Source organism: Pseudomonas mandelii, from assembly GCF_024138395.1.
Lineage (GTDB): Bacteria > Pseudomonadota > Gammaproteobacteria > Pseudomonadales > Pseudomonadaceae > Aquipseudomonas > Aquipseudomonas mandelii_E.
This window is the reverse complement of the sequence record NZ_JAMYDU010000003.1, coordinates 173,015-230,685: the sequence shown is the minus strand read 5'-3', so window position 1 is coordinate 230,685 and position 57,671 is coordinate 173,015. Positions and strand designations below refer to the sequence as shown.

The following is a 57,671-nucleotide window of genomic DNA, read 5'->3' as shown; positions in this document are numbered from 1 at the left end:
GATCCCTGTAGGAGCGAGGCTTGCCCGCGAAGGCGATTTCTAAATCAATACAAGTCCACGGGATCCACATCCAGCGACCAGCGCACCGCCCGCCCACTCGGCATCTGCTCCAACACCAGCAACCAACTGCTCAGCAATCGATGCAGCGGCGCCCGGGCCGTGGCTTGCAGCAACAACTGTGCGCGGTAACGCCCGGCCCGACGCTCCATCGGCGCCGGCACCGGCCCCAGCAACTCAATCCCGCTCAGGTTCTGCTCGGCCAGCAAACGTTCGGCCTCGCTGCACGCTTCATCAAGGAAACCTTCGGCCTGCCCCGGTTTATGCGCTTCGGCCCGCAGCAGCGCGAGATGCGCAAACGGTGGCAGCCCTGCGGAGCGGCGTTCGCTCAACGCTTGTTCGGCAAAGGCGAAATAGCCCTGTTCGGTCAGTTGCACCAGCAGTGGATGGTCCGCCAGGTGCGTCTGGATAATCACTTTGCCAGGCTCTTCGGCCCGTCCCGCGCGCCCGGCGACCTGGACGATCAGTTGCGCCATGCGTTCACTGGCGCGGAAATCTCCAGAGAAAAGTCCGCCGTCGGCATCGAGAATCGACACCAGGGTCACTCGTGGAAAGTGGTGCCCTTTGGCAAGCATCTGTGTGCCGACCAGAATGCATGGCTGGCCTTTCTGGATGGTGGCGAATAGTTGATTCATTGCGTCTTTGCGTGAAGTACTGTCGCGGTCGACCCGCAGCACCGGGACGTCCGGAAACAAAATCCCCAGGCGTTCTTCGGCGCGCTCGGTGCCGGCGCCCACGGGCCGCAAATCGACCTTGCCGCACTTCGGGCAGTGCCGGGGCACGCGTTCGACGTAGCCACAATGGTGGCAGCGCAGTTCGCCGGAGCGCTGGTGCACGGTCATTCGCGCGTCGCAGCGCTGGCATTCAGACATCCAGCCGCAGTCGTGGCAGAGCAGCGTCGGGGCGAATCCGCGGCGGTTGAGGAACACCAGCACCTGCTGACCGGCGGCCAGGGTCTGACCAATGGCTTGCTGCATCGGCCCGGAAATGCCGCTGTCCAGCGGGCGACTTTTCACGTCCAGGCGCAGGAAACGCGGTTGCTTGGCGCCACCGGCCCGCTCATTCAGGCGCAAGAGGCCGTAACGACCGGTGTAGGCGTTTTGCAGGCTTTCCAGCGAAGGCGTGGCAGACCCGAGGACAATCGGAATGTTTTCCTGCCGGGCGCGGACCAGTGCCAGGTCGCGGGCGTGGTAGCGCAGGCCTTCCTGCTGTTTATAGGAGCCGTCGTGCTCTTCATCGATGATGATCAGACCGGGGTTCTTCATCGGCGTGAACAGTGCCGAACGGGTACCGATAATAATGTCGGCCTCGCCATCCCGCGCCGCCAGCCACGCTTCCAGGCGTTCGCGGTCATTGACTGCCGAATGGATCAGCGCGATGCGCGCATTGAAGCGTTGCTCGAAGCGCGCCAGGGTTTGCGGGCCGAGGTTGATCTCCGGGATCAGCACCAGGGCTTGCTTGCCGGCCTCGAGGGTTTCGCGGATCAGCTGCAAATAGACTTCGGTCTTGCCGCTGCCGGTGACGCCGGCCAACAGGAACGCGTGATAACTGTCGAACCCGGCGCGAATGGCCTCATAAGCGGCGCGCTGCTCCGGGTTGAGCGGCAATTCCGGTTGCGCCAGCCAGTGTTCGTGGCGCACACCGGGCGCGTGTTTGCGGATTTCTACTTGCACCAGATCCTTGGTCAGCAATAGATCGAGACTGTCCTTGCTCAGCATCAATTTGCTCAGCAGCTGATGAGCAACGCCGTGGGGATGCTGGGCCAGAGTCGCCAGTGCTTCACGTTGTCGCGGTGCGCGAGCGATGCGTGGATCATCGAGGCTGGCGCCAGGCGCGGCGGACCAGAATCGTTCCTGGCGAGCTTCGGCCAGTTCGCCTTGTCGCAACAGTACCGGCAGCGCCCAGCTCAAGGTGTCGCCAAGGCTGTGCTGGTAATACTGGGAAGTCCACAGGCACAGTTTGAACAGTGCAGGCGGCAGCGGCGGCGTGGCGTCGAGCAGTGCCAGGGCCGGTTTGAGCTTTTCTACCGGCACTTCACTGGTGTCGGTGATCTCCACCAGAATCCCGATCATCTCCCGCCGACCGAATGGCACCCGCAAGCGCATGCCCGGGTGCAACTGGGCACGCAAGATACCGGCCGGGGCACGATAATCGAACAGGCGGCGCAGGGGCGAAGGCAGGGCGAGGCGCAGAATGGCGTTGGGCACGCGATTGTTTTCTCGATGAGAGGGCGATGAAGAAGGCCGGGAGCCTAGCAGACGGTCGGTGTAAGCGACAGCTTGCGTGAATGGCATTGTCTGGTAGAATCCGCGGCCTAATTACGTGCGGTATTCAACAATGGTGTTGAGTGGCGGCACGCTAGCCTGAGGAATACATCATGAAAGCCGATATCCATCCAACATACGAAATCACCGCAGTTACCTGCAGCTGTGGCAACAAGTTCGAAACTCGTTCGAACCTGGCCAAGCCTCTGGCGATCGACGTATGCAACGAATGCCACCCGTTCTACACCGGTAAGCAGAAGACTCTGGATACTGGCGGCCGTGTACAGCGCTTCGCAGACCGCTTCGGTGCTTTCGGCAAGAAAGCTCCAGCTGCTGCAGAGTAAGGTTGAAGAGCCCCATGGGCTTTTCCTTGCTGATGAAAAAGGCGTCCCTCGCGGGCGCCTTTTTTGTGTCCGCGATTTGGCTTTCCTCTGTCCAGGCTTTCTGCCCGGCACCGAGCGGGTTGACGTCGGTCGCGGTGCAGCGCGTAGTGGATGGCGACACCTTGCGTCTGCGCGATGGTCGCAGCGTGCGCATGATCGGTTTGAATACGCCGGAATTGGGCAAGCAGGGCCGTTCCGACGAACCGTTTGCCGTGGCTGCGCGCAAACGCCTGGAAGCCCTGGTGGCCGACAGCGACGGGCGGGTCGGTTTGCTACCGGGTAAAGAAAGCCAAGACCATTACGGCCGCACCCTGGCCCATGTCTACAGCGTCAATGGGGCCAACCTCGAAGCGCAGATGCTCGCCGAGGGCCTCGGTTTTCAGGTGGCGGTGGCACCGAATGTCGATTTGGTCGCCTGTCAGCAAGCCGCGGAACGCAGTGCTCGTCGGGCCCGTCTTGGGCTATGGCGACAATCCCCTGTACTGAAAGCGGAGCAGATCAGCGCGTCCGGTTTCGCCATGCTCAGTGGTCGTGTGAGCAAGGTTCAGCGCAATCGCGGCGGGGTTTGGATCGAGTTGCAGGATTCGGTTGTATTGCGGGTTGCACCCAATATGCTGGACCAATTCGATGTCGCATCGCTTGAAAAGCTCAAAGGCAAGCAAATCGAGGCTCGTGGCTGGGTAGTGGATCGTTCGCGCCGTGGTGGGTTGAAACCGGGGCAGGCGCGTTGGCTTCTGCCTCTGACCGATCGGGCGATGTTGCAGGTATCGCCGTAAGAATAAGTTGTAGACATTTTTTCCATCGATTGTGAACAGTCTATCCCTTGTGTTCCGTGGCTCTTGGCCCAAAGTCGTAGGGCGGGGCGCTTGACAGGGGTGACTGGTCAGTCTTGTGAGGACTTTGCGAGGCGAGTATCCTCGGCGGTCCGTCTGTCCAACAGTAAAAAGCGGAATGCCCCTATGTCTGATCTGAAAACTGCCGCTCTCGAATATCACGCCCATCCCCGTCCAGGGAAGCTGAGTGTCGAGCTCACCAAGGCCACCGCTACCGCCCGCGATCTGTCGCTGGCCTACAGCCCCGGGGTAGCCGAACCAGTACGCGAAATCGCCCGCGATCCTGAACTGGCCTACAAATACACCGGCAAGGGCAACCTGGTTGCAGTCATTTCCGATGGCACCGCGATTCTCGGCCTGGGTAACCTTGGCCCATTGGCTTCCAAGCCGGTTATGGAAGGTAAAGGCGTGCTGTTCAAGCGCTTCGCCGGCATCGACGTGTTCGACATTGAAGTCGACTCCGAAAGCCCGCAAGCCTTCATCGACACCGTCAAGCGTATCTCCATTACCTTCGGTGGCATCAACCTGGAAGACATCAAGGCACCTGAGTGCTTTGAGATCGAACGCGCTCTGATCGAGCAGTGCGACATTCCGGTATTCCACGATGACCAGCACGGCACCGCCATCGTTACTGCGGCCGGCATGATCAACGCCCTGGAAATCGCTGGCAAAACCCTGGCCGACGCCAAGATCGTCTGCCTGGGTGCCGGTGCTGCGGCCATCTCCTGCATGAAATTGCTGGTGAGCATGGGCGCCAACATCGAAAACATCTACATGGTTGACCGTACCGGCGTGATCCACTCCGGCCGTGACGACCTGAACCAGTACAAGGCTGTGTTCGCTCACGCGACCGAGAAGCGCACGCTGGCTGACGCGCTGGAAGGCGCTGACGTGTTCGTTGGCTTGTCCGGCCCGAACCTGCTGAGCGCTGAAGGCCTGAAATCCATGGCGGCCAACCCGATCGTGTTCGCGTGCTCGAACCCGGATCCGGAAATCTCCCCGGAACTGGCGCATGCCACCCGTGACGATGTGATCATGGCCACCGGCCGTTCGGATTACCCGAACCAGGTCAACAATGTACTGGGCTTCCCGTTCATCTTCCGTGGTGCCCTGGACGTTCGCGCCAAGCGCATCAACGAAGAAATGAAAGTGGCTGCCGCCAACGCCCTGCGTGAACTGGCCAAGCTGCCAGTACCTCAGGAAGTGTGCGACGCCTACGGCGGCATCAAACTGGAATTCGGTCGTGAGTACATCATTCCGAAACCAATGGATGCCCGTCTGATCACCCTGATCTCCGATGCCGTGGCCAAGGCTGCGATCGAGACCGGTGTGGCGACCCTGCCGTATCCGAAGAACTACCCGCTGAAAAGCGTGGATGACGTGTTCAACGGCTAAGCCGTTGTAGCGCTTCAACCAAAAAGCCCCGGCTCACTCTGAGTCGGGGCTTTTTTGTATCTGAGGGTTTTGCATCGTCTATAAGGGCCTCTTCGCGGGCAAGCCTCGCTCCTACAGGGTTCGGGGGGGACACAATATCTGCGAATGACGTTTATTTCCGTAGGAGCGAGGCTTGCCCGCGAAGGCTGCCTGACAGGAAACCCAAATACTAAAAAGCCCCGCCTTCCAGAGAAGAGCGGGGCTTTTGGGTGTTGCTACACGATCAGAACAAATCGATCGGCGCCGCTTCATCCGCTGGCAGCGGGCTGCCTGGTACATTACCGTTACCCAGCTCGCTCACCGACGGTGGCGTGTCTTCGGCCTTGAACAATTCGAAGTAGGCGCCTGGCGTGCCTGGGGTGGCTGCACGACCGCTGACCGGGTCGACGCGCAGGCTGAGAATGCCTTCGGGTTCCGCCTGGGTGTGGGGCGGTTTGTCTTTAAGGGCCGCCGCCATGTAGTTCATCCAGATAGGCAAGGCAACGGTGCCGCCGAATTCGCGTTTGCCCAGGCTTTCCGGTTGGTCGAAGCCGGTCCAGACGGTAGTCACGTAATCGGCGTTGTAGCCGGAGAACCAGGCGTCCTTGGATTCGTTGGTGGTACCGGTCTTGCCCGCGATGTCGCTGCGACCCAGAGCCAGCGCACGGCGGCCGGTACCGAGTTTGATCACGTCCTCAAGCATGCTGTTGAGGATGTAAGTGGTGCGCCCATCGACGATGCGCTCGGCCACGGCTGGCGTTTGTGGTGCTGGCTGGGCGCTCGGTGTTTCGCCTGGGGTGGCGTTGACCGTGAAGGTGTCGGAGACCGGCACGGCGATGCCATCGCTGGCTACGGTGCCTTTCGGAACGCTCGGCGGGTTGGCGACGAATAGCGTGTCGCCGTTGCGGCTTTCGATCTTGTCGATGATGTACGGGGTGATCTTGTAGCCGCCGTTGGCGAAGGTGGCCCAGCCGGTGGCGATTTCCATTGGCGTCAGAGTCGCGGTGCCCAGGGCCAGGGACAGATTGCGCGGCAGGTCCTGCTTGTTGAAGCCGAACTTGCTGATGTAGTCGATGGTGCGGTCGACACCCAGCGCTTGCAGCAGGCGGATCGATACCAGGTTGCGCGACTTGTAGAGCGCTTCACGCATGCGGATCGGGCCGAGGAAGGTGTTGGTGTCGTTCTTCGGACGCCAGACCTTGTCCAGGTATTCGTCAACGAACACGATCGGTGCGTCGTTCACCAGGCTGGCGGCGGTGTAGCCGTTGTCCAGGGCGGCGCTGTAGACGAACGGCTTGAAGCTCGAGCCCGGCTGACGCTTGGCCTGCATGGCGCGGTTGTAGTTGCTCTGCTCGAAGGCGAAACCGCCGACCAGCGAACGAATGGCGCCGTTCTGCGGATCGAGGGAAACCAGTGCGCCTTGGGCCTGCGGAATCTGGCTGAATTTGAGGGATCCGTCTGGCTGACGCTGCACGCGAATCAGATCACCGACCTGCGCGACATCCGACGGCTGCTTCGGATTGGCACCCATGCTGTTGGTGTTCAGGAACGGACGAGCCCACTTCATCGTGTCCCAGGCGACGTGCTCTTCGCCAGTACCCGTGCGGGTCAACACTTGCACGCCGTTTTTGTCGACCTGGGTCACGATCGCCGGTTCCAGGCCGCTGATGATTCGCTGTTTGGTCAGCTCCTGAGTCCAGGCCTCTCGGGTTTTACCCGGCAGCCGTGACTCGGGGCCGCGATAACCATGCCGTTGGTCGTAGGTCATCAAGCCTTCGTGAACCGCGGTATTGGCCATCTCCTGCAAGTTGCTCGGGACTGTGGTGGTGACGCGGAAACCTTCGGTGTATGCATCGCTGCCATAGCGGCCGACCATTTCGGCACGGGCCATTTCGGCGACGTATGGCGCGTTCACTTCCGGCGTCGGCACATGGTAACTGGCGTTCAGCGGCTCATTGATCGCGGTGGTGTAGTCGGCTTCGGTGATTTTGCCGAGCTTATACATGCGCCCCAGGATCCAGTCGCGACGCTCCTTGCTGCGGGTCGGGTTGGCGAGTGGGTTGAAACGCGACGGGGCTTTTGGCAGGCCGGCGATCATCGCCATCTGCGCCAGGCTGACATCACGAATCGACTTGCCGTAATAGACCTGCGCCGCTGCCTCGATGCCATAGGCGCGGTTGCCCAGATAGATCTTGTTGACGTACAGCTCGAGGATTTCGTCCTTGGTCAACTGCCGTTCGATCTGCAGGGCCAGGAGGATTTCGGTGGTTTTGCGCGAGAAGCTGCGTTCGCTGGTCAGGAAGAAGTTTTTCGCCACCTGCATGGTGATGGTGCTACCGCCAGACTGAATGTGTCCGCTCTTGATCAGCTGCGTGGCGGCGCGCATCAGGCTGCTGGGATCGACGCCGTAGTGGTTGGCGAAATTGTCGTCTTCAGCACTTAGTAACGCATTGATGAAATTGGGGGGAATGTCGGCGAAACGGATCGGAGTACGGCGCATTTCGCCAAATTCTGCGATCAACTTGTTGTCGCTGCTGTACACCCGCAAAGGAATCTGCAACTGAATACTTCTCAGCGCCTCCACGGACGGCAATCCAGGGCTAAGGTAAAGAAAAGCGCCGCTCAGACCGAGGAGCAGTCCGCAGAAAACGGCGACGATGGACCAACCGAAAAATTTCAGCAGACGAATCAAGGCTTTTGGATATCCAGGGTAAAGAATGAATTAGGCATCAGGGGTTCAGGCTATACAGAAAATGACCCGCGCTTGCAGTGAAAGCGGAAAAAACGCTCAGCATTATAAGCATTTTTCGGTCGGGGGCGTCATTTGCGCTTTCTGTCAAGACGGGGGGTATTGAACGCAATGGATATTACAGAGTCCGTAACTCACGGATAGTCATAGGGAATGGGTAGTGCTAGGACTCTTCAATAAAAAAGCCAATACGCTTCTGGGGATCGACATCAGCTCCACGTCGGTGAAGCTACTGGAGCTCAGTCGCCAAGGCGACCGGTACCGGGTCGAGGCCTATGCGGTCGAACCGCTGCCTGCCAGCGCCGTGGTCGAGAAAAATATCGCCGAGCTCGAAGGGGTGGGGCAGGCTCTTGCGCGGGTGCTATCCAAGGCCAAAACCAACCTCAGGAACGTAGCCGTCGCTGTGGCCGGTTCGGCGGTGATCACCAAGACCATCGAGATGGACGCCGGCCTTTCCGACGACGAGATGGAAAACCAGCTGAAGATCGAGGCCGATCAGTACATTCCTTATCCACTGGACGAAGTGGCGATCGATTTCGAAGTGCAAGGCGTGTCGGCGCGCAACCCCGAGCGGGTCAACGTGCTGCTGGCCGCGTGTCGCAAGGAAAACGTCGAGGTCCGTGAAGCGGCGCTGGCTCTGGCCGGGCTGACCGCGCGCGTGGTCGACGTTGAAGCCTATGCCCTGGAGCGGTCGTTCGGCCTGCTGGCCACCCAGTTGGCCGCTTCTCAGGAGCGCCTGACCGTGGCGGTGGTCGATATCGGCGCCACCATGACCACCCTGAGCGTGCTGCACAACGGGCGGATCATCTACACCCGCGAACAATTGTTCGGCGGCCGTCAACTGACGGAAGAAATCCAGCGTCGTTATGGCCTGACGGTCGAGCAGGCGGGGTTGGCAAAGAAGCAGGGCGGTTTGCCGGACGATTACGTCAGTGAGGTCTTGCAGCCGTTTCGTGATGCGTTAGTGCAGCAGGTGTCGCGTTCATTGCAGTTTTTCTTTGCCTCCGGCCAGTACAACTCGGTCGATCACATCCTCTTGGCTGGCGGTACCGCTTCGGTCCCCGGGCTGGATCGATTGATCGAACAGCGATTGGGTACGCCGACTCAGGTCGCCAATCCGTTCTCCAACATGACCCTGAGCAGCAAGGTCAACGCCGGTGCCCTGGCGAGCGATGCTCCGGCACTGATGATCGCCTGCGGGCTGGCCCTCAGGAGTTTCGACTGATGGCGCGGATCAATCTTTTACCCTGGCGTGAAGAGTTGCGCGAAGGGCGTCGCAAACGCTTTTTGCTGGCGTTGGTCGGTGTGCTGGTGGGCTCGGTGGGAGCGCTGCTAATCGCGGACCAAGTCATTGACAGCGCGATTAATCGGCAAGTCGCTCGTAACGATTACATCGGCAAGCAGATTGCCGTGGTCGACGAGCGGATCAAGCAAATCAGCGACTTGAAGGCCCGTCGCCAGCAACTCGTGGAACGCATGCGCATTATTCAGGACCTGCAAGGCAACCGGCCGATCAGCGGGAGGATTTTCGATCAGTTGGCGCGTACTTTGCCGGACGGGGTTTATTTCACCGAAGTGAAAATGGTCGGTAAAACCGTGTCCATCACCGGCGCGGCGGAATCCAACAATCGTGTTTCGGATCTGATGCGCAATCTTGATGCCTCCGACTGGTTCGATGCGCCCAACCTCACGGAAGTCAAAGCGACCACCGCCGGTCAGCTGGATCAGGCCAATGTTTTTCAGTTGACGGTCCGTCAGACCCAGCCCGCGGTTGTGGGGGGCGCTAAATGAAGCTGTCCGAATGGCTCGAAGGGTTGCGCCAGATCGACATCAACGATCTGGACACCAACAACATGGGTTCCTGGCCGCCGGCGATCAAGGTCCTGGCGAGTGTCCTGCTGATGGTTCTGGTGCTGGCCCTGGGCTACAGCTTCCTGATCAGCGATCTGCAAAACCATCTGGAGCTCAGGCGCGAGGAAGAATCGACACTCAAGGAGCAATTCGCGACCAAAGCCCATATGGCGGCGAATCTGGAGCTATATACCCAGCAGATGAAGGAAATGGAGAACTCCTTCGGCATGCTGTTACGGCAATTGCCCAGCGACACCGAAGTGCCCGGCCTGCTGGAGGATATCACCCGCACCGGCCTGGGCAGCGGCCTGGAGTTCGAAGAGATCAAGCTGCTACCGGAGGCCACCCAGCAGTTCTATATCGAGCTTCCTATCCAGATCACCGTCACCGGCGCGTATCACGACCTGGCCACTTTCGTCAGCGGCGTGGCCGGGTTGCCGCGGATCGTCACCCTGCATGACTTCGACTTGGCGCCGGCCAATCCCGACGGCGGTCCGAAGTTGCGCATGAGCATCCTCGCCAAGACCTATCGCTACAACGACAAGGGGTTGCAGAAATGAGCCCGATTCGTTGCCTGTCGATGGTTATGTGCCTGGTCATCCTGGCTGGTTGTGGCGGCGACAGTGATTTCAGTGATCTGGACGCTTACCTGAACGAAGTGCGCCTGCGTGCCCCCGGCAAGATTGAACCAACGCCGACATTCCGGTCTTACCCGACATTCACTTACAACGCTGCCAACCTGCGTAGCCCATTCTCCCGGCAGGTCAGAGTCGATCTGGCCGGCCAGAAGCACGGCTCGCGTAACGTCAAGCCCGACCCCAGCCGGGTCAAGCAGTACCTCGAAGGTTTCAACATCGAGCAATTTGAAATGGTCGGCACCATCTCCAATGCTACCGGTTCCTTTGCGCTGCTGCGTGGGGCGGGCGGTGTGCATCGGCTGAAAGTCGGCGATTACCTGGGGCGTAACGATGGGCGAATCGTCGCTATCAGCGGCTCGCAAGTCGAGGTGGTCGAAATTGTTCCTGACGGCGAAGGTGCCTGGCTGGAACGGCCACGGACCATCCCTTTGAAAGAGCACTCATAGTGGAACTCGAATAATGAACAGGATTTTCTCAACCTTCGGTATTTCGCTATGGATAGCGTTTCTGTCGCCGATGGTACTGGCGGCCAACCTCAAAGCGCTGGATGTCGCCGCGCTGCCCGGTGACCGTGTCGAGTTGAAGTTGTCGTTCGATGGGCCGCCGCCGCAGCCCCACGGTTACACGACAGAGCAGCCTGCGCGGATTGCGCTGGACCTGCCGGGAGTCACCAGTCAGCTGGCGAACAAGAATCGGGATCTGGGCGGCGGCAATGCCCGCAGCGCCACGGTCGTGGAGGCCAAGGACCGTACACGGCTGATCATCAGCCTGACTCAATTGACTCCGTACAACACTCGCGTCGAAGGCAACAATTTGTTCGTGGTCGTCGGGCAAGGTGCCGCTAGCAAGGCGCCCAAACCGGCCGTCAGCGCACCGCGCGCAGCCACTGCGACGCCAGCGCCCGCCAGGGTCAATGCGCCCGTGGGCAAAGCCATCCGGGGCGTGGATTTCCAGCGCGGCACACAGGGTGAGGGCAATGTGGTTATCGATCTGTCGGATCCGTCCATCGCCCCGGACATCCAGGAGCGCGATGGCAAAATCATCGTCGGTTTCACCAAGACCCAACTGCCTGAACGGTTGCGTGTACGCCTCGACGTCAAGGATTTCGCTACGCCGGTGCAGTTCGTCAACGCCAGCGCCACGGGCGACCGGGCCATTATCAGTATCGAGCCCAGCGGCGCTTTCGATTATTCGACCTATCAGACCGACAACAAACTGACCGTCAGCATCCGTCCGATGACGGTCGATGATCTGCAGAAGCGCAACGCCGAACGCTTTGCCTACACCGGCGAAAAACTCTCGCTGAATTTTCAGGACATTGATGTGCGCTCGGTGCTGCAACTGATCGCCGATTTCACCAACCTCAATCTGGTGGCCAGCGACACGGTGCAGGGTGGCATCACATTGCGTCTGCAGAATGTGCCATGGGATCAGGCGCTGGATCTGGTGCTGAAAACCAAAGGCCTGGATAAACGCAAGATCGGTAACGTGTTGCTGGTGGCGCCGGCCGATGAAATCGCTGCCCGAGAACGTCAGGAACTGGAATCGCAGAAGCAGATCTCCGAACTGGCGCCGCTACGTCGCGAGCTGTTGCAGGTCAACTACGCCAAGGCCGCCGATATCGCCAAGCTGTTCCAGTCGGTGACCAGCGCCGAGGCGAAAATCGACGAGCGAGGGTCAATCACTGTCGATGAGCGAACCAACAACATCATTGCCTACCAGACCCAGGATCGGCTCGACGAACTGCGTCGCATCGTTGCGCAACTGGATATTCCGGTGCGTCAGGTGATGATCGAGGCGCGCATCGTCGAGGCCAACGTCGATTACGACAAAAGCCTTGGCGTTCGCTGGGGCGGTTCGGTGCAGAAAGGTAACTGGAACACGTCCGGGGTCAACGGTTCTTCGACCACCATTGGTACGCCGGGCAGCACCAGCACCAACTCGCCATTCGTCGACCTTGGGACCTCTGCCAATACCTCGGGGATCGGCATCGCCTTCATTACCGACAATGTGCTGCTGGACCTTGAGCTTTCGGCCATGGAGAAAACCGGCAACGGGGAAATCGTCTCCCAGCCCAAGGTGGTCACGTCCGACAAGGAAACCGCGAAAATCCTCAAGGGCACCGAGATTCCCTATCAGGAAGCCAGCTCCAGCGGCGCCACCTCGGTGTCGTTCAAGGAAGCTTCGCTGTCCCTGGAAGTGACCCCGCAAATCACGCCGGACAATCGCATCATCATGGAGGTCAAGGTCACCAAGGACGAACCGGACTACCTGAACAAAGTGCAGGATGTACCGCCGATCAAGAAAAACGAGGTCAACGCCAAGGTGTTGGTTAACGACGGCGAGACCATCGTCATTGGTGGGGTTTTCTCAAATACTCAGAGCAAGGTTGTAGATAAGGTGCCATTTCTCGGGGATGTGCCGTATCTTGGCCGCCTTTTCCGGCGTGACGTGGTCTCGGAGAAAAAATCCGAGCTGCTGGTATTTCTCACTCCGCGTATCATGAACAATCAGGCGATTGCTGTGAGTCATTGATTCTGTGCGAAATTTGATTCTTGTTGGACCGATGGGGGCTGGAAAAAGCACCATCGGCCGTTTGCTGGCCAAAGAGCTGCGCCTGCCATTCAAAGATTCCGATAAGGAAATTGAATTGCGCACGGGCGCCAATATCCCGTGGATCTTCGATAAGGAAGGCGAACCGGGCTTTCGTGACCGCGAGCAGGCGATGATTGCCGAGCTGTGCGCGTGCGATGGCGTGGTGTTGGCGACCGGTGGCGGCGCGGTAATGCGCGAAGCCAATCGTCGAGCGCTGCACGCCGGTGGCCGGGTGGTCTATCTGCATGCGTCTGTCGAGCAGCAGGTGGGCCGAACGGCTCGCGATCGCAATCGGCCACTGCTGCGCACCGCCGATCCGGCCAAGACCCTGCGGGACTTGCTGGCGATCCGTGATCCGCTGTATCGGGAAATCGCCGACCTGGTGGTGGAAACCGATGAGCGGCCACCGCGGATGGTGGTGCTCGACATCCTCGAACGCTTGCAGCAGCTACCGCCCCGTTAATGCGCGGCGCGAAATGCGCTATCCTCGGCGTCCTGTCGCAGCTGCTCAAGGTTGTGGCGGCTGGCTACCGAATGGCGTCACACCAGCAGACGCCATGGAATTCGTAAACTCAAGGCAGGACGCCTGATTCCATCTTCACTGTGGGGACACATGCAGACACTCAAGGTCGATCTAGGCGAGCGCAGCTACCCGATTCATATTGGCGAAGGTCTGTTGGATCAGCCTGAGCTGCTGGTCCCGCATATCCGCGGGCGGCAAGTAGCGATCATCTCCAACGAGACCGTCGCGCCGCTCTACCTCGAACGTCTGACCCGCAGCCTCGCGCAGTTCTCGGTGATTTCCGTGGTGCTGCCTGACGGCGAAGCCTTCAAGACTTGGGAAACCCTGCAACTGATTTTCGACGGCCTGCTGACTGCACGGCACGATCGCCGCACCACGGTAATCGCCCTCGGTGGCGGCGTGATCGGGGACATGGCCGGTTTTGCGGCCGCCTGCTACCAGCGAGGCGTCGATTTCATCCAGGTACCGACCACGTTGTTGTCGCAAGTCGACTCCTCGGTGGGCGGCAAAACCGGGATCAATCACCCGCTGGGCAAGAACATGGTCGGCGCTTTCTATCAGCCCAATGTGGTGCTGATCGATACCGCCACCCTCAACACCCTGCCACCCCGTGAACTCTCTGCCGGGCTGGCGGAAGTCATCAAGTACGGGCTGATCTGCGACGAGCCATTCCTCACCTGGCTCGAAGAAAACGTCGATCGCCTGCGAGCGCTGGACCAGACCGCTCTGACTTACGCCATCGAACGCTCCTGCGCGGCCAAGGCTGCGGTGGTGGGTGCCGACGAAAAAGAGACGGGCGTGCGCGCCACGTTGAACCTGGGCCACACCTTCGGCCACGCGATCGAAACTCACATGGGCTATGGTGTCTGGCTTCATGGTGAAGCAGTCGCTGCTGGCACCGTGATGGCTTTGGAAATGTCCGCGCGCCTGGGCTGGATCAGCGAACAGGAGCGTGATCGCGGTATTCGCCTGTTCCAGCGTGCCGGCCTGCCGGTCGTCCCGCCGGAAGAGATGACCGAAGCCGATTTTCTCCAACACATGGCAATTGACAAGAAAGTGATCGACGGTCGTTTGCGCCTGGTGCTGCTGCGCCATATGGGCGAAGCAGTGGTGACCGACGATTATCCGAAAGAGGTTTTACAGGCCACGCTGGGAGCGGATTACCGCGCCCTGGCTCAGCTTAAAGGTTAATAAGATCCCGATGACTAGTTTGCATGCCGACGAGGCTTTCCTCGGCCATTACCAGTTAAGTCATGACCCTTTCGCTCCACGGGTGCCTGGCTTCAAATTTTTCCCGGCCCAGCGCAAACCGGTGCTGGGGCAACTGCATCATCTGGCCCGTTACAGCCAGTTATTGCTGGTGGTCACTGGCCCCCAAGGCAGTGGCAAAACCCTGTTGCGTCAGGCCCTGGTGGCCAGCACCAACAAACAGTCAGTGCAGAGCGTGGTGGTTTCTGCCCGTGGCGCCGGCGATGCCGCTGGTGTGTTGCGTCAGGTGGCTCAGGCGCTAAACGTCGAACAGGCCGAAATCGGCGCGATCCTGGCTCAAGTAGTACAGCTTGCCCTCACGGGGCAGGAAGTCTATTTGCTGGTGGATGATGCCGAGCAACTCGACGAATCCGCATTGGAAGCCTTGCTGGCTTTGGCCGCGGGTGCGCCGGAAGGTCGCCCGCACGTGTTCCTGTTTGGCGAATCCTCGCTGATTGCTCAGCTTGACGCGCTGAGCCTCGAGGAAGAGCGTTTCCACGTTATCGAATTGCAGCCTTATACCGAAGAAGAAACCCGCGAATATCTGGAGCAGCGTCTAGAAGGCGCCGGTCGGGGTATCGAACTTTTCACCGCGGATCAGATCTCTGATATTCACGAAAGCTCCGACGGTTGGCCTGGCAACATCAATCAGGTCGCCCGCGATGCAATGATCGAAGCCATGATTGCCAGCCGCTCAGCGGTCAAGCGTCCAAGTATGGGGTTCAACATGCCGAAGAAACACGTATTGGCGATTTCCGCCGTAGTCGTGGTCGCGGTAGCCGCCGCCTGGTTGATGCCGGGTCGCAGCAAAGCACCGACCACCGGCGCACCTGCCAATGAACAGGCACAACTGCCGCTGGGCCAGGGCACGCCACAACCTGATAGCAATGGCGCTCCCGCCGTGGAATTCGCCGGTAATTCGCAGCCAATGCCATTGCCACTGGTCGGCAACTCGCAACCGGTGATGCGTGGTCCGTTGGCCGAAGCCGCCGGTGGTATCACCGAAGGCGACGACGGTGTGCCGGTTGAAGGTTCCAGCGCGACACCGCCAACCGTGACTACCACTGCGCCGCCTGTCGGCATCCAGCCGGGCCCGGCACCAACGCCTGCCGCCAAACCGGTTCCAGCGCCGACTCAGGTCGCGACCGCCAAGCCAGCGCCTGCACCTGTAACCAAACCGGCTCCAGCGCCCGCCAAGCCGGTCGCCGCCGCCAAACCTGCCGAGAAACCAGTCACCGTGGCCAAAGCCGCCGGTGGCAGCTGGTACGCAGGCCAGGCACCGGGTAACTACGTGGTGCAAATCCTCGGCACTAGCTCCGAATCGGCCGCCCAGAGCTTCGTCAAAGAGCAGGGTGGCGAGTACCGTTATTTCAAGAAAGTACTCAACGGCAAGCCGCTTTACGTCATCACCTACGGTAACTTCGCCAACCGCGATGCAGCCCTTACCGCCATCAAGGCCTTGCCAGCGAAGGTTCAGGCTGGTAAACCTTGGCCTCGCACTGTCGCCAGCGTCCAACAGGAACTGGCAACAACTCGCTGAAGATTCGGCGGCCTTACCCAGACCGCCTCTCCAAGCACCTCAAAATTTCTGCAAGTGCGCGCTGCCCGCAAGGGCGCGTGCCTTGTGGTGTCTGCGTCACAGTGGTCTTTGAGTCGTTGCGGTCAAAATTAAAAAAGTTTTGACTAGCACAGCATATCGCTTTAAACCTTTCACAAATGCGACATAGATTTGCGACAGTTCGTCGTCAAATTTGTGAGCCTCAGTGTCGGTGTGTACAATGACCTCCCTTTTGCCCCCGCAAAGCTGGCGTACGTTCGGCGTGGATGGTAACTGGCTGAATTGAAAAGAAATTTGTCTCGATAAGAGGCAGCCTGGTGAGAAAGTGTCTATGAAAGCAGGTCTGTACCAACCAGATGAATTCAAGGATAACTGCGGTTTCGGCCTGATAGCCCATATGCAGGGCGAGCCCAGTCATACCCTTTTGCAAACGGCCATTGAGGCCCTGACCTGCATGACCCACCGCGGTGGGATCAACGCCGACGGCAAAACCGGTGACGGTTGCGGTCTGCTGATTCAAAAGCCGGATGTGTTCCTGCGTGCGATTGCCCAGGAAACCTTCGGCGTCGAAATGCCCAAGCAATACGCTGTGGGCATGGTCTTCTTCAACCAGGATCCGGTCAAAGCCGAAGCCGCTCGCGAGAACATGAACCGCGAGATTCTGTCCGAAGGCCTGCAGCTGGTCGGTTGGCGCAAAGTGCCGATCGACACCAGCGTCCTCGGCCGCCTGGCCCTCGAGCGCTTGCCGCAGATCGAACAAGTGTTCATCGGTGGTGAAGGCCTGAGCGATCAGGACATGGCGATCAAGCTGTTCAGCGCCCGTCGTCGTTCGTCCGTGGCCAACGCCGCCGACGTCGATCACTACATCTGCAGCTTTTCCCACAAGACCATCATTTATAAAGGCCTGATGATGCCGGCGGATTTGACCGCCTTCTATCCAGACCTGAGCGACCAGCGCCTGCAAACCGCAATCTGCGTGTTCCACCAGCGCTTCTCCACCAACACCTTGCCGAAATGGCCGCTGGCTCAGCCGTTCCGCTTCCTCGCCCACAACGGCGAGATCAACACCATCACCGGCAACCGCAACTGGGCTCAGGCCCGTCGCACCAAGTTCACCAATGATCTGATGGATCTGGAAGAACTTGGTCCGTTGGTGAACCGTGTCGGTTCCGATTCTTCCAGCATGGATAACATGCTCGAGCTGATGGTCACCGGTGGCATCGACCTGTTCCGTGGCGTGCGGATGATCATTCCGCCTGCGTGGCAGAATGTCGAAACCATGGACCCGGACCTGCGTGCGTTCTACGAATACAACTCGATGCACATGGAGCCGTGGGACGGCCCGGCTGGCGTGGTAATGACTGACGGTCGTTACGCGGTGTGCCTGCTCGACCGTAACGGTCTGCGTCCGGCGCGTTGGGTCACCACCAAAAACGGCTTCATTACCCTGGCCTCGGAAATCGGTGTCTGGAACTACCAGCCCGAAGACGTGATCGCCAAGGGTCGTGTGGGACCTGGCCAGATCTTTGCCGTGGACACCGAAACCGGTCAGATCCTCGACACCGATGCCATCGACAACCGCTTGAAGTCCCGTCATCCATACAAGCAATGGCTGCGCAAGAATGCCCTGCGCATCCAGTCGACCATGGAAGACAACGATCACGGTTCGGCTTTCTACGACGTCGATCAGCTCAAGCAGTACATGAAGATGTACCAGGTCACTTTCGAAGAGCGCGACCAGGTGCTGCGTCCGCTCGGGGAACAAGGCTACGAAGCCGTCGGCTCGATGGGCGACGATACGCCGATGGCCGTGCTGTCTCAGCGCGTGCGCACGCCGTACGACTATTTCCGTCAGCAGTTCGCGCAGGTGACCAACCCGCCGATCGACCCGCTGCGCGAAGCGATCGTCATGTCGCTGGAAGTCTGCCTCGGCGCCGAGCGCAATATCTTCCAGGAGTCGCCGGAACATGCCTCGCGCGTGATCCTCAGTTCGCCGGTCATTTCCCCGGCCAAGTGGCGCTCGCTGATGAACCTCGACCGCCCAGGCTTCGAGCGTCAGATCATTGACCTCAACTACGACGAGAGCGTCGGCCTCGAAGCTGCGGTGCGCAATGTCGCCGATCAGGCTGAAGAAGCCGTTCGCTCCGGTCGCACCCAGATTGTACTGAGCGACCGTCACATCGCCCCGGGCAAGTTGCCGATCCACGCTTCGCTCGCTACCGGCGCGGTGCATCATCGCCTGACCGAAAAAGGCCTGCGTTGCGACTCCAACATTCTGGTCGAGACCGCCACTGCGCGCGATCCGCACCACTTCGCGGTGTTGATCGGTTTCGGCGCTTCTGCCGTTTATCCGTTCCTGGCCTACGAAGTGCTGGGCGACCTGATCCGAACCGGAGAAGTGTTGGGCGACCTCTATGAGGTGTTCAAGAACTACCGTAAAGGCATCACCAAAGGCCTGCTGAAGATCCTGTCGAAGATGGGCATCTCCACCATCACCTCTTATCGCGGTGCGCAACTGTTCGAGGCGATCGGCCTGTCCGAAGAAGTCTGCGATCTGAGCTTCCGTGGCGTGCCAAGCCGCATCAAGGGCGCGCGTTTCATCGACATCGAAGCCGAGCAGAAAGCCTTGGCGGCCGAAGCCTGGAGCCCGCGTAAGCCGATCCAGCAAGGCGGCCTGCTGAAGTTCGTCCACGGTGGCGAATATCACGCCTACAACCCGGACGTGGTCAGTACCCTGCAAGCCGCTGTGCAGCAGGGCGACTACAGCAAGTTCAAGGAATACACGGCGCTGGTGGACAACCGTCCGGTGTCGATGATCCGCGACCTGTTCAAGGTCAAGACTCTGGATACGCCGCTGGACATCAGCGAGATCGAACCGCTGGAATCGGTGCTCAAGCGCTTCGACTCCGCGGGCATCTCTTTGGGCGCATTGTCGCCGGAAGCTCACGAAGCCCTGGCCGAAGCCATGAACCGCCTCGGCGCGCGTTCCAACTCCGGCGAAGGCGGCGAAGACCCGGCGCGCTACGGCACCATCAAGAGCTCGAAAATCAAGCAAGTCGCCACTGGCCGTTTCGGTGTGACCCCGGAATACCTGGTCAACGCAGAAGTGCTGCAGATCAAGGTCGCTCAGGGCGCCAAGCCGGGCGAAGGTGGTCAGTTGCCGGGCGGCAAGGTCAACGGTCTGATCGCCAAGCTGCGTTACGCAGTGCCGGGCGTGACCCTGATTTCGCCTCCGCCGCACCACGACATCTATTCGATCGAAGACTTGTCGCAGCTGATTTTCGACTTGAAACAAGTCAACCCGAAGGCATTGGTCTCGGTGAAGCTGGTGGCAGAAGCCGGCGTCGGCACCATCGCTGCCGGTGTGGCCAAGGCCTACGCGGACTTGATCACCATCTCCGGCTACGACGGCGGCACCGGTGCATCGCCGCTGACCTCGATCAAGTACGCGGGCGCACCGTGGGAACTCGGCCTGGCCGAAACCCACCAGACCCTGCGCGGCAATGACCTGCGCGGCAAGGTCCGGGTGCAGACCGACGGCGGCCTGAAAACCGGCCTCGACGTGATCAAGGCAGCGATCCTCGGCGCTGAAAGCTTCGGCTTCGGTACCGCGCCAATGATCGCCCTGGGCTGCAAATACCTGCGCATCTGCCACCTGAACAACTGCGCCACCGGCGTCGCGACTCAGAACGAGAAACTGCGCAAGGATCACTACATCGGTACCGTCGACATGGTGGTGAATTTCTTCACCTACGTCGCCGAAGAAACCCGTGAGTGGCTGGCCAAGCTGGGCGTGCGCTCCCTCGAAGAGCTGATCGGTCGCACCGATCTGCTGGAAATCCTCGAAGGCCAGACCGCCAAGCAGAACCACCTGGACCTGACCCCGTTGCTCGGCAGCGATCACATCCCGGCGGACAAGCCTCAGTTCTGCCAGGTCGACCGCAACCCGCCGTTCGACAAAGGCCTGCTGGCCGAGAAAATGGTCGACCTGGCCACCTCAGCCATCAACGACATGAGCGGCGCCGATTTCGCCCTGGATATCTGCAACTGCGACCGTTCCATCGGCGCACGGATCTCCGGTGAAATTGCTCGCAAACATGGCAACCAGGGCATGGCCAACGCGCCGATTACCTTCCGCTTCAAAGGCACGGCGGGTCAGAGCTTCGGTGTGTGGAACGCCGGCGGCCTGAACATGTACCTGGAAGGCGATGCCAACGACTACGTCGGCAAAGGCATGACCGGCGGCAAGCTGGTCATCGTTCCGCCGAAGGGCAGCATCTACAAGACTCAGGACAGCGCCATTATCGGCAACACCTGCCTGTATGGCGCCACCGGGGGCAAGCTGTTCGCCGCCGGTACCGCGGGCGAGCGTTTCGCGGTGCGTAACTCCGGTGCTCACACTGTGGTGGAAGGCACTGGCGATCACTGCTGCGAGTACATGACCGGTGGTTTCGTCTGCGTGCTGGGCAAGACCGGTTACAACTTCGGCTCAGGCATGACCGGCGGTTTCGCCTACGTGCTCGACCAGGACAACACCTTCGTTGACCGGGTCAACCACGAACTGGTGGAAATCCAGCGGATCAGCGGTGAGGCGATGGAAGCCTATCGCAGCCACTTGCAACGCGTGCTGAACGAATACGTCGAGGAAACCGACAGCGAGTGGGGTCGTAACCTCGCTGAAAACCTCGATGACTATCTGCGTCGTTTCTGGCTGGTCAAGCCCAAGGCTGCCAACCTGAAATCGTTGCTTTCCAGCACCCGTGCCAACCCGCAGTGATATGCGCCTGAAGAGTTTGATGAGGTTTTAACAATGGCTGAACGTCTGAATAACGACTTCCAGTTCATCGATGTCGGGCGCAAAGATCCGAAGAAGAAACTGTTGCGTCAACGCAAGAAAGAGTTCGTGGAAATCTACGAACCGTTCAAACCCCAGCAGTCGGCCGACCAGGCCCACCGCTGCCTGGGTTGCGGTAACCCGTATTGCGAATGGAAGTGCCCGGTGCACAACTTCATTCCGAACTGGCTGAAGCTGGTGGCCGAGGGCAACATCCTGCAGGCCGCCGAGCTGTCGCACCAGACCAACACCCTGCCGGAAGTCTGCGGCCGGGTTTGTCCTCAGGATCGTCTGTGCGAGGGTGCCTGCACTCTTAACGACGGTTTTGGCGCGGTGACCATTGGTTCGGTGGAGAAGTACATCACCGACACCGCGTTCGCCATGGGTTGGCGCCCGGACATGTCCAAGGTCAAACCGACCGGCAAGCGTGTCGCGGTAATTGGCGCGGGCCCTGCCGGCCTGGGCTGTGCCGACGTGCTGGTACGTGGCGGCGTGACCCCGGTGGTGTTCGACAAGAACCCGGAAATCGGCGGTCTGCTGACCTTCGGGATCCCCGAGTTCAAGCTGGAAAAGACCGTGCTGAGCAATCGCCGCGAAGTCTTCACCGGCATGGGCATCGAGTTTCGCCTGAACACCGAAATCGGCAAGGACGTGACCATCGAGCAACTGCTCGAAGAATACGATGCCGTGTTCATGGGCATGGGCACCTACACCTACATGAAGGGCGGCTTTGCCGGTGAAGATCTGCCGGGCGTGCATGACGCACTGGACTTCCTGATTGCCAACGTCAACCGCAACCTGGGCTTTGAAAAGTCGCCGGAAGATTTCGTCGACATGAAAGGCAAGAAGGTCGTGGTACTGGGCGGTGGCGACACGGCGATGGACTGCAACCGTACTTCGATTCGTCAGGGCGCCAAGTCGGTGACCTGCGCCTATCGTCGTGACGAAGCAAACATGCCGGGCTCGCGCAAAGAGGTGAAGAACGCCAAGGAAGAAGGCGTGAAATTCCTCTACAACCGCCAGCCGATCGCTATCGTCGGTGAAGACCGTGTCGAAGGCGTGAAGGTGGTCGAGACCCGTCTCGGCGAACCGGACGCCCGTGGCCGTCGCAGCCCCGAGCCGATCCCGGGTTCCGAAGAGATCATCCCGGCCGACGCCGTGGTCATCGCCTTCGGTTTCCGTCCAAGCCCGGCGTCGTGGTTCGAGCAGTTCAGCATCCAGACCGACAGCCAGGGCCGCGTCGTGGCGCCGGAACAAGGCCAGTACAAGCACCAGACCAGCAACCCGAAAATCTTCGCCGGTGGCGACATGGTGCGTGGTTCTGACCTGGTGGTAACGGCGATCTTCGAAGGCCGCAATGCGGCTGAAGGGATCCTGGATTACCTGGGCGTGTAAATCTGCTTGATCGGCGTCGCTCCATTCGCGGGCAAGCCTCGCTCCTACAGGAATGCCACCGGACCCGTAGGAGCGAGGCTTGCCCGCGAAGAGGCCAGTCGCATCAACGCAGATCTAGCCGATGAAAACCGCGACAAATTGACCCGATAGACAAAAGGAACGGCTCTTGCCGTGCCTTTTGCGTCGCGCTCTGAGAAAATGCCCGCACTTTTTTTCCGGATGCCGACATGACTGCCCTGAAGAACGACCGTTTCCTTCGCGCCCTGCTCAAGCAACCCGTGGACGTCACCCCTGTGTGGATGATGCGTCAGGCCGGTCGCTACCTGCCCGAATACCGCGCCAGCCGCGCCAAGGCCGGTGACTTCATGAGCTTGTGCATGAACCCGGCGTTCGCTTGCGAAGTCACGATGCAGCCGCTCGACCGCTATCCGCAACTGGACGCGGCGATCCTCTTCTCCGACATCCTGACCATCCCCGATGCCATGGGCCAAGGCCTGTACTTCGAAACCGGTGAAGGTCCGCGCTTCAAGAAAGTCATCAGTACCCTGGCCGACATCGAAGCCCTGCCGATTCCTGATCCGCACAAAGACCTCGGCTACGTCATGGACGCGGTCAGCACCATCCGTCGCGAACTCAACGGTCGCGTGCCGCTGATCGGTTTCTCCGGCAGCCCATGGACCCTGGCCACCTACATGGTCGAAGGCGGCTCGTCGAAAGACTTCCGCAAGACCAAAGCCATGCTTTACGACAACCCGCAAGCCATGCACCTGCTGCTGGACAAGCTCGCGCAATCGGTTACCAGCTACCTCAACGGCCAGATCATGGCCGGCGCGCAAGCGGTGCAGATCTTCGACACTTGGGGCGGTAACCTCTCCGCAGCGGCCTACCAGGAATTCTCCCTGGCCTACATGCGGAAAATCGTCAGCGGCCTGATCCGCGAACACGAAGGTCGCAAAGTGCCGGTCATCCTGTTCACCAAGAATGGCGGCCTGTGGCTGGAAAGCATCGCTGACGCCGGCGCGGATGCGCTGGGCCTGGACTGGACCTGCGACATTGGCGAAGCCCGCCAACGCGTTGGCAGCAAAGTCGCCCTGCAAGGCAACATGGACCCGACCGTGCTCTACGCCAAGCCAGATGCCATTCGCGCCGAAGTTGCTCGCATTCTCGCCAGCTACGGCAAAGGCAGCGGCCACGTGTTCAACCTCGGCCATGGCATCACGCCGGAAGTCGACCCAGAACATGCTGGTGCGTTCCTGCGCGCGGTGCATGAACTGTCGGCGCAGTATCACGAGTAATCGTGGCCCAATAAAAAACGCCCGGCTTATGCCGGGCGTTTTTGTTTGTGGTTCAGAAAATGAGCAGTGGATGCAGTTCATTGTGGGAGCGGGCTTGCCCGCGATGGCGTCATCTCATACAGCACATGTGCTGGGCCGACCATCGCTATCGCGGGCAAGCCCGCTCCCACAAGGTTTTGTGTCAGGCCTTCACATCGCCCAACGGTGGCAACTTCGCCAGCTTCAACGCCACCAACAACGCAATCACCAACAACCCGCCAATAAACAACCCGATCCCGTTCCAGCCACCCAAATGCCAGGCCACACCGCCCGCCGTACCCGCGATACTCGACCCGGCGTAATAGCTGAACAGGTACAGCGATGACGCCTGTCCTCTGGCCTTGATCGCACGACGACCAATCCAGCTACTGGCCACCGAATGCGCACCGAAGAAGCCGAAGGTAAAGATCAGCATGCCAAGAATCACCAAGGGTAGCGGCGTGAACATGGTCAGGGCGATTCCCGCGAGCATGAGCACAATGGTCGCCCAGAGCACTTTGCGCCGGCCGAGCTGGTCGGCCAGGGCGCCGATTTTCGCCGAGCTGTAGATGCCCGACAGGTACACCACTGAAAGCAGCCCGACGAACGCCTGATCCATGTGATACGGCTCGGCCAGCAGGCGATAACCGATGTAGTTGAACAGCGTGACGAACGCACCCATCAGCACAAAAGCTTCGAGGAACAGCAGCGGTAGGCCGGCGTCGCGAAAGTGCATGGTGAAGCCGTCGAGAAGGCTGCGCGGATGCAGCGAGCGCGAGCGGAAGTTGCGCGACTCGGGAAGGATCTTCCAGAACACCGCTGCGGCAATCAGCGCCAGGCCACCGATGACCAGCATCGCCGTGTGCCAGCTGACGAAGTCGATCAATACCCCGACAATCAACCGTCCACACATGCCGCCGATGGCATTGCCACCGATGTACAAGCCCATGGCCAGGCCAAGGTGCTGCGGGTGGATCTCTTCACTCAGATACGTCATGGCGACCGCCGCCAGACCGCTCAACGACAGCCCCACCAACGCCCGCATCACCAGCACGCCTTGCCAGCTCGGGATCATCGCGCTGGCCATGGTGCACAGCGCTGCGGCGAACAGTGCGGCGACCATCACCGGTTTACGTCCGATGCGATCAGAGATGGGGCCGGTGATCAGCAAGCCGATGGCGAGCATGCCGGTGGCGACCGACAGGATCAGGCTGCTCTGGGCCGCGTTGATGGAAAACTCGTGGGACAGCAACGGCATCATCGGCTGCACGCAGTAGAGCAGGGCAAAGGTCGCGAAGCCGCCGGAGAACAACGCCAGCACCGTGCGCATGAACATCGGCGTGCCTTTTTCGATATAGATCTCGCTTAGCTCGGCGACGACATCGTCCCGCGCGGCGGGCGGAATTTCATGGGCGAGTGGGGCGACAGCAATTTTCACTTCGGACCTCGGAGGGGCACAGCCGGTCAGGCAATGAAAAAATCATATAGCTGCCTAATGATTCAATCCAATATATTGTTCGACCTGTTTGATATGTTTTACGACCTAATGGAGTTTTCATGGAATTGCGCCACCTGCGCTACTTCATCGCCGTTGCCGAAGAACTGCATTTCGGCCGCGCCGCCCAGGTGCTGGGCATCTCGCAACCACCCCTGAGCCAGCAGATTCAGGCGCTGGAGCAGGAGGTCGGCGCGCGGTTATTCGAACGGACCAATCGTCGCGTAGAACTCAGTGAGGCCGGTCGGCTGTTTCTGGAGGAGGCGCGATTGGTGCTGACCCAAGTCGACAAAGCGGCGGATGTGGCACGGCGGGCCCAACTCGGAGAGTTGGGCGAGTTGAAGATCGGCTTCACCTCATCGGCACCCTTCAACTCGACCATTCCCCAGGCGATCTTTTCGTTCCGCCAGCGTTTCCCGGCGGTGCACCTTCACCTGCGGGAAATGAGCAGCACCCAAGTGGCCGATGCATTGGTGGACGAATCAATCGAAGTCGGGATCATGCGGCCGCTGGGTTTGCCGGATTCCCTCAGCGTGGTGGAACTGATGCGCGAGCCGCTGGTGGCGGTGCTCAGCTCCAAGCACCCGCTGGTGAGCGGTAGCGAAGACGGTTTGTTCCTCTCGGCGCTGGCCCTCGAACCCTTCGTATTTTTCCCACGTAGCTATGGCAGCGGTCTGTATGCCCAACTGCTTAGCCTGGCGCGGGATGCCGGGTTCAGCCCGCACTTTGCCCAAGAGGCTGGTGAGGCGATGACCATCATTGGGCTGGTGGCGGCAGGTTTGGGGGTATCGGTGTTGCCGGCGTCGTATCAACGGATGCGTATTGATGGCGTGGTCTATCGCCCGTTGCTGGATCCGGAAGCGGTGTCGGCAGTGTGGCTGGTGCAACGCAAGGATCAGAAGTCGCCGATGGCCAAGGCGTTTGTGGAGTTGTTGACGCGTAAGCTGACGTCATAGGGCTTCAAGGTTTTTCTTGGACGCAGCCCTAGCTCTTTTATCGTATCGGCCGATACCGTCATTGGACTCATCACAAACTATGGAGATACAGGATGTTCAAGCAGTTAACGTTCACCGCATTGCTCGCATTGATTGCTCTGACCGGTGGTTGTGCTTCGGTAAAAATGGCTGATGAAACCCAGGACGCTCAAGCAAAGACGTTCCAGGTGAGCCCCGACAAAGCCAATATCTACGTTTATCGCAACGAGAGCATGGGCGCCGGGGTGAAAATGCCGGTGACCCTCAATGGCAAGCCTGTAGGTCAGACAGTTGCCAAGTCCTATCTGATGTTAGCCGTCCCGGCCGGCCAGCAGACCCTGGTGTCTTCGGCGGAAAACGACTCGGAACTGAAACTCACCGCAGAAGCCGGCAAAAACTACTTTGTCTGGCAGGAAGTGAAAGTCGGTTTCATCAAGGCGCGTAACAACCTGCAAGTCGTTGACGAAAAAACAGGCCGCGCTGGCGTCGCTGAAAGCAAGTTGATTCAAGCTCAGTAAGGGTATGGACGGCCCCTGCGCCTGGTGCAGGGGTCGTACCGTTCACTGAACCAGCACCAGATTCGCACAAACGCGGAAGGACCGAGAGGCGCCCTTTGTCATTTTCGGACTACTGGCTTCAATCAACGTGCGCCAAATCACCGCGCAACGCTACGCTGGACACCACCAGCCCGGCGCGGCACTGGAACTTCTCGGTGTCTTTGTACAGGTCGCGGTTGTCGACGCTGGCAATGTTGATCACCGCATTGGCATCGGCTTTCTTCGCCGCGTCCTGCAAGGTCGCCAGGGCTGATTGCAGGGCCCAGAAGCAGGCATCCTGATCGGACTTGTTAGCGCCGTTGGTCTTGCGGCTGCTGCTCACGGTATCGAGCTTGCGCACTTGCTTGGGCAAGGATTCGCCGGCCAGGTAGAACTTGACGCTGCCGTCCAGCAGGCCGGCATCGGTGGCACGTTTTACGCCTTCGCGGAAACTCAGGTACGTCGGCTCTTCGGCGCCTTGTTTGATGATGCCCAGGTTGTTGACGTATTCGATGTTCGAATCGAAGTTCAGCTCCTTGAGCACGTTGTCACGCAGTTTGTTGACCCAGCGGTTGTAATTGCCGTGAATCTTGCCGTCCTTGTAGTCCAGGCCGTAGCTGCTGCGATAGTCGATCCCGAACGAGGTCGGGGTGAACGGAATATCGACTTCGGCGTGGTGCCGGCCACGTACGGTGATGGCGGCCTTGATCATGCCCGGACGTACCGATTGCACGACCCATTGGCGGTCATTCAGGGCGGTAACGATGGCACGGCTCATCTGCGACTGGGTAAAGCCCAGGTCGGCGGAAAAGTCTTCCTTGGCGTTGTACACCGGCTTGCTGGTGCAGCCGCCCAGTACAAAAGCCAGGGCCAGCAAGGCAAGGATGCGGTGAAACTGAGTCATTCCTTTCACTCCATAAGTGGTTCAGGTCAGTGCCAGCGGCGGAAAATCAACGAGGTGTTGACCCCACCAAAAGCGAAATTGTTGTTCATCACGTACTGGTTGCTCATCTGCCGGAATTCACCGCGCAGGTAGTCGAGCTTGCCGCACTGTGGATCGACCTCATCGAGGTTGAAGGTGTGCACATACCGGTCGCGGTTCATCATTTCGATGCTGAACCAGGACTCCAGCGCGCCGCAGGCTCCCAGGGTGTGGCCGAGGAAACTTTTCTGCGAACTGATCGGCATGTGTTCGCCGAACAAACTGCTGGTAGCCAGTGTTTCGGCAATGTCGCCCTGTTCTGTAGCGGTGCCGTGACCATTTACATAACCGATGGCGGTCGGTTCAATCCCGGCGTCTTCCAGGGCGAGTTCCATGGCTCGGCGCATGGTGAGCTGCTCGGGACGGGTGGCGTGCTGACCGTCGGCATTGCTGCCGAAACCGACGATCTCGGCGTGGATATGTGCGCCGCGCGCCAGGGCGTGTTCAAGCTCTTCGAGTACCAGCATGCCGCCGCCTTCGCCGATCACCAGACCATCGCGGCCGGTGTCATAAGGGCGAGGGCTGGTTTGCGGGGCATCGTTTTTCAGGCTGGTGGCGTAGAGCGCATCGAACACCATGGCTTCGGTCGGGCACAGCTCTTCGGCGCCGCCGGCTAGCATCAGCGGCAGGCGGCCGAACTTGATCGATTCATAGGCATAACCGATGCCCTGGCTGCCGCTGGTGCAGGCACTGGAGGTCGGGATCAGTCGGCCGGTGAGGCCGAAGAAGATGCTGATATTCGCCGCTGTGGTGTGCGGCATCATCCGCACGTAGGAGTTGGCGTTCAGGCCTTCGGCCACTGAGTTGAGCAGCATTTTGCCAAACGCCTTGATCTCGTCGGTGCTGCCGGTGGACGAACCGCAGGAAACACCCATGCGCCCATCCTTGATCGATTCGTCACCGAGCAGCCCGGCGTCCGCCAGGGCCTGTTCAGCCGCGCCCACGGCCAGGCGCGAGACGCGGCCCATGCTGCGCAGTTGCTTGCGGGTCCAGTGGCTTGGCACTTTGAAGTCATCGATCGGCCCGGCCAGGCGCGTGTTGAGTTCGGTAAAACGATCCCACTCGTCCATGCGGCGGATGCCGCTGCGGTTGGCCGCGAAGTTGCCGGCGATGGTGTCCCAGTCGCTGCCCAGTGAGGTGATGCCGGCCATGCCGGTGACGACGACGCGCTTCATCAGCACAGGCCTCCATTGACGGCCAGAACCTGCCGGGTGATGTACGACGCTTCCGCCGACATCAGGAAATTCACCGCACCAGCCACTTCTTCCGGGGTGCCCATGCGTTGCGCGGGGATCATTTTCATCAGTTCTTCCACCGGCACATTTTCATCGAGCATCGCTGTGTCGATCAGGCCGGGTGCAACACAGTTAACAGTGATTTTGCGCTTGCCCAGTTCGATCGCCAGCGCCTTGGCAGCGCCGATCAAACCGGCCTTGGACGCGCTGTAATTGACCTGCCCGCGATTGCCGATCAACCCGGAAACCGAAGTGATGCAGACAATCCGCCCGGCGGCGCGACGACGGATCATCGGCATCATTACCGGGTGCAGCACGTTGTAGAAACCGTCGAGATTGGTGCGCATCACCAAATCCCAATCCTCCTCGCTCAGGGCCGGGAAAGCACCGTCGCGGGTCAGGCCGGCGTTGAGCACCACGCCATAATAGGCGCCGTGGGTTTCGACATCGGCTTCAAGAATAGCTTTGCAACGGGCGCGGTCGGACACGTCGAATTGCAGGATGCGAGCGTTGCGGCCCAGAGCCTCGATTTCGGCCTTGACGGCTTCGGCGTCCGCGAGGCCGCTGCGGCAGTGCAGCACGATGTCATGCCCGGCCCGGGCCAGACGCAATGCAATGGCGCGGCCGATACCACGGCTGGAGCCGGTGACCAGTACGGATTCAGTCATCACTCGACTCCTTGGGGTTCATGAAGATATTGCGCGGCCTGAGGCGGGCGAAACACGTTCAGCCGGGCGGTGGCGTGGATGCCGGGGGCGGTGAGGTGGCATTCGAACACACCCATGCCGTTGTCGTCTTCCAGCGAGCGTATCCCATGAATGGTCAACTCGGTGCCGGCGGGGAAATGTTCCACATTGCATTCGAATTTACGGGTGCCGAGCAGGAAACCCAGTTCCACTGCATTGCCTTTCTGACGCGCATGGCAGCCGGCATACGCGGCGACGCTCTGTGCCATCAGCTCGATGCCGACCCAGGCCGGCAGGCTGCCGTCGGGGCGATTGAACAGACCGCCGGGTTTGACGATGAGTCGGGTATGAATCTGATCCTCATCGAACGACAGGATCTGTTCGATGAGTATCATGTCGCCAGCATGCGGCAGCAGTTCGGCGAGCGGCCAGGTAATCATGGGGCGTCTCCGATAATCAGGCTGACGTTATTGCCACCGAAGGCGAAGGAATTGCTCATCAGGTAGCGAGGTGCAGTGGACGTCAGGTGGTCGGTCGGGGTCACCCAATGCAGGGCCGGCAATTCGGGGTCGGGCTGGCCGTCCCAGATGTGGGGCGGCAGGGCATGCTCGTTATTGTAAGCGTGGTTGTCCGCGCTCAGGCTCAACCAGCAGAACGCCGCTTCCAAGGCACCGGCAGCGCCGAGGGTATGGCCGGTCATCGGTTTGGTCGATGAACAGGGCACGCCTTGCGGGAACAGTGTCGTCACCGCCAGACTTTCCATGGCGTCGTTGTGTTGGGTGGCGGTGCCGTGCAGGTTCAGATAACCGATTTGCTGCGGTTGCAGGCCCGCGCGGCTCAAGGCTTTGCGCATCGCTTGCAGGGCACCACGGCCGGTCGGCTCCGGCGCGGAAATATGGTGTGCATCGGAACTGGCGCCACTGCCGAGCAGGGCAATCGGTTGGCGGTTACCGGCATTTTTGCTCATCAGAAACAGCACCGCCGCTTCGCCGATATTGATGCCGTTGCGGTTGGCTGAAAACGGATTGCAGCGCTGCTCGGACACCGCTTCCAGGGCCGAGAAACCATTGAGCGTCAACTTGCACAAACTGTCGACACCGCCGCACAACACAGCGTCGCACATACCCAGTTCGAGCAGTCGTTGGGCACTCATCAACGCGCGGGCGCTGGAGGTGCAGGCGGTGGAAATCACATAGGCCGGGCCGCTCAACTGCAGCCAGTCGGCGAGAAACGTAGCCGGCGCGCCGAGTTCCTGTTGCTGATAGTCATAGTCGGCGGGGAACTGATGCTCTCGGATGTAATGGGCCAGACCTTGGCTGGCCTCGTCGATGCCCGAGGTGCTGGTGCCCAGAATGACGCCAATACGGTCGCGGCCGTAGGTCTGGATCGCTTGCTCGATGTCTTCGCGAATTTGCAGCGCAGCCTCCAGCAGCAACTGATTGTTGCGACTGCTTTGCTGCGCCAGTTCAGCCGGAATCGGCGCCAACTCACCCCGCACCGCCGCGACCGGCAGCGTGCGTCCCACCACCCAGCCGGCCTCGTTGCGCATGCCCGAGCAATCGCCGGCAAACAGGTTGCGGGCGACTTCCTGCTTGTCGCGGCCCAGGGCGCAGATCACCCCGAGGGCATTCAGATAAGCCGTCATGGCGTGTGCTCGCCTAACGGGGTGACGCGATAGTGCGGACCTTGGGACACGTTCAATTCAAAGCTCAGTGGTTGTGAATAGCGGATGTTCCAGCGCGGTGGCAGGGATCGCTGCCCGCCATCCTGCCGGGCAGCGGGATAGTTGCGATGCAATTCGCCCGCAGGGGTCAACGCAAACAACAAGGCGGCGAACAGCTCCCGGGCTTCCGGATTGGGCGGCAGCAGACCGTCGGCCTGCCATTGGCCATCGATCAGTTTCTGCCGTGCCACGGGAATCCCCAAGGGGTCCATCATCGACCAGCGAATGCCCGGGCCTTCACGCTGGATCACCAGCAGCCAGTCCTGACGCTGTTCGGCCATCTGCCGTTCGATGTGCAGTTGCAGCGGCAACGCCAGGTTCGGGGTTCGCTCGGGCAGCGGTGCCTGACTGGCGCAAGCGCTCAGCAACAGTACACAACCGAGGAGCAGGAAACGAATCATCAGGCACACCCTTCAAGAGGCTTGCGCGCGACTACGTTGACCAGGGTTTCTTCCCGTTGGCCAAAGATTTTGGGCTGGCGCAGGCCGAAGCGTTCGAGCAGGCCGAAATCCTTGGCGCGACTCCACCACAAGTAAGGGTAAGACACGTTCTGCGGGCCGAATTCAAAACCCTGCCGACGAATCATGTCCAGGTAGCCGGCGGCGCTCTTCTGCACGTGCATCGGGTGGCGGAACAGCCAGCGAATCACCCATGTATCAATGTAAGCCTCGGTAGACTCGGCGAACAGCAAATAGCCGCCCGGCTTCAGTACTCGATAGAACTCGGCCAGGGCCTGATCCTGCTCGACAAGGTGATGGAAGGTCTGGTGACAGAACAGCAGATCGACACTGGCGTCCGGCACTTTGATGCTCGCGCAGTCACTGCCGATCAGCTCTACATCCATGCCCTGACGAGCCGCTTCTTCGCCGCTCAGGTTCAGGCTGTGCGGGTCGGCGTCCAGGCCGATCAGGCGCTGAGGCGCGAAGGTCTGGCGCAGGTACTGGAACGATTTGCCCTGGCCGCAACCGGCATCCAGCAATACCGGGTTGTCGGGCAATGGCGCGCTGAACAGGTCGCGCAAATCATTGATCGCCACTCGCAATACATGGTGCTGCCAGGTGTGACTGCGCAGGAACCAGAAACCGAAACGGGTCTCTTCGACGTAGTTGTCGCTCAAGTAACTCATGTCGGATCCTGTGCGCACAGGTCCGAGATCATCCGCAGTCGACGTTTGGGTTCGCTGACAAACGGGTTGCGTTCATCCCAGGCGTAACCCGCGAGGATCGAGCTGATCATGCGGCGGATTTCCGCTGCGCCGCCCTGATAGAAAATCACATCCTGAAAGGTCCCGGCATACCAGCCTTCGACGTAGCAACGGAAGGTGTCGACGCCGCGCTTGAGCGGTTCGGCGAACTCGGTCTGCCAGTCGACGCTTTCACCTTGCAGTTGGCGATGCAGCACCCCGGCGGCCATGCTCGCCGAACGCATGGCGATGGTCACTCCGGAGGAGAACACCGGGTCGAGAAATTCCGCCGCATTGCCCAGCAGGGCGAAACCTTGGCCGTGCAGGGTTTTGACGTTGGCCGAGTAACCGCCGATGGTCCGCGCGGGCGTATCCCACACGGCATTGTTCAGCACACCGGCCAGGCTTGGGGTTTCAGCGATGAAGCCGCGCAGGCAATCGTCGAGATTCTCGGTGCGGCCTTCGAAGTGTTCGGCGGCCGCCACTACGCCAACCGAGCAACGGCCGTTGCTGAACGGGATGGTCCAGAACCAGATATCGCGCTGGGTCGGATGGGTAGTGATGAGGATTTTCTCCCGGTCGAAAGCCGGGTTGTCGATACAGTCTTCGACGTGGGTGAACACAGCCTGGCGCACCGGGAAGTTCGACGGTGCTTCAAGGTCCAGCAAGCGCGGCAGCACGCGACCGTAGCCGCTGGCATCGAGCACGAAGTCGGCCTCGACGCGGTATTGGCTGCCGTCTTCGCGAAGCACATCGAGCTGCGGTTTCGGCAGGCTGAAATCGGCGCTGACGATAGCTTCGCCATAACGGACATCGACACCCTGCAACTCAGCCTGATCGGCCAGTAGCTTGTCGAAGTCGGCGCGCTGGACCTGGAACGTCGTCGGCTTGCCGTTGGTGAATGTGTCGCCGAAATCGAAGGTGCTGTACTGATCGCCCCAAGCGAACGCTGCGCCGTTTTTGCGCTGGAAACCAGCAGCATTGACCGCCTCGAGCATGCCGGCTTCTTCGACGAAATCCAGGCAGTGGGACAGCAGGCTTTCACCGATGGAAAATCGTGGGAAATGCTGGCGCTCGATCATCAGCACATCATGACCTTTACGCTTGAGCAGCGCGGCGGCGATGGCGCCCGAGGGGCCGGCGCCGATTACCAGTACCTGACGACGTTCCATTTCAACTGTTGGCACGGGTGCTCCTTGCCGGGGCGGCGATGTTCAAAGGGATTCGGTGCATGCCGGCCAGTGCCGGCAGCAGGGTTGCGATCAGGCCCATCAGCATCAGCGCGAAGTACAACGCCGGGCTGATGAGCTGTTGTTGCAGCAGCAGGTTGAGAAAGACGATCTCACTCAAGCCGCGAATATTCAGCAAAACACTTTCCCGCCAGCGGCTGGCACCTTCAAACGAGACGCCGGCCCAGCCAAGGCCCAGCCAGTTGCCCAACAGTTTGCTGGCAATCGGCAACAGCAGGAGCGCCGCCAGGTGAACGCCGCTGAGACTGTCGATGGCGCTGTGCACGTTGATCTGCACGATGCCGAACGTGAGGATCAGCGGGATGGCGATCCAGGTTTGCAAACGGCTCATCCACGCCGCCGACAATGGCAGCACCAATGGCACCTTGAGCGCGGACATGCACAGCAGATAGCCGATACCGAAAATCAGCGCATTGAGTTTGAAGTGTTCGGCGACCACCAGCAGCGCGAAGAAGCAGCCGCTGTGCAGCAACGGTTGGTGCAACCCGAGCAGTCGCAGCAACAATGGCAGGCAGGCGCCGGCCAGCGGCAGCAAGAGGCTGCTCAGGTGCAGGCTGCCCTGGGCGAACGCGAACAGGGTCCAGCAGATCAGGTCGATCAGGATCGCGGTCTGCACCAGCCGTCGGGTGGCAGCCGGCGGGTAGTTGATGTGTCGCAAGTACAGATACAACACCGGAATCGCGGTGATGGCGAACAGCAGACCGACCGCCAGCGAGCTGATCCACGGCTGCGGTGGCAACAGCCAGACCGCCGTCGCCAGCCCGCAGGCAAACGGAATGCAGAAACTCGGCAGGGCGATTTTCAGGCTCTGGCGTTCCAGCCGCAGGTCGATCACGTCGCTGAGGATGTGCCCCAATAGCAAAGCAAAACTCAAACTGTAGAGGTTCTTCAGCCAGTCCGGAGAGATCAGGTCGGCACCGCTCAGGTGCCAGCCCGGTTCGATCCAGAAGTACATCAGCAACGGCAGGCCGAAGGTCGCCAACAACAACTGGCTGACAATCGGAATCAGACCGAAATGACGACCGATACGGGTGGCCACGGCGAACAACACCAGGGCCATCGCCCAGAACACGGCGACCATCATGCTGCCGGCTCCACGACCGGGGCGGCATGGACTTGGCGTCCGGCCCACGGCGCCAGGATGAAACTGAACGCCAGGCCGAGGCTCACCGACAGGCCGAAGTTGCTCACCGCAGGCGTGCTCGACACCGCCAGCAGGCCAAACGACAGCCAAGTGGTCACCGCTGCCAGCAAGGTGCCCAGAAGGCTCGCCGCAGCACCACCGATCTGTTCGCGCATGAGGATCGCGTAATCGACGCTAATCGCCGTCACCAACAGCAGACCGAACAGGCTGAACAGCGTCAACGGCTGACCGAGCCAACCGAGGCTTGCCAGACTGCACAGGGCCGCGAGCAACGGCAGCGAGACAATTCGCAGTGCGCCACCGAAACCGAATGGCAGGATCAGCACCAGCACGATCAACACGCAGGAAGCGAGTTTCAGTTCGGCGGCGCTGATTTGAGTGTCGGCGAACACCTGGTTCAGTTCGCCGAGGCGGTCCACAAGTTCCACACCCGGCAAGTCCAGCGCCTGGACCCGCAACAGCGTGGGATTGTTCAAGCCTTGCAGGCTGACCATTGCAGCCACACCGTCATCGGTCGGCCCCAGCCACAGCGTGCGATAGGGTTCCGCCAATGGGCCGGCCAGCGCTGCGTCGATGTCTTCGGTGGGCAGCGCCCGCAACGTTGCCAACTCGGCCTGCAACGCGGTGGCCGGCACGCCGAGGGCGAGCAGCGGTTGCCAGAACTGCGGCAGCTTGTTCAGTGCTTCACGCACTTTGCGCTGTTCGCTCGGTGGGCTGACCAGTTGATTGAGCGACAGATAGCCCTGAAGTTTTTCCAGATTGACCAACTGATCCAGACGTTCGCTCAGGGCTGCTTGGCGTTCGAGCAACTCTTGCTGATTGGCCGCGCGCACCAGGAAAAACTGGCTGGTAGGTTGATAGCCGGTGATGCGTGCGATGGTCTGGGCTTCGTCAGTCAGTTGCTGCGGCGTGCCGACCCATTGGCGAATATCGTTTTTGCTCTGCAGCTGCAACAGACCGCCGACACAGAAGGCGATCAGCAATGCCAGCAGTACCGGCGTGCGCAAGTATTTCAGCAGCGATTCACGCAACTCCAGCAACTTCTCGGCGATGCGCATCGGCAATTGCGCCGGCCGCAGATCCACACCCTTGAGCAGCGCCGGCAACAGGCACACTGCCGACAGATAGGCGCCCACCAGGCCGGCAGCGGAGAACACGGCAATTTGGGTCAGGGCCGGAAACGGCGTCCAGGCTAGAGCCAGGTAGCCAATGCAACTGGTGATCAGGCTCAGCGTCAGCCCCGGCAGGGTCAGGCGTAACGCCGGCCAGCTGTGCCAGGGTTTCAGGCTCCAGCTTTTCGAAAGGTAATGCAGTGGGTAATCCACCGCCACGCCGATCAAGCTGGAGCCCAAAACCAGCGTCATCACATGCATGTGACCGAACATCGCCACGCAAGCCACCGCGCCGAACAGCATGCCCACCAGCACCGGGACGAATGCCAACAATACCCGCCAACGCCGAAAGGCCAGTAACAGCAGCAACAGAATCCCGACCGTGGCGCCGCCGCCGACCCAAGTCATTTCGCGAGCGGCTTGCCGTTGACCGCTGGCGGCATACAGCAAGCCACTGGCGGCGAGTAGTTGCACATCGGCCTGGGCGGCTTCTTCGCGACTGTGCTGGAGCAGGTCAGCCACTTGCAGCGGCAGGTTCATGTCGAACGCATTGCCGGCGGTTCGCGCCCGCAGCATCACCCAACTCTTGCCGTCGGCATCGGCGACCAGCGCACCGCTGCCGATGTCCAGTTGCACCGAACCATGCTGTGGCTGGCTGTTCTGAATGCGCCCGGTCAGGCCGAGCCAGTCGTCCTGGCTCGGCACCAGGCTGAAGCCAGTGAACGGGTCGAACAGGGCTTGTACCCGTTGCTGAATAAAAGCGTCGGGGTGCTCGATGAGTTGTTGTCGGTCGGCCGCCGACAGCATCGCCAGCCGGCCTTGCAGCAATTGCGTACGCAGCGCCGGCAAGTCGGCTTGCAGGTTCCACTGGACCTTTTCGAAGACGCCGCTGGCCTGCCACTGCTCGCCGAGTTTTTGCGCCATGGCGATGGCTTGCTGGCGGTCTGTATGGCCGACCAACACCAGCATTTCCCGGTTCAGCGGTTCTTGCATGCGTTGTTCGGCGCGCAGTTCGAGCGCGTCCGGTGCGGTGCCTGGCACCAGTTCCATCAGGTTGGCCGACAGCGGTGCACCGTCACGCCATTGCCAGCCGGCGAGCGCGAGCACCGCCAGCAGCAGGATCAGAAACAGCCGTGGGAGCATCCGTTCACTCGGCAAAGTCATGTTGCTCCGCATCGCTCAAAGGTTGTGCGCTAGTGCTGTCCTGCATGCGCAACAGGGTTCGGTCACCCTGGGTTTCGAGCAGCTCGATGCTGTGCACCAGTTCGCCGCCGTCGATGTTGATCTGATTGAACACTTGCTTGAGCAGCATCGAGCGCGGGGTCAGGGTCAGCTTCCAGTTCTGTGCATCGCCGCTCAGCGAAAGCTCGAAATCCCGTTGCAGGCCACTGCTGTCGCCTTGCAGCACCGCGAGGAACAAACGGTTCTGTTCGGCGCCGGCACTCTTGTTCGGCAGCATTTGCCAGCCGCTGGCATCACGCCGGGCAATGCCTTTGTCGCTGATGCGGTAGTCCTGTTGCAGCGGCGTTTTCAGCAGCCAGAGCAAACCATGGTTTTTTGCCAGAACGAAGGTGCCCTTGCTGGTCAGCGGCTGGGGCAGGGCGCGCAGGTGTTTTTCCTGGATGAAGCTGCCGTGGATCACATCGGGTTTGGCCAGTTGATCGCTCAACTGCTGCAAATCAAAAGCCTGCGCCAATGAAGAAAAACCCAGCGCCACCACAAACATGTAGCAGCTGCCGAGCCCGCGAGGCTGCGTCCGGCGGCGAAGCCGTCGTAAAACCTGCACACACGCTTCATCAGAAGAAACGCAGGGCGACTGCTGCGCAGCCGAACGCAGGCTTCGCCAGCTGCTACAGAGGGTTTTCAGCAGGTTCATGGGAGCATCCTTTCAACTGCGTCGGTGAACACCTTCGGCGAAGCCAACTGCATTTCACGGCTGCTCATGTCGACGGCGACCTGCACGGAACAGGCGCGGGTCAGGCGTTCGCCGGTGCTCAGATCGCTGATCAGATAGCTGATCTTCAGGCGGTTTTCCCACTCCACCAGGTTGGCGCGCACATTCAGCTTCTGGCCGAACACCGCACCGCGTACATAGCGCAGCTGCAAGTCGATCACCGGCCACGCGTAACCCGACGCCACCATGGCGTCGTAGTTGTGGCCGATCTTGTCCAGCAGCGCACAGCGGGCGACTTCCAGGTATTTGACGTAATGGCCATGCCAGACCACGTTCATGGTGTCGACGTCAAAGAACGGTACGAGGATTTCCGTGTCGGTGTGAAGCACTCCCTTGCTACGCATGCAGCCTCCAGTGTTGTTCGGCGATACGTTGCAGGCACAGGCGCAATTCGCCTTCCAGGGCACGGTCTTCGATGACCGGCGGGAAGTCCTGGGCCAGTTCTTCATGCATCGCGGCCAAGGCCGGTGGCAGTAGTCGTGCGTCTTCAGCCTGGGCGCGCAGCCAGACACCTTGGTTGGCGGCCAGCAGCGTGGCGGCGGCGACCTGTTCGGTCAGCTCCAGCACACGAATGGCATCGCGGGCGGCGATGGTGCCCATGCTGACTTTGTCCTGGTTGTGGCACTCGGTGGAGCGCGAAAAGACGCTGGCCGGCATGGTGTTTTTCAGCGCTTCGGCGGTCCAGGCGCTGGTGCCGATCTGCACGGCCTTGAAGCCGTGGTTGAGCATCGCGCGGTCAGCGGTGGCGCCGGACAGATTGCTCGGCAAACCATGGTTGTAACGCTCGTCCACCAGCAGCGCGAGCTGGCGGTCGAGCAAGTCGGCGACGTTCGCCACCAAGGTTTTCAGACTGTCCATGGCGAAGGCGATGTGGCCGCCGTAGAAGTGCCCGCCGTGCAGCACGCGTTCGGCTTCGGCGTCGATGATCGGGTTGTCGTTGGCGCTGTTGAGCTCGATCTCGATGAACGAGCGCAGCCAGTTCAGGCTGTCGGCCAGCACACCGAGCACGTGCGGCGCACAACGCAGGGAATAGCGGTCTTGCAGGCGATGCAGCGGCGCGGTCGGCGCATCGATCGCCAGATCCTTGCGCAACCACGCAGCGACTTGCATCTGCCCGGGATGGGGTTTGGTGGCGAACAGACGCTCGTCGAAGTGCTCCGGGTTGCCCTGCAAAGCGACCACGTTCAGCGCGGTAATGCGCGTGGCCAGTTGCAGCAGATAATCAGCGCGCGCATAAGCCAGGCAGGCGAGACCGGTCATCACGGCGGTGCCGTTCATCAGCGCCAGCGCTTCTTTGGGGCGCAATACCAGCGGCTCCCAGCCCAGTTCGCGGTGTACATCGACGGCTTGTCGACGCTCACCACGGAATATCACTTCGCGCTCGCCGGACAAGGTCGCGGCGACGTAGGACAGCGGCGTCAGATCACCGCTGGCGCCCACCGAACCTTCTTCTGGAATCAGCGGGAGAATGTCGTATTCGAGGAAGGCTTGCAGACGCTCCAACAGCTCCACGCGTACCCCGGAAACGCCCTGGCACAGCGACTGCAAACGCGCTGCCAGTACCGCTCGGGTGGCTTGGGCGTCGAGCAGTTTGCCCAAGCCGCAGCCGTGGAAGGTATACAGATGACGGGGCAGGGCTTCGACGTGGTGCAGCGGCACCGCCACCACACAGGAGTCGCCATAACCGGTGGTCACGCCATAGATCACGCCTTCCTTGTCCAACAGGGAATCAAGGAACTGCGGGCCCTTGGCGATGCGCTGGCGAAACTCGGGATCGCCCTGCAACTGCGTCGGCACCTGACGGTTGGCCAGCGCCAGCACGTCTTCGATGCGCAAAGGGAGTTCGCCGAAGGTTACCGGCTCAAGCGTTGGCGTCGTCATCGGTCTTCCAGAAAGGGTAAAAGTTGAACCATTGTTGGGGCGCTTCGAGGCAATAGTGACTCAGGCGTTCGGCATAGCGGGAGGCCCACTGATGAATGACCTGTTCGCGGTCGCTGCGTTTCCACACGATGGCGTCGGCGAACGGTTCGAGGGTCAGTCGATAATCGCCCGTGGGTTTCTTCAGGCACAGCATCAGGTTGATCGGGCATTTCAGCAGACCGGCCAGCAACCAAGGGCCTTGCGGGAATGCTGCCTGATGGCCGAGAAAGTCCACTGTCACGCTGCGCCCGCCATGCAGCGGCACGCGGTCGCCGGCAATCGCCAGCCATTCGCCGCGTTCGAGGCGTTCATGCAGTTGCAGCATGATCACCGGGTCCAGCTCGCTGACCTGAATCAGTCGCAGATTGGTCGCCCCGGCTTCGCCCAGCAGACGATTGAATTGTTCGGCGTGCTTGGTGTGCACCAGCACGTTCATGGTGACTTTCTCGCCGATCTCGGCCAACGCCCGGCAGACCTCGAGATTGCCCAAGTGCGCGCCCACCAGCATTTGCCCGCGTGTGCCGCGCAGTTTATTGCGCAGCAGCGCCGGGTCGATGATTTCGATTTGATCGATGCTCAGCTTGCCATTCCATACATCGAGTTTGTCGAGCATGGAATCGGCGAACGCCATGAACTGGCCGAACACCCGCCAATGGGTCGGGCGCAATTCGCTGCGACCGCTCCAGTCAGCGAGCCGCTGCTGGTATTGCCAGGCACTTTGGCGGGCGCTGCGCCCGAACAGGAAAAAATACAGCACGATGCCGTACAGCAATGGGCTCAACAACCGACGGCCCAAGACTTTGGCGCAGAGCGCGGTGAACTTCATCAGCCAGAAACTGCCACGCTCCTGGCGGTCGGCCCAGTGCTGTTTGTCTGCGTTGTCGCTCATGCTCGCCACCGTCGCCAGAGGATTACCGGTGCGCGAACCAACATGCCGAAGAACAGCCGGGTGTGCATGCTCGAAATCAGAACATTGTCGTGGAACAGGCGGAAATGCGAGACGCCATCCGAAGGGTAATGCACCTTGGTTTTCAGCCACTGCATCGGCTGATTACGCCAGGCCAGACGCACCAGGATGTCGGAGTCGAAGTCCATGCGCTTGCCGATCCTGGCCGAGTCGATCAGTGCCAGGGTCGGCGGCAACGGGTAGACGCGGAAGCCGCACATTGAGTCGCGAATCTGCAACGACAGGGTGTTGATCCAAACCATCACGTGGGTCAGGTAGCGGGCGTACAAACGGCCCTTCGGCACGCTGGCGTCGTATTGCGGATAGCCGCAGATCACCGCCTCGGGATGGGCGCGCGAATGCTCGATGAAGACCTTGACGTCTTGCAGGTCGTGCTGGCCGTCGGCGTCCACCTGCAAGGCATGGCTGAAGCCCAGGCGCGAAGCTTCGCGCAAGCCGGTCATCACCGCGCCGCCCTTGCCTTGATTGACGGTGAGCCTGATCAGGTAAACCCGATCACGCTGGGCCAGTCGGTCAAGCACCTTGGCGCAGGCCGGGCTGCTGGCATCGTCCACCAGAATGCAGGGCAGGCCGCAAGCAAGCAGCGCATCGACCACGGCAGTGATGGCGGTTTCGTGGTTGTAGACCGGGATTACGGCGCAGGGGTTATGCATGTTGGTTCACACCCCTGTCCTTGTAGCAGCTGGCGAAGCCTGCGTCCGGCCGCGAAGCGGTCGTAAACCGGTATTCGAGTTCTTTCAGGATAAATGTGGTGGTCCAGATGCGAGCGCTTCGCACTCGGACGCAGCCTTCGGCAGCTGCTACAGGGGATCTCAACTTATCCACAGTCGGCCTCCAGCAAAATCCGCCCGCTGGAGCAGGTGGCGGCTTCGTTGCGATAGGCGAAATACAATTTACTGCGCGCCGAGTCGAAGCGCAGGTGCAACTGGATTTCATCGCCGGGGCGTACCAGTTGCTGGAATTTCAGCACTTCCATACCGGCGAATTTTGCCGGCAGATCCATCAGTTGCTGGCCCAGGCTCAATGCCCAATCCACCTGCACCACGCCGGGCAATACCGGCGCTCGGGGAAAGTGGCCGCTGAAATACGCCAGGTCTGGCGGGACGGCCAGTTGCAGGCTCCACTCGCCATCGGTGTCGATCTGTTCCAGCACTTGCGGCGCCTTTGGGCGTGGCGCCAGCAATAGGGTCTCCACTTCGGCCTGAGGCAATTTGCCTTGAGCGTTCAGTGGCAGTTGTCGCAACAGGCGCCAGCGACGAGGCAGGGCGAGTGCCTCGCAATGCTGGCTCAGGTGTTGGCGCAACTCCTGAGTAAGAGTGCGTCGACCCTGATTGCGTAAGGCATGCAAACCCTGCTCGCTCAACACCAGCAGCGCGCCCAGCGAAGCACGGTTTTCCTGGACGACGCCAAGCCGCGCTTCAGCGACCCACTCATGGGTCATCAGCGCTTGTTCGAGCATCGGCAGCGAAATACGTTTTTCTTCCAGTTTGACGATTCGGTCCAGCCGTCCCAGCAGCTCGAAACGGCCGTCGGCGGCGATGCGCGCGGCATCGGCGGTGTGTTCGATATGGCCGGTCGGCAAGTACGGTGAGGCGATAAGCAGGGCGCCATCGCTGTCCTGGCTCAGCGCCACATCGGTGAAGGGCTGCCAGAGATTCTGGCCCTGACGCCAGGCGATGCCGCCGGTTTCCGAGCTGCCGAAGATTTCTGTCGGCCATTGTTGCAGGCGCTCATGCAGGCTTTGCGCCGCTTCGGCGGGCAACGCACCACCGGAGGAAAACACTCGGCGCACCGCGCTCAGCGCTGGCCAGTCAAGGTTGTCGCCCATGCGTTTGAGCAGCGCCGGGCTGGCGACCCAGGCGAAAACCGGGTGTACGCGGCTGGCGCGTTGCAGGTCTTCCGGGAAGGCCAGTTGCTTGCGCACGAATGAGCGCCCGGCGCACAGCGGCCACAGCACCCGGAACAGCAACCCGTAGATGTGCTGGGTGGCGACGCTGCCGATGATGCAGGCCTCGCCCAGATCCGCGCCCCACAGGTGCTCCAGCGCTTCGACTTCATTGGCCAGTTGGCGCAGGGTTTTGTCGATGCGCTTGGGTTCGCCACTGGAGCCGGAGGTGCACAGGCTCAGCTGACAGCGATCCAGGTCCAGCGGGCTGGCCGTCAGTGGTGGATGCTGATAATCGCTCAGGTGCGCATCGTCGGCCTGATCGGTCAGCCACAGATCGACCTCGGTCGACCAGCGCTGGCGAGTCTGCGCTTGCAGGTCGGCGGGCAGCAGTACGCTGACCCCGGCACGCCAGGCGCCGAGCAGGGCAATGGCCAGGTCGGCGGCGTCTTCAAGGTGCACGGCGATACGCTGTACCCCCTGCGCTTGCAGGCCGGCAGCCAGACTCAGGGCCTGTTCGCACAATTGCGCGTGATTCAATGCCGGTTCGGCCGTCACGGCCCGGTCAGGCTGAGCCTTGAGCAACAGTTGCTCAAGTGTTATCCAATTCATGGGCGGCCTCTTACCCGTTGTCGTATCAGCCATTCAATGGCAAACATCAGGCCGATCAATCCATAGGAGATCAGGCCGGTGTACAACATCCACCAACTCAGCGGCGCCCAAAGGGTCAGGGCGGCGGCGCACAAGCCGTTGCAGAGAAAAAACACGCTCCAGGCAATCGTCACCTGGCGGGTGTAGCGAATAGCCCTGGCCGGTAATTCCGGTTCTCGCAGACGGGCCAGGCGTTCGATCATCGGCGGGCCGTATTTCAGGCTCAGGCCGAACAGCACCAACATGAAGGCGCTGATCAGCACCGGGTACCAGCGCAGCAGCACCGGGCTGTCGAACAGCGCCAGCAGCAGGCAGAACCCGATGGCGACCGCGGCCATCCACAGGCTGCCGGGGCGCCGCTCGCCGGTCAGCGCCCGTGCCAGCCACAGGCTGCCGAGCAGCAGACCGAACTGCCACGGGGCAAAATGCTCCATGCCGAAATACACCGCAAAGGGGTACAACAGGCCTGCCAGCAGCAGGCCCAGGCCGATCAGTCGGCTCATGCGGCGGGTTGAACCAGACGGTAGACCGCCTCGACCACGTCGCTGACGGTACGCACCGATTTGAATTCTTCGGCAGCGATTTTCTTGCCGGTCTGGCGTTTGATGTGATCGATCAGGTCGACCGCATCGATGCTATCGATTTCCAGATCCTGGTACAGGTTGGACCCCAGACTGATGCGCTCGGGCTCCAGCTCGAAGAGTTCGACCAGAGCATCGCGCAGGGTATTGAAAATATCGTCACGAGTTTGCATGGTCCGGTCTCAAGCTGCCTGTTTTGCAGTGACGAACGCCGCAAGGCTCGCCACGTTGGTGAAGTGATTACGGGTGTCCTTGGCGTCGGCATCGATTTTGATGCCGTACTTTTTCTGAATCGCCAAGCCGAGTTCCAGGGCGTCTACAGAGTCCAGGCCCAGGCCTTCGCCGAACAGCGTTTGCTCATCGCCGATATCATCGACGCTGATGTCTTCGAGGCCCAGGGCTTCGATGATCAATTCTTTGATTTCCAGCATCAGGCTATTAGTGTGCAGATCGCTCATCTTCGGCGAGCTCCTTGATAAAGTAAGAGTGCAAATAGTCGTTGAGCTTGCGCGAGGCTTGAGGTGCAGCACCCAGCGCAGCGAAGGCCTGTGGGTCTATATCGGCCCCGACACGAAAACTGAAGTGCACGCGGCGTTTGGGAATCCGATACCAAGGTTCGGCCTTGGTCAATGTGGTCGGATTGACCTTGATGATCACCGGGGTGAGGATTCTCGCACCGCGCAGGGCGATTGCCGCGCCCCCCCGATGAAAGGCCGGCGGTTTACCGGGTTGGGTGCGTGTGCCCTCGGGAAAAATGATCAGGGTCTGACCGCTTTTCAGTGCGTCGGCAGCGGCGTCGAGCATATCCATGCTGCCATCGTTGCTGATGTAATCGGTGCGGCGTAACGGACTGCGGGTGAACGGATTTTCCCAGAGGCTTTTCTTGACCACGCAGTTGGCGTGGCCCACCAGGCCGATCAAAAACACCACATCGATCAGCGAGGGGTGATTGGCGACGATCATCTGGCCTGGTCGTCCGAGCTTTTCCGCCCCTTGAATGTCATAGGTCAGGACGCCGCTGCGAGCCATGAAACGAATGAAAAACCAGAAACACCGGCTGACTGTCTGTCGTGCCCGCTGACGATGGGCCTGGGCGTCTCCCGGCAGGCAGCTCAACAGCGGGAACACCACCAGTCGCAGGCAAAGCCCGCCCAACCCGAACAGGGTGAAGCTTGCGGCAGTGGCCAGCAGACGCCAGTAATAAGCGTCGCGGTTTTTATCGGTTACGGGTTGCGTTGCCAGGTCCATACACGATTTTTCCAGGCATGTTGGCAGGTAGTCTGCTGGCCAAGCAGGGTAGGCAACAAATTCAGGGCATGGGGCCAGTGGGGTTTGGACAACGCTTGCGAGGTGCTGTTCAGCGACAGCTGCCACTGATTGCCGGGCGTAATCAACAGGCCGACCGCATAAGGGAATGGCACATCGTCGATCCAGGCCGAGTAGGCCGCGGGCGGTTGCTCTTCAGTCACTACCAGTAGTGCCGCAGGCGCTCCTTCATCAAGCAATGCCGCCGCCTCTAGCATGCCGTGTTCAAGGCCATCACCGGCTGCGGCGAGGGCGGTCATTTCGCTGGTTTCGCCGCGCATGATCGACCACAAGCCGATGACCGCATTGTGCACCGACAAGCTGAACTGGGTGGGCGACAAAGGTTGGTCAGTCGCCAGATCGCTGAGAATCTCGAAGGTGCGCGGGGTTTCGCCGTGGCGGGAAATAAAGACCAGCGGCAGGTCCTGGCGACCATCAGCCAACGGCCAGCCAACGCTGAATGCCATCCGCGCCAGACGGCTGAGTCGCCGACGTTGCATGGCCGGCAGAAACGACACATCGGGGGCGGCATCGCTGCGCTCGAGCACGACCGGTTGTCGGCTCCAGGCCTGCCAATCATCCACGCTTTCAAGCCCAGGGGCCCATGCGCGCCATTGGGCGATGTTGAAGTTGATCACAGACATTCATCCCGCCCCTGCGGGCTTTTCTTTTGACGCGGTGAGTCGCAAAAATCGCGGCAGACCTTACATGGCGCTTAACGCCGAGTGGCGCGCATTATCCCGGTGCAGCGGGCGTGTAGCAAATGCTGGTTACATTTTGCGCAACGAAATGTACCGTCTGGTTCGCGAAAAAGCTGTCGTTTGGCCATTATCCATGTTGTGTCGGACATGTCTGTCAGCTCTATCGGCTGTCGATGGACGAGTTGGCAGCTTTTTTCGTCGGATATTGACCAATGACTGTAGTCCCGATACCAGCGAGGTAGCTAAGCAGCGCCATGGACTACTACACTCGGTCATTCTTTGATACACGGAGGTTTTGACATGCGGCGCGTGGTGTTCAATCAGAAAGGTGGCGTGGGCAAATCAAGCATTGCCTGTAATCTGGCGGCGGTCAGCGCCAGCGAAGGCTATCGCACGTTGTTGGTGGATCTCGATGCTCAGGCCAACTCCACTCAATACCTGACGGGACTCACCGGTGACGATATCCCGATGGGGATCGCTGACTTCTTCAAGCAGACGCTGTCCTCCGGGCCGTTTTCGAAGAAAAATCAGGTCGACATCTACGAAACCCCATTCGACAACCTTCACGTCGTCACCGCCACCGCCGAGCTGGCCGACTTGCAACCCAAGCTTGAGGCCAAGCACAAGATCAACAAGCTGCGAAAATTGCTCGAGGAACTGGACGGTGATTACGACCGAATCTACCTCGATACGCCGCCAGCACTGAATTTCTATGCTGTCTCGGCCTTGATCGCCGCTGATCGTGTGCTGATTCCCTTCGACTGCGACAGTTTCTCGCGTCAGGCGCTGTATGGCCTGTTGGCGGAAATCGAAGAATTGAAGGAGGACCACAACGAAGGGCTGGAAGTTGAAGGCATTGTCGTCAACCAGTTCCAGGCCCGCGCCAGTTTGCCTCAGCAAATCCTCGACGAACTGATCGCCGAAGGGCTGCCGGTGTTGCCGGTGTACCTGGCCAGTTCAGTGCGCATGCGCGAGTCCCATCAGGCCAATACACCATTGATCCATCTCGACCCGCGGCACAAACTGACCCAGCAGTTCGTCGACCTGCACAACCTGCTGGAAAATGCCTGATTGCCCCTCATGCAGGAGCGAGGCTTGCCCGCGAAGAGGCCGGCACATTCGAAATCATCGTTGCCTGAGACGACGCCTTCGCGGGCAAGCCTCCCTCCTACATGATGGACGGTGGGTTCAGATCCCCTGACTACGCAACCAACTCATCAACTGCGGTAACGGGAAGGCCCCGCTCTGGCGAGCCACTTCCCGGCCGTTCTTGAACAGAACAGGCTCGGGATCGAGCGAATCCCCAACTGCGCCGACAATTGCTGATTCGCCTCGCTGTCCAGCTTGGCCAGCCGACACTTGCCCACCAATTGCCCCGCCGCCTGCTCGAACACCGGCGCAAACGACTTGCACGGCCCGCACCAGTCCGCCCACACATCCACCAGCAACGGCAGGTCGCCCTTGATCTGACTGGCGTAATCGCCTTGCTTCAATTCGAACGGCTTGTTCAGCAGGACGACGGCCTTGCAGCGACCGCATTTTGGATGGTCGTTGAGGCGCTCGGCGGGGATGCGGTTCAGGCCGTTGCAGTGGGGGCAGGGGATGAGCAGTGGGTCGGTCATGATTGGGTTCCGGATGAGTAGGCAATCTATGGCACTGATCTGGAGTCGGAAATGATGTTTATCAAGGCAGAAATTTGTAGGCAAAAACCTTCCCTGGTTAGAGATACACCCTACGAGTGCTGGTGTCCCCGACTGATTGGCTGAGAGCGGTTCAACTCTTAGTCTTGAATCCTATTTTCACGCAGTAGTCCGATGCACCAATAAAAGGGAGCAACAATGAGCGATATCGTTAAGCAAGCCGTCGAACACTGGCCATCTGTAGCCTGGCTATTAAAACGACCTAAGTCGGAAGCTGAATACAACCTGCTGGCTGAGTCGCGGTATGAATTGCTAGCAATGATGGGCAATGATGAATTACATCCGTTGGAAAACCTGGTGGATATCATAGGCGACCATATCGAAGCCTATGACCATGAGCGCCGGCCAGTACTAATCTGAATGTTCAGTGTTGTTCAGTCTCACGACGAACAACTGATCTCCAGATGCTTACCCCACTCCGGCGGCCGCTCGGCATAGCTCTCCATCCCCGGTTGCTCCTCGAACGGATTGCTCAGTACCGCGTGCAAATGACGAACTTCTGCATAGTCGCCGCTCTCTGCCGCATCGATGGCTTTTTGCGCCAGATAGTTACGCAGGATGTACAGCGGATTGACCGCATGCATTCGTTTACGGCGCTGTTCCTGCTCAACCACGCCTTCACGGGCAACCCGGGCGATGTAGAGCGCGCCCCATGCATCGAAGCCCTTGATGTCGACGAAGTCATCGCGCAAACGGGCGACGGCCAGTTCGGGTGACTCATCTCCCAGGCGGCGGAAGAACAGGCTGTAGTCGACGCCGCTGTTTTGCATCAGTTGCAGCAGGTGCTCCAGCAGTTTCTGATCGTCGTCTTCGGCAGTGGTGAGACCGAGGCGGCGGCGCATCAGGTCCAGGTAGTGGGCCTGGAACAGCGGCAGGTACAGGCCGAGGGTTTCGCGCAGGGCTTCGACGCTGATGAACGGCGTCAGGGCCTGGGCGAGGGCGCTGAGGTTCCACTGGCCGATCGGCACCTGATTGCTGAAGGAATAGCGGCCCTGGTCATCGGAATGGTTGCAGATGAAGTGGGCGTCGAAGTCGTCGAGGAAGGCGAACGGGCCGAAGTCGAAGGTGATGCCCAGGATCGACATGTTGTCGGTGTTCATCACACCGTGGCAGAACCCATAGGCTTGCCATTTGGCGATCAGCTCGGCATTGCGCTCGACGATTTCGCGGAACATCGCCAGGTACGGTTCCGGCTGTTCCAGGCAATGCGGGAAATGCATGGCCAGCACATGGTCGCCAAGTTCTTTCTGCTGCTCGGGGCGCTTGGTGTAGTAGAAAAATTCGAAATGCCCGAAGCGCACATGACTCGGCGCCAGGCGCAGGACCATGGCCGCTCGCTCCTGTTTCTCGCGCCAGACCGGCGTGTCGGAGCCGATCACACACAGCGCGCGAGTGGTGGGAATGTTCAGGGCATGCAGGGCTTCGGAGGCGAGAAATTCGCGGATCGATGAGCGCAGCACCGCCCGCCCATCGCCCATGCGTGAGTAAGGCGTCTGACCGGCGCCCTTGAGGTGCAGGTCCCAATGCTCGCCGGCTTGGTTATAGACCTCGCCCAGTAACAGACCACGGCCGTCGCCCAGCTGCGGGTTGTAAGAACCGAACTGATGCCCGGAATAGACCATCGCCCGCGGCTCGGCTTCGGCCCAGAGCTTGTGACCGCCGAATAGCTCGGCGAACACCGGTGTCTCGGCCTCCGCCGGGTCCAGGTCGAGCAGCGCCATGGCAGCGGGGCTGGCGACCACCAGTCGCGGAGCGGCGATGGGCTCGGGCAGCACATGGGTTGAGAACGCGTCGCCCAGGCGGGCGAAGCGATTGTCGAAGGTCAGTTCGTCGAGGGCTTTCAACGGCCATCTCCAGCAGAATGTCCGAGCATTCTGCTAGGGATAGAGCGCTTAGTCGAGTTCGACCGGCGGAGGCTCTCGGCGCGGATTGCCGTCCGGCAGCGGCACGATGGTTTTGGTTTCCGGCTCGACCGGCACCATCTTGTACTCCTGGCCGTGAAGGTTCTTGAGGTAGACCTCCATTTGCCGGAACGAGATGTTGATCTTTTGCTTCTTGAACTCGCGATTGATAAAGCGGTTGACCTCATCAAGTACCGGGTTGCGGTCGCCGAGGTCGCGCACATGCATGCGCAATTCGTGGTCGAGGGTGCTTTCGCCGAAGTTCAGGAAGTACACATGAGGTTCCGGGTCCTTCAGCACGCGCGGGTTATCCCGGGCAGCCTTGAGCAGCAGTTCTTTCACCAGATCCAGGTCCGAGCCGTAGTCGACGCCGAGCTTGAGGGTCACCCGGGTGATGGTGTCGGTCAGGGACCAGTTGATCAGTTGCCCGGTGATGAACGTCTTGTTCGGGACGATGATGTCCTTGCGGTCGAAATCGGTGATGGTCGTGGCACGGATGCGGATCTTGCTCACCGTGCCCGACAGGTTGCCGATGGTGATGGTGTCGCCGATCCGCACCGGGCGTTCGAACAGGATCATGATGCCGGAGATGAAGTTGGCGAAAATCTCCTGCATCCCGAAACCGAGACCGACCGACAGCGCCGCCACCAGCCATTGCAACTTGTCCCAGCTCACGCCGAGCGTGGACAGGGTCGAGACGAAACCGACACCCGCGATCACATAGGACAGCAGCGTGGTCGTGGCATAGGCACTGCCCTGAGCCAGATTCAGCTTCGACAGCACAAACACTTCCAGCAAACCGGGCAAGTTGCGCGCGAGTGCAAAAGTGATGCCGATGATGATCAATGCGCCGAGCATGTCGCCGATGCTGATCGGCACCATGCTCATGTTGGCGCCGGTGCCGCTGGTGTATTCGTAGAGAGTGATGTTGTCCAGATACGAGAACACTGAAATCAGGTCCGACCAGACCCAATACAGCGCCGCGATGAAACCGCCGAGCAGGGCCAGGCGGATCAGTCGCAAGGACTGTTCGTTGACCTTCTCGATGTCCAGGGTCGGCTCTTCGATCACCGCTTCGCCGTCGCCAGCCTCTTTCGCGGCCTGGCGTTTGGCCAGCGCGCGCTGATAGGCCAGGCGCCGTGCCGCCACACTGAGGCCGCGCACGAAAGTCGCTTCGATCACCAGCCAGAACATCAGCAGGTAAAGCGTGTTGATCAACCGGTCGCTGAGTTTCAGCGCGGTGTAGTAGTAGCCAAAGCACACGGCGACGAACAGCGCGATTGGCAGGGCGGTGAACAGAACCCCCACGGCCTTGCGGAACAGCGAAGCGTTCTGGTGAGTCGGGCTGCTGACCAGCAGGCGGCTGAGTAGCCAGGCCATCAAGGCGTAGCAGGTCAGCACCACCGGCATGCCGAGCACGTCATCGGCCAGTATCGCTGGTTGCAACTCGGCGACTGCCACCACCGCCACCAGGGCCATCACTACCAAACCTAGTCGGCGTATCCATCCTTGAAGGAATTCGACCTGAGGTTTTTCCCAGCGGAAATGCAATTCGGCGACGCCGCCCGGCGCGAGGATGCGGTAGGCGGTATAGAACACCAGCCAGGCTTGGGCCATTTGCAGCAGCGCCGCGCCCATATTGGCGTTCTGCCCGCGGGCGTCGATCTGCAACGCCAGGCCGCACAAGGCCAAACCCAGGGCGACGGGCATCGCCAGCAAGATGTTGATCAGAATCGCTTGCGGAGTGTGCCACTGGCTGTCGCGCTTGAAATGGCCGATGTCCAGGTGAACTTTGTTCAGGCGGGCGTAAAGGTTTTTGCGGCGCCACAGCAGCGCGCCGATCAGAAAGGCCAGCGGCAAGAACAGCAGCGGCCGCTGCGTCAGGCCATCGGTCAATTCGCTCAGGCTCGAAGCCCACGGCAGGGTGGTGACCTGACGCTCCAGGCGTTCCGGCACGCCACGCATCCACTCAAAATCCAGCGGCTTGTTGCTGGGAATCCAGAACATTTGCTCGTCCAGCGTAGCCCTCAGGCTTTGCGCGGTGCTGAGCAATTGCTTCTGGTTGAGTTGCAGCGTGATGGATTCGTTGAGCACTGCGCTCAGCTCGCGATTCAAACGTTCCAGCAGGTCCGCGCGGGTGACGGCCAGTTCCAGCAGGCTTTTGCGCAGTTGTGGGGTGACTTGCTCGGGCGGTTGAGTCGACAGCAGGTTATTGACGTAGGTTGTCGGGTTGCTGAGCAGCTCCCGTTGCTGGCTGACTTCGAACTGATACAGGCGAATGTCGGCGATCTGGTCGGCCAGGTCGCGGTCGAGCTGGAGGCGTGGCAGGGCCTGTTTCTGTTTGTACAGGATCTTGGAGAGCAGCAGGCTGCCCTTGAGCACGTTGATCTGTTCGTCCAGCGCGGAGTCACTCTGGGTCACGCTGTCCAGCTGCTGTTTGGTCTGCAGGTTCTGTTGGGTGACTTCGTTGAGGCGGTCGGTGCTTTTGAGCAGATAGTCGGAAAGCTTCAGGTTGGCCGCGCTTTCGGTGGCCAGCAGGCTGCTGCCGCCGGCCTTCTGCGCTTCGATGGACTGCTGGGTGACCGTCTCCTGGGACTGGGCCAGGCGCTTCTGGTTGATCAGGGTTTGCAGCTCCTGGATCTCCTGATCCAGGCGATTGGTTTTTTCCGTGAGCAGGTCATGCTGGCTGTTGCCCAAATCCTGCAGCTGACTGTTACCGGCCAGTTCCTGTCGGCGCAACGGGATCAGCGCATTCAGCGCCGCGAGCTCGGCGTTGAGCTGGTCGCGCTGTTCACCGCTCAACGTCTTGCCATTGTCTTTTCCGATTTTAAGGATGTTATTGATTTGCTGAATGCGCGTCTGGCTGGCGGAAATTTCGGCCTGGGCGCGCTCGGGACGGGTCTGGGCAGTAATCACCAGACTGTTGGCCTCGGCCAGTGCTTTTTGCAGATCGCTTTGCTGCGTCGAGCGTTCGGTCAATAACTGCTCAAGCTGCTGAATGGTCTCTTTGGTATAGCGTTGCGCCACCGGCACCACATTGCTGGCCTTCAGGCGAGTCAGTTCACGCTGGTTCTCGATGTTCTGCTTTGGCGCGCTAGCTAGCTGCTGCTTGAGATCAACCAGCTTTTGCTCGTAATCACGCTTGTTGGTGAGTTGCGTCAACGTGCCTTGCAAAATGCTTTGCAGGGCCTTCTGATCGGCTTCCGGCAGTTTGCGGTCGGCGATCTTGTCCAGGCTCGCCTGCACGGCTGCGCTGGAGGGCGGTTCGGCGGCTTGCAGTGTGTTGATCGAAAGACTCAAGCCCAGCAGGGCCATGATGAAAAAAGTGCGCAGGATTGACATAAAGACCGATCGAAAACCAGACGAAGAGTGGAGTTTAGAGGAACAAGCCGGGACCCGGGCGACTTCCTTCGGGGAATCTGACGCCTACCTTACCAATCTTGTTCCCTTCCATGACAGCAACGGTCCAAAGGGTGTTGTTCCATTCCACCTGGTCACCCACTACTGGTGCGCCGCCCACTTTCTGGGCAATGAAGTGGCCCAGGGACATATTTGGATCGATGCCTTCGACTTTCAACCCGTACAGGGCAGCAACCGCTCCAAGCTGGGCGTCTCCTTCGAGTACGAAGTCGCCGAAGAAGCGCAAATCCAGACCCCGTTGCGGGGCCTGACTGAAGAGTTTTCCGAGGGCCGGAAGGTTGTGTTCATGGCCGATTACGCAGAGCAAATCATCGACTTCGAGCACCGTACTACCCGACGGATGGAGCAGTTGTTGGCCACGAAACAGGGCAGCGATACGGGTGCCTTCGGGCATTTTCAGCTCGCGAAGAGGGGATCCAATGCACCATTTCTCGGCACCGAGGCGATAGACGAACAGCTCCCATTCGCTGGTGACGTGCACTTCCAGCGCCGACCGGGAGATCGGCAAAGGCTCCGGCGGGACGGTCACTTTCAAAAGCTTGGCAATCCAGGGCAGGCTTGTGCCTTGCACCAGCAGCGACACCAGTACGATAAAGAACGCCAGATTGAAGTAGAGCTGAGCGTTGGGCAGCCCCGCCATCAGCGGAAACACCGCGAGAATGATCGGTACGGCGCCGCGCAGGCCAACCCAGGAAATAAAGGCCTTTTCGCGCCCGTGGAACGCTTTGAAAGGCAACAGGCCGACCAGCACTGACAGCGGACGGGCAAACAGAATCATCCACAGCGCCAGGCCCAGCGCCGGCAGAGCGATCGGCAGCAGGTCATGGGGCGTAACCAACAGCCCCAGCACCAGGAACATGCCGATCTGGGCCAACCACGCCATGCCGTCGAGCATGTGCAAAATGCCGTGGCGACTGCGCACCGGGCGGTTGCCGATCACCAGGCCGCACAGGTACACCGCCAAAAAGCCACTGCCGTGCAGGGCGTTGGTCAGGGCAAACAAGACCAACCCGCCAGCAATCATCAAAATCGGATAAAGGCCGGTGGCCAGGTTGATACGGTTGACCAGTTGCAGCAGTAGCCAGCCACCGCCGAGGCCAATCACACCGCCGATGCCGAACTCACGCACCAAATGCCCCAGCAGATTCCAGTGCAGGCCGGTCTCCCCGCTGGCGAGCATGTCGATCAGGGTCACGGTGAGGAACACTGCCATCGGGTCGTTGCTGCCGGATTCGATCTCCAGGCTCGCGCTCACCCGTTCGTTCAGGCCCTTGCCGCCTAGCAGCGAGAACACAGCCGCGGCATCAGTGGAGCCGACGATGGCGCCGATCAACAGGCCCTGGATCATGTTCAAGTCGAACAACCACGCCGCCGCCATCCCGGTCAGCCCGGTGGTGATCAACACCCCGACGGTGGCCAGCGACAGTGCTGGCCATAACGCCACGCGGAAACTCGCCACCCGGGTGCGCAAGCCGCCGTCGAGCAGGATTACCGCCAACGCGAGGTTGCCGACCAGATAAGCCGTTGGGTAGTTATCGAAAATAATGCCGGCGCCGTCGACACCGGCCGCCATGCCCACCGCGAGGATGATCACCAGAATCGGGATACCGAGGCGCGATGAAAGTGAGCTCACCAGAATGCTCGCACCTACCAGCAACGCGCCGATCAAGAACAGGCTGTTGATGGTCGTCGCATTCAAAGGCAGTACTCCAGAAAGCTAAAGGCGGGCACAAACTGACCATGCAGTCTGCGTGCCAGCGATTCTAACCTGTTGAAATGTGATGCTGTCAAAAAGCTTTTGCAGATCAAAGATCGCAGCCTCGTTTCACTCGACAGCTCCTACAAAGGATCTGCGTAAACCTGTAGGAGCTGTCGAGTGAAACGAGGCTGCGATCTTTTCGGCAGTGATGCGATCTTCGTTTAGAGGCTAAACCGCCCAACCAAATTGTTCAGGTCCAGCGCCAGGCGCGACAGCTCGTTGCTGGCCGCGCTCGTCTGGTTGGCGCCGGTGGCCGATTGCACCGACAGGTCACGAATGTTCACCAGATTGCGGTCCACTTCACGGGCAACCTGTGCCTGCTCTTCGGCCGCGCTGGCGATCACCAGGTTGCGCTCGTTGATTTCGACGATGGCGCTGTTGATGGTGTCCAGCGACAGGCCTGCACCGCGAGCGATGTTCAAGGTCGACTCGGCGCGTTCGGTGCTGTTGCGCATCGAATCCACGGCGTGTTCGGTGCCGCTCTGGATGCTGCCGATCATGCGTTCGATTTCGCTGGTCGACTGCTGGGTGCGATGGGCCAGGGCACGCACTTCGTCGGCGACCACCGCGAAACCACGACCGGCTTCACCGGCACGGGCAGCTTCGATGGCGGCGTTCAACGCCAACAGGTTGGTCTGGTCGGCCAGGCCGCGAATCACGTCCAGCACTTTGCCGATGTCTCGCGACTCATTGGCCAGATCACCGATCAGGGTGGCGGTGCTCTGCACATCGGCGCTCATGCGCTCGATGGCGCTCACGGTTTCCTGCACCAGGTCACGACCGTCGCCCGCCGAAGTGGTGGCGTTTTTCGAAGCTTCGGAGGTGCTCACGGCGTTGCGCGCAACTTCTTCCACAGCGCTGGTCATTTCGTTGACCGCGGTGGCAGCCTGTTCGATTTCGTTGTTCTGTTGAGTCAGGCCGCGAGCACTTTCGTCGGTGACGCTGTTGAGTTCTTCCGCGGCGGAAGCCAATTGCGTGGCCGAACCGGAAATCCGTTGCAGGGTGTCGCGCAGTTTTGCCTGCATCTTCGCCATGGCGGCCAACAGACGACCGGCTTCGTCGGCACCATCGACGGTAATCGGGCGCGTCAGGTTGCCTTCGGCGATTTCTTCGGCGGCATTCAGGGCGTTGGCGATCGGCTTGGTGATGCTGTTGGTCAGCAGCCAGGCGAACAGAACAGTCAGGCCGGTGGCGATCGCCAGCAGGGTGATCACCAGATTGAAGGCCGAGGCGTACTGGTCGACGGCTCGTTGGTTGGTATCGGCGGTCTGCTGAGTGTTGATCTCCATCAAGCGGTTGAGCACGGTGTTGATTGCTTCGGAGTTGGTCAGCAAATCGGTATTGAGCAGGGTACGCAGTTCGTCGATCTGATTGTTGCGCGACAGGCTCTTCATCCGGTCTTCAATCTGACGGTACTGCCCCAGCAACTGCACATATTGATCGTAGGCCGCGCGTTCCTGCGGGCTGGCGATCAATTTTTCGTAGGTTTCCTGAGCCGCACGGATCTGCTGGCTGCGGGTGTCGAACAGGCTCAAGGTCTTCTGCTGCACATCCGGCTCGCGGTTCACCAGCAAACGGTAGGACAGTACGCGCAGGCGCAGCGTTAACTGAGTGAATTCGTCGAGGCTTTTAATGCTCGGTACGCTGTTGGAGGTGATGTCCTCGGCGGCGCCGCGAATCTTGCTCATCTGGTTCAGCGCGAACACCCCCAGAACCAGCATCAGGCTGCCAATCAAGGCAAAACCGAGGAACGCCCGCGGTGCGATATTCATATTTCGTAAGGACATGGTGTTCACCGAAAAAAGCGCATCCGTGCGGGGCTGAGACTGCTGTATGGATGACTTATCGGTCATACGACTAAAGTCTTGAGGCGCTGCGCGCTTTTGTCGCAGAAGGGCCGTGGCGACGAAGTGCAGGAACCAGATCCACCATTCACAGTCTTTAAAGCTCGCGAAGAAGGTCGCCCGCCAGGAAAATCAAGGCTTTGCGCCCGCATAACCCTGGCATCTGTGGTGACTTTTCTTTATCGTACGCGCCCTTTGAAAATGCCCGGAAAATCAAAATGTTGGAAACATCCCTAAGCCAATTGGAACAACTGGTCAGCGACCTGGTGCAACAGAACCAGACCCTGCTCGGCACGAATCAATCCCTGAGCGCAGAACTGGCCCAGGTCAAGGATGAAAACGAAAGCCTGCAACTGAGCCTGATGGAACAGGAAGAGAAGCAAGGCGTCACCGCCGCGCGCATTCAGGCCTTGGTTGAGCGCGTCAGCGCCGGCCCTGTCAGCGCATGAGTTACGGCCCGGGTGTAAAAGTCGTCTCGATTCTGGGAGAGGACTATTCGATCAAGGCGCCAGCCGGGGAAGAGCAGACCCTGCTGGACGCCGCATTGATGTTGAAGGCCGCCCTGGCCGAGACCAAAAAGAAATACCCGACGCTGATCGGTGACCGCTTGCTGGTGCTGGCGGCGATGAATCTGTGCTCGCAGCAGATCGAAATGAAGAAGCAGCATCAGCAGGAACTCGACCGTTACCAAGAGCAAGTCAGCGCCACGGTTGAAGTGATCGCCAAGACCATCAATCAGGCCTGATCAGCTTTGCGCACAACCAAAGAATAAATTGTCGTTTGCGTTGTATACAATCGGCACGGCTGTTGCAGTGTTTCAGCCTCTTATTCTTTGGGGGTGCTCCATGCAGTTCTGGCGACGCAGTATTCAATGGCAGTTGATCCTGAGCATGGGCACCGCCCTGCTGGTCAGTATTCTGATCGTGGTTGGCGTTTATACCCTCGTGGTCAATCGCCTTGCCCAGCGCTATCTGGTCGAGCAGGCGCTGCCGTCGAGCATCGAAGCGATGCGCAACGACATCGAACGAATCCTCGTTCAACCCCTCACCGCCGCCAAGGACATCGCCAGCAACAGCATGGTGCGTGACTGGTTGGCCGGTGGCGAAAAC

At 60.2% G+C, this 57,671-nt stretch carries 48 protein-coding genes and 3 pseudogenes (1 of these 51 cut by a window edge); 21 read left to right on the top strand and 30 right to left on the bottom strand.

The window, feature by feature from the left end:
- Positions 1-44: 44 nt before the first annotated feature.
- Positions 45-2,264, bottom strand: coding sequence for a primosomal protein N' (locus tag NHU87_RS07270; RefSeq protein WP_253546974.1), 2,220 nt, complete (start codon positions 2,262-2,264; stop codon positions 45-47).
- Positions 2,265-2,434: 170 nt separating this feature from the next.
- Here NHU87_RS07270 and rpmE point away from each other — a divergent pair, with 170 nt between their 5' ends.
- From rpmE to NHU87_RS07255, 3 genes are all read left to right on the top strand, one after another.
- A complete protein-coding gene (gene rpmE / locus NHU87_RS07265) occupies positions 2,435-2,665 on the top strand; it encodes a 50S ribosomal protein L31 (RefSeq protein ID WP_007899231.1) in 231 nt (76 codons plus the stop codon).
- A gap of 14 nt (positions 2,666-2,679) precedes the next feature.
- Positions 2,680-3,480, top strand: coding sequence for a thermonuclease family protein (locus NHU87_RS07260; protein WP_253546972.1), 801 nt, complete (start codon positions 2,680-2,682; stop codon positions 3,478-3,480).
- A 183-nt stretch (positions 3,481-3,663) separates the two neighbouring features.
- On the top strand, positions 3,664-4,932 hold the full coding sequence (locus NHU87_RS07255) for a malic enzyme-like NAD(P)-binding protein (RefSeq protein ID WP_030129218.1): 1,269 nt from the start codon (positions 3,664-3,666) through the stop codon (positions 4,930-4,932).
- 262 nt (positions 4,933-5,194) lie between these two features.
- Here the strand turns inward: NHU87_RS07255 and NHU87_RS07250 are convergent, their stop codons facing one another.
- The gene (locus NHU87_RS07250; RefSeq protein WP_437180824.1) at positions 5,195-7,639 is read right to left on the bottom strand and encodes a penicillin-binding protein 1A; all 2,445 of its coding nucleotides are present in this window, start codon (positions 7,637-7,639) and stop codon (positions 5,195-5,197) included.
- A gap of 220 nt (positions 7,640-7,859) precedes the next feature.
- Between NHU87_RS07250 and NHU87_RS07245 the strand changes: the two genes are divergently transcribed.
- The 11 genes from NHU87_RS07245 to hemE all read left to right on the top strand — a co-directional run bounded on the left by NHU87_RS07245 (position 7,860) and on the right by hemE (position 23,636).
- On the top strand, positions 7,860-8,924 hold the full coding sequence (locus NHU87_RS07245; RefSeq protein WP_253546967.1) for a pilus assembly protein PilM: 1,065 nt from the start codon (positions 7,860-7,862) through the stop codon (positions 8,922-8,924).
- Positions 8,924-9,490, top strand: coding sequence for a PilN domain-containing protein (locus tag NHU87_RS07240; RefSeq protein ID WP_253546965.1), 567 nt, complete (start codon positions 8,924-8,926; stop codon positions 9,488-9,490). The genes NHU87_RS07245 and NHU87_RS07240 overlap by 1 nt, the downstream gene beginning before the upstream one ends.
- Complete coding sequence (pilO, locus tag NHU87_RS07235; RefSeq protein WP_253546963.1) at positions 9,487-10,110, top strand: type 4a pilus biogenesis protein PilO; 624 nt, start codon at positions 9,487-9,489, stop codon at positions 10,108-10,110. Before NHU87_RS07240 ends, pilO begins: the two co-directional genes overlap by 4 nt.
- Positions 10,107-10,634 carry a pilus assembly protein PilP gene (locus NHU87_RS07230; protein ID WP_253546961.1) on the top strand — a complete coding sequence of 176 codons (528 nt, stop codon included), beginning with the start codon at positions 10,107-10,109 and terminating at the stop codon, positions 10,632-10,634. Before pilO ends, NHU87_RS07230 begins: the two co-directional genes overlap by 4 nt.
- Positions 10,635-10,647: 13 nt before the next feature.
- Positions 10,648-12,723, top strand: a complete 2,076-nt coding sequence (gene pilQ, locus NHU87_RS07225; protein WP_253546959.1) for a type IV pilus secretin PilQ — start codon at positions 10,648-10,650, stop codon at positions 12,721-12,723.
- 4 nt (positions 12,724-12,727) lie between these two features.
- Positions 12,728-13,246 carry a shikimate kinase AroK gene (gene aroK / locus NHU87_RS07220; RefSeq protein ID WP_032830073.1) on the top strand — a complete coding sequence of 173 codons (519 nt, stop codon included), beginning with the start codon at positions 12,728-12,730 and terminating at the stop codon, positions 13,244-13,246.
- 150 nt (positions 13,247-13,396) lie between these two features.
- On the top strand, positions 13,397-14,497 hold the full coding sequence (aroB, locus tag NHU87_RS07215; protein WP_253546957.1) for a 3-dehydroquinate synthase: 1,101 nt from the start codon (positions 13,397-13,399) through the stop codon (positions 14,495-14,497).
- A gap of 10 nt (positions 14,498-14,507) precedes the next feature.
- A complete protein-coding gene (locus NHU87_RS07210) occupies positions 14,508-16,094 on the top strand; it encodes an SPOR domain-containing protein (protein ID WP_253546955.1) in 1,587 nt (528 codons plus the stop codon).
- A 349-nt stretch (positions 16,095-16,443) separates the two neighbouring features.
- Positions 16,444-20,889, top strand: coding sequence for a glutamate synthase large subunit (gltB, locus tag NHU87_RS07205; RefSeq protein ID WP_253546953.1), 4,446 nt, complete (start codon positions 16,444-16,446; stop codon positions 20,887-20,889).
- 33 nt (positions 20,890-20,922) lie between these two features.
- Positions 20,923-22,341, top strand: coding sequence for an FAD-dependent oxidoreductase (locus NHU87_RS07200; protein WP_253546951.1), 1,419 nt, complete (start codon positions 20,923-20,925; stop codon positions 22,339-22,341).
- 227 nt (positions 22,342-22,568) lie between these two features.
- Positions 22,569-23,636, top strand: coding sequence for a uroporphyrinogen decarboxylase (gene hemE / locus NHU87_RS07195; protein WP_253546949.1), 1,068 nt, complete (start codon positions 22,569-22,571; stop codon positions 23,634-23,636).
- Between the two features lie 181 nt (positions 23,637-23,817).
- On the opposite strand, the gene NHU87_RS07190 is transcribed toward hemE, so the two are convergent.
- Positions 23,818-25,059, bottom strand: a complete 1,242-nt coding sequence (locus NHU87_RS07190) for an MFS transporter (protein WP_437180823.1) — start codon at positions 25,057-25,059, stop codon at positions 23,818-23,820.
- A 152-nt stretch (positions 25,060-25,211) separates the two neighbouring features.
- Here NHU87_RS07190 and NHU87_RS07185 point away from each other — a divergent pair, with 152 nt between their 5' ends.
- Both NHU87_RS07185 and NHU87_RS07180 read left to right on the top strand, forming a co-directional pair.
- Positions 25,212-26,105 (top strand): LysR family transcriptional regulator, encoded by an 894-nt coding sequence (locus NHU87_RS07185; protein ID WP_253546945.1) that lies wholly within the window; start codon positions 25,212-25,214, stop codon positions 26,103-26,105.
- A gap of 92 nt (positions 26,106-26,197) precedes the next feature.
- Positions 26,198-26,641 carry a DUF2846 domain-containing protein gene (locus tag NHU87_RS07180; protein ID WP_253546943.1) on the top strand — a complete coding sequence of 148 codons (444 nt, stop codon included), beginning with the start codon at positions 26,198-26,200 and terminating at the stop codon, positions 26,639-26,641.
- A 118-nt stretch (positions 26,642-26,759) separates the two neighbouring features.
- Here NHU87_RS07180 and NHU87_RS07175 read toward each other — a convergent pair whose 3' ends face one another.
- The 21 genes from NHU87_RS07175 to NHU87_RS07075 form a co-directional block, all read right to left on the bottom strand.
- On the bottom strand, positions 26,760-27,563 hold the full coding sequence (locus tag NHU87_RS07175) for a hypothetical protein (RefSeq protein WP_253546940.1): 804 nt from the start codon (positions 27,561-27,563) through the stop codon (positions 26,760-26,762).
- 26 nt (positions 27,564-27,589) lie between these two features.
- Positions 27,590-28,816 carry a beta-ketoacyl-ACP synthase gene (locus NHU87_RS07170; RefSeq protein ID WP_253546938.1) on the bottom strand — a complete coding sequence of 409 codons (1,227 nt, stop codon included), beginning with the start codon at positions 28,814-28,816 and terminating at the stop codon, positions 27,590-27,592.
- Complete coding sequence (gene fabG / locus NHU87_RS07165; RefSeq protein ID WP_253546936.1) at positions 28,816-29,544, bottom strand: 3-oxoacyl-ACP reductase FabG; 729 nt, start codon at positions 29,542-29,544, stop codon at positions 28,816-28,818. The genes NHU87_RS07170 and fabG overlap by 1 nt, the downstream gene beginning before the upstream one ends.
- Positions 29,544-30,002, bottom strand: coding sequence for a hotdog family protein (locus NHU87_RS07160; RefSeq protein WP_253546935.1), 459 nt, complete (start codon positions 30,000-30,002; stop codon positions 29,544-29,546). Before NHU87_RS07160 ends, fabG begins: the two co-directional genes overlap by 1 nt.
- Positions 29,999-31,207, bottom strand: coding sequence for a beta-ketoacyl-[acyl-carrier-protein] synthase family protein (locus NHU87_RS07155; RefSeq protein ID WP_253546933.1), 1,209 nt, complete (start codon positions 31,205-31,207; stop codon positions 29,999-30,001). Before NHU87_RS07155 ends, NHU87_RS07160 begins: the two co-directional genes overlap by 4 nt.
- Positions 31,204-31,686: a hypothetical protein gene (locus NHU87_RS07150; protein ID WP_253546931.1), complete on the bottom strand. Its 483-nt coding sequence runs from the start codon at positions 31,684-31,686 to the stop codon at positions 31,204-31,206. Before NHU87_RS07150 ends, NHU87_RS07155 begins: the two co-directional genes overlap by 4 nt.
- Entirely contained in the window at positions 31,686-32,411 is a 726-nt protein-coding gene (locus NHU87_RS07145; RefSeq protein WP_253546929.1) for a class I SAM-dependent methyltransferase, read from the bottom strand. Before NHU87_RS07145 ends, NHU87_RS07150 begins: the two co-directional genes overlap by 1 nt.
- Positions 32,408-33,655, bottom strand: coding sequence for an NAD(P)/FAD-dependent oxidoreductase (locus NHU87_RS07140; RefSeq protein WP_253546927.1), 1,248 nt, complete (start codon positions 33,653-33,655; stop codon positions 32,408-32,410). Before NHU87_RS07140 ends, NHU87_RS07145 begins: the two co-directional genes overlap by 4 nt.
- Entirely contained in the window at positions 33,642-34,802 is a 1,161-nt protein-coding gene (locus NHU87_RS07135; protein ID WP_253546925.1) for a sodium:proton antiporter, read from the bottom strand. The genes NHU87_RS07140 and NHU87_RS07135 overlap by 14 nt, the downstream gene beginning before the upstream one ends.
- Positions 34,799-37,138: an MMPL family transporter gene (locus NHU87_RS07130; protein ID WP_253546923.1), complete on the bottom strand. Its 2,340-nt coding sequence runs from the start codon at positions 37,136-37,138 to the stop codon at positions 34,799-34,801. Before NHU87_RS07130 ends, NHU87_RS07135 begins: the two co-directional genes overlap by 4 nt.
- Positions 37,122-37,700, bottom strand: coding sequence for an outer membrane lipoprotein carrier protein LolA (locus NHU87_RS07125; protein ID WP_253546921.1), 579 nt, complete (start codon positions 37,698-37,700; stop codon positions 37,122-37,124). The genes NHU87_RS07130 and NHU87_RS07125 overlap by 17 nt, the downstream gene beginning before the upstream one ends.
- A 146-nt stretch (positions 37,701-37,846) precedes the next feature.
- Positions 37,847-38,272, bottom strand: a complete 426-nt coding sequence (locus NHU87_RS07120) for an acyl-CoA thioesterase (RefSeq protein ID WP_253546919.1) — start codon at positions 38,270-38,272, stop codon at positions 37,847-37,849.
- Positions 38,265-39,809 carry an HAL/PAL/TAL family ammonia-lyase gene (locus NHU87_RS07115; protein WP_253546917.1) on the bottom strand — a complete coding sequence of 515 codons (1,545 nt, stop codon included), beginning with the start codon at positions 39,807-39,809 and terminating at the stop codon, positions 38,265-38,267. Before NHU87_RS07115 ends, NHU87_RS07120 begins: the two co-directional genes overlap by 8 nt.
- Positions 39,790-40,737, bottom strand: a complete 948-nt coding sequence (locus tag NHU87_RS07110; protein WP_253546915.1) for an LpxL/LpxP family acyltransferase — start codon at positions 40,735-40,737, stop codon at positions 39,790-39,792. The genes NHU87_RS07115 and NHU87_RS07110 overlap by 20 nt, the downstream gene beginning before the upstream one ends.
- Complete coding sequence (locus tag NHU87_RS07105) at positions 40,734-41,468, bottom strand: glycosyltransferase family 2 protein (RefSeq protein ID WP_253546913.1); 735 nt, start codon at positions 41,466-41,468, stop codon at positions 40,734-40,736. The genes NHU87_RS07110 and NHU87_RS07105 overlap by 4 nt, the downstream gene beginning before the upstream one ends.
- A gap of 164 nt (positions 41,469-41,632) precedes the next feature.
- Positions 41,633-43,312 carry an acyl-CoA synthetase family protein gene (locus tag NHU87_RS07100; RefSeq protein ID WP_253546911.1) on the bottom strand — a complete coding sequence of 560 codons (1,680 nt, stop codon included), beginning with the start codon at positions 43,310-43,312 and terminating at the stop codon, positions 41,633-41,635.
- The gene (locus NHU87_RS07095; RefSeq protein WP_253546909.1) at positions 43,309-43,854 is read right to left on the bottom strand and encodes a hypothetical protein; all 546 of its coding nucleotides are present in this window, start codon (positions 43,852-43,854) and stop codon (positions 43,309-43,311) included. The genes NHU87_RS07100 and NHU87_RS07095 overlap by 4 nt, the downstream gene beginning before the upstream one ends.
- Entirely contained in the window at positions 43,851-44,105 is a 255-nt protein-coding gene (locus NHU87_RS07090) for an acyl carrier protein (RefSeq protein ID WP_007903178.1), read from the bottom strand. Before NHU87_RS07090 ends, NHU87_RS07095 begins: the two co-directional genes overlap by 4 nt.
- Before the next feature lie 9 nt (positions 44,106-44,114).
- On the bottom strand, positions 44,115-44,390 hold the full coding sequence (locus tag NHU87_RS07085) for a phosphopantetheine-binding protein (RefSeq protein ID WP_253546907.1): 276 nt from the start codon (positions 44,388-44,390) through the stop codon (positions 44,115-44,117).
- Positions 44,371-45,180 (bottom strand): lysophospholipid acyltransferase family protein, encoded by an 810-nt coding sequence (locus NHU87_RS07080; protein ID WP_253546906.1) that lies wholly within the window; start codon positions 45,178-45,180, stop codon positions 44,371-44,373. The genes NHU87_RS07085 and NHU87_RS07080 overlap by 20 nt, the downstream gene beginning before the upstream one ends.
- On the bottom strand, positions 45,156-45,881 hold the full coding sequence (locus NHU87_RS07075) for a beta-ketoacyl synthase chain length factor (RefSeq protein ID WP_253546904.1): 726 nt from the start codon (positions 45,879-45,881) through the stop codon (positions 45,156-45,158). The genes NHU87_RS07080 and NHU87_RS07075 overlap by 25 nt, the downstream gene beginning before the upstream one ends.
- Before the next feature lie 357 nt (positions 45,882-46,238).
- Between NHU87_RS07075 and NHU87_RS07070 the strand changes: the two genes are divergently transcribed.
- Positions 46,239-47,009, top strand: coding sequence for a ParA family protein (locus NHU87_RS07070; protein WP_008009127.1), 771 nt, complete (start codon positions 46,239-46,241; stop codon positions 47,007-47,009).
- Positions 47,010-47,126: 117 nt separating this feature from the next.
- Here NHU87_RS07070 and trxC read toward each other — a convergent pair.
- Positions 47,127-47,560: pseudogene (trxC, locus tag NHU87_RS07065) on the bottom strand (thioredoxin TrxC).
- 216 nt (positions 47,561-47,776) lie between these two features.
- Here trxC and NHU87_RS07060 point away from each other — a divergent pair.
- Positions 47,777-47,998 carry a hypothetical protein gene (locus NHU87_RS07060; protein ID WP_253546902.1) on the top strand — a complete coding sequence of 74 codons (222 nt, stop codon included), beginning with the start codon at positions 47,777-47,779 and terminating at the stop codon, positions 47,996-47,998.
- Positions 47,999-48,018: 20 nt separating this feature from the next.
- On the opposite strand, the gene selO is transcribed toward NHU87_RS07060, so the two are convergent.
- The 5 genes and pseudogenes from selO to NHU87_RS28565 all read right to left on the bottom strand — a co-directional run.
- A complete protein-coding gene (selO, locus tag NHU87_RS07055) occupies positions 48,019-49,482 on the bottom strand; it encodes a protein adenylyltransferase SelO (protein WP_253546900.1) in 1,464 nt (487 codons plus the stop codon).
- Positions 49,483-49,530: 48 nt separating this feature from the next.
- Entirely contained in the window at positions 49,531-52,881 is a 3,351-nt protein-coding gene (gene mscK, locus NHU87_RS07050; protein WP_253546898.1) for a mechanosensitive channel MscK, read from the bottom strand.
- Between the two features lie 34 nt (positions 52,882-52,915).
- Entirely contained in the window at positions 52,916-54,658 is a 1,743-nt protein-coding gene (locus NHU87_RS07045) for a potassium/proton antiporter (RefSeq protein ID WP_253546896.1), read from the bottom strand.
- A gap of 221 nt (positions 54,659-54,879) precedes the next feature.
- Positions 54,880-55,743: a methyl-accepting chemotaxis protein gene (locus NHU87_RS28570; protein WP_437180822.1), complete on the bottom strand. Its 864-nt coding sequence runs from the start codon at positions 55,741-55,743 to the stop codon at positions 54,880-54,882.
- Positions 55,735-56,490, bottom strand: a pseudogene (locus tag NHU87_RS28565) (MCP four helix bundle domain-containing protein); the annotation flags it as partial. The gene NHU87_RS28570 and the pseudogene NHU87_RS28565, both read right to left, overlap by 9 nt.
- A gap of 290 nt (positions 56,491-56,780) precedes the next feature.
- Between NHU87_RS28565 and NHU87_RS07035 the strand changes: the two are divergent.
- From NHU87_RS07035 to NHU87_RS28560, 3 genes and pseudogenes are all read left to right on the top strand, one after another.
- Positions 56,781-57,011, top strand: coding sequence for a hypothetical protein (locus NHU87_RS07035; RefSeq protein ID WP_253546892.1), 231 nt, complete (start codon positions 56,781-56,783; stop codon positions 57,009-57,011).
- A complete protein-coding gene (locus NHU87_RS07030) occupies positions 57,008-57,307 on the top strand; it encodes a cell division protein ZapA (RefSeq protein ID WP_253546890.1) in 300 nt (99 codons plus the stop codon). The genes NHU87_RS07035 and NHU87_RS07030 overlap by 4 nt, the downstream gene beginning before the upstream one ends.
- 100 nt (positions 57,308-57,407) lie before the next feature.
- Positions 57,408-57,671, top strand: a pseudogene (locus NHU87_RS28560) (HAMP domain-containing protein); its annotated part runs 819 nt beyond the window's last position; the annotation flags it as partial.

Excerpts from the sequence above, each read along its gene's own strand:
- rpmE (WP_007899231.1), top strand. The coding sequence starts at position 2,435 with ATGAAAGCCGATATCCATCCAACATACGAAATCACCGCAGTTACCTGC.
- NHU87_RS07260 (WP_253546972.1), top strand. The coding sequence starts at position 2,680 with ATGGGCTTTTCCTTGCTGATGAAAAAGGCGTCCCTCGCGGGCGCCTTT.
- NHU87_RS07255 (WP_030129218.1), top strand. The coding sequence starts at position 3,664 with ATGTCTGATCTGAAAACTGCCGCTCTCGAATATCACGCCCATCCCCGT.
- NHU87_RS07240 (WP_253546965.1), top strand. The coding sequence starts at position 8,924 with ATGGCGCGGATCAATCTTTTACCCTGGCGTGAAGAGTTGCGCGAAGGG.
- pilO (WP_253546963.1), top strand. The coding sequence starts at position 9,487 with ATGAAGCTGTCCGAATGGCTCGAAGGGTTGCGCCAGATCGACATCAAC.
- NHU87_RS07230 (WP_253546961.1), top strand. The coding sequence starts at position 10,107 with ATGAGCCCGATTCGTTGCCTGTCGATGGTTATGTGCCTGGTCATCCTG.
- pilQ (WP_253546959.1), top strand. The coding sequence starts at position 10,648 with ATGAACAGGATTTTCTCAACCTTCGGTATTTCGCTATGGATAGCGTTT.
- aroB (WP_253546957.1), top strand. The coding sequence starts at position 13,397 with ATGCAGACACTCAAGGTCGATCTAGGCGAGCGCAGCTACCCGATTCAT.
- NHU87_RS07210 (WP_253546955.1), top strand. The coding sequence starts at position 14,508 with ATGACTAGTTTGCATGCCGACGAGGCTTTCCTCGGCCATTACCAGTTA.
- gltB (WP_253546953.1), top strand. The coding sequence starts at position 16,444 with ATGAAAGCAGGTCTGTACCAACCAGATGAATTCAAGGATAACTGCGGT.
- NHU87_RS07200 (WP_253546951.1), top strand. The coding sequence starts at position 20,923 with ATGGCTGAACGTCTGAATAACGACTTCCAGTTCATCGATGTCGGGCGC.
- hemE (WP_253546949.1), top strand. The coding sequence starts at position 22,569 with ATGACTGCCCTGAAGAACGACCGTTTCCTTCGCGCCCTGCTCAAGCAA.
- NHU87_RS07185 (WP_253546945.1), top strand. The coding sequence starts at position 25,212 with ATGGAATTGCGCCACCTGCGCTACTTCATCGCCGTTGCCGAAGAACTG.
- NHU87_RS07180 (WP_253546943.1), top strand. The coding sequence starts at position 26,198 with ATGTTCAAGCAGTTAACGTTCACCGCATTGCTCGCATTGATTGCTCTG.
- NHU87_RS07175 (WP_253546940.1), bottom strand. The coding sequence starts at position 27,563 with ATGACTCAGTTTCACCGCATCCTTGCCTTGCTGGCCCTGGCTTTTGTA.
- NHU87_RS07170 (WP_253546938.1), bottom strand. The coding sequence starts at position 28,816 with ATGAAGCGCGTCGTCGTCACCGGCATGGCCGGCATCACCTCACTGGGC.
- fabG (WP_253546936.1), bottom strand. The coding sequence starts at position 29,544 with ATGACTGAATCCGTACTGGTCACCGGCTCCAGCCGTGGTATCGGCCGC.
- NHU87_RS07160 (WP_253546935.1), bottom strand. The coding sequence starts at position 30,002 with ATGATTACCTGGCCGCTCGCCGAACTGCTGCCGCATGCTGGCGACATG.
- NHU87_RS07155 (WP_253546933.1), bottom strand. The coding sequence starts at position 31,207 with ATGACGGCTTATCTGAATGCCCTCGGGGTGATCTGCGCCCTGGGCCGC.
- NHU87_RS07150 (WP_253546931.1), bottom strand. The coding sequence starts at position 31,686 with ATGATTCGTTTCCTGCTCCTCGGTTGTGTACTGTTGCTGAGCGCTTGC.
- NHU87_RS07145 (WP_253546929.1), bottom strand. The coding sequence starts at position 32,411 with ATGAGTTACTTGAGCGACAACTACGTCGAAGAGACCCGTTTCGGTTTC.
- NHU87_RS07135 (WP_253546925.1), bottom strand. The coding sequence starts at position 34,802 with ATGATGGTCGCCGTGTTCTGGGCGATGGCCCTGGTGTTGTTCGCCGTG.
- NHU87_RS07130 (WP_253546923.1), bottom strand. The coding sequence starts at position 37,138 with ATGACTTTGCCGAGTGAACGGATGCTCCCACGGCTGTTTCTGATCCTG.
- NHU87_RS07125 (WP_253546921.1), bottom strand. The coding sequence starts at position 37,700 with ATGTTTGTGGTGGCGCTGGGTTTTTCTTCATTGGCGCAGGCTTTTGAT.
- NHU87_RS07120 (WP_253546919.1), bottom strand. The coding sequence starts at position 38,272 with ATGCGTAGCAAGGGAGTGCTTCACACCGACACGGAAATCCTCGTACCG.
- NHU87_RS07115 (WP_253546917.1), bottom strand. The coding sequence starts at position 39,809 with ATGACGACGCCAACGCTTGAGCCGGTAACCTTCGGCGAACTCCCTTTG.
- NHU87_RS07110 (WP_253546915.1), bottom strand. The coding sequence starts at position 40,737 with ATGAGCGACAACGCAGACAAACAGCACTGGGCCGACCGCCAGGAGCGT.
- NHU87_RS07105 (WP_253546913.1), bottom strand. The coding sequence starts at position 41,468 with ATGCATAACCCCTGCGCCGTAATCCCGGTCTACAACCACGAAACCGCC.
- NHU87_RS07100 (WP_253546911.1), bottom strand. The coding sequence starts at position 43,312 with ATGAATTGGATAACACTTGAGCAACTGTTGCTCAAGGCTCAGCCTGAC.
- NHU87_RS07095 (WP_253546909.1), bottom strand. The coding sequence starts at position 43,854 with ATGAGCCGACTGATCGGCCTGGGCCTGCTGCTGGCAGGCCTGTTGTAC.
- NHU87_RS07090 (WP_007903178.1), bottom strand. The coding sequence starts at position 44,105 with ATGCAAACTCGTGACGATATTTTCAATACCCTGCGCGATGCTCTGGTC.
- NHU87_RS07085 (WP_253546907.1), bottom strand. The coding sequence starts at position 44,390 with ATGAGCGATCTGCACACTAATAGCCTGATGCTGGAAATCAAAGAATTG.
- NHU87_RS07080 (WP_253546906.1), bottom strand. The coding sequence starts at position 45,180 with ATGGACCTGGCAACGCAACCCGTAACCGATAAAAACCGCGACGCTTAT.
- NHU87_RS07075 (WP_253546904.1), bottom strand. The coding sequence starts at position 45,881 with ATGTCTGTGATCAACTTCAACATCGCCCAATGGCGCGCATGGGCCCCT.
- NHU87_RS07070 (WP_008009127.1), top strand. The coding sequence starts at position 46,239 with ATGCGGCGCGTGGTGTTCAATCAGAAAGGTGGCGTGGGCAAATCAAGC.
- NHU87_RS07060 (WP_253546902.1), top strand. The coding sequence starts at position 47,777 with ATGAGCGATATCGTTAAGCAAGCCGTCGAACACTGGCCATCTGTAGCC.
- mscK (WP_253546898.1), bottom strand. The coding sequence starts at position 52,881 with ATGTCAATCCTGCGCACTTTTTTCATCATGGCCCTGCTGGGCTTGAGT.
- NHU87_RS28570 (WP_437180822.1), bottom strand. The coding sequence starts at position 55,743 with ATGCAGGCAAAACTGCGCGACACCCTGCAACGGATTTCCGGTTCGGCC.
- NHU87_RS07035 (WP_253546892.1), top strand. The coding sequence starts at position 56,781 with ATGTTGGAAACATCCCTAAGCCAATTGGAACAACTGGTCAGCGACCTG.
- NHU87_RS07030 (WP_253546890.1), top strand. The coding sequence starts at position 57,008 with ATGAGTTACGGCCCGGGTGTAAAAGTCGTCTCGATTCTGGGAGAGGAC.